Annotated in this window: 47 protein-coding genes (2 of these 47 cut by a window edge); 23 read left to right on the top strand and 24 right to left on the bottom strand. The window is 71.5% G+C overall.

Features of this window, described 5'->3' with window-relative positions; all coding sequences use genetic code 11:
- Window positions 1-248 carry the 3' portion of an acyl-CoA thioesterase domain-containing protein gene (locus tag ACIBG8_RS10655; protein WP_397342403.1) on the top strand. Its footprint begins 517 nt before the window's first position, so the window shows 248 of its 765 coding nt (coding positions 518-765); its start codon lies beyond the left edge, outside the window; its stop codon occupies window positions 246-248.
- Here the strand turns inward: ACIBG8_RS10655 and ACIBG8_RS10650 are convergent.
- Both ACIBG8_RS10650 and ACIBG8_RS10645 read right to left on the bottom strand, forming a co-directional pair.
- Entirely contained in the window at window positions 208-2,238 is a 2,031-nt protein-coding gene (locus ACIBG8_RS10650; protein WP_397342402.1) for a sialidase family protein, read from the bottom strand. The two genes, ACIBG8_RS10655 and ACIBG8_RS10650, sit on opposite strands and share 41 nt — an antisense overlap.
- Window positions 2,239-2,281: 43 nt before the next feature.
- Window positions 2,282-2,806: a TetR/AcrR family transcriptional regulator gene (locus ACIBG8_RS10645; RefSeq protein ID WP_397342401.1), complete on the bottom strand. Its 525-nt coding sequence runs from the start codon at window positions 2,804-2,806 to the stop codon at window positions 2,282-2,284.
- A 102-nt stretch (window positions 2,807-2,908) separates the two neighbouring features.
- Between ACIBG8_RS10645 and ACIBG8_RS10640 the strand changes: the two genes are divergently transcribed.
- A complete protein-coding gene (locus ACIBG8_RS10640) occupies window positions 2,909-3,925 on the top strand; it encodes an Ig-like domain-containing protein (RefSeq protein WP_397342400.1) in 1,017 nt (338 codons plus the stop codon).
- Between the two features lie 128 nt (window positions 3,926-4,053).
- Here the strand turns inward: ACIBG8_RS10640 and gndA are convergent, their stop codons facing one another.
- Together gndA and ACIBG8_RS10630 are read right to left on the bottom strand one after the other, a co-directional pair.
- A complete protein-coding gene (gndA, locus tag ACIBG8_RS10635; RefSeq protein WP_397342399.1) occupies window positions 4,054-5,472 on the bottom strand; it encodes an NADP-dependent phosphogluconate dehydrogenase in 1,419 nt (472 codons plus the stop codon).
- Between the two features lie 32 nt (window positions 5,473-5,504).
- Window positions 5,505-6,197 carry an HAD family hydrolase gene (locus ACIBG8_RS10630; protein WP_397342398.1) on the bottom strand — a complete coding sequence of 231 codons (693 nt, stop codon included), beginning with the start codon at window positions 6,195-6,197 and terminating at the stop codon, window positions 5,505-5,507.
- Window positions 6,198-6,284: 87 nt separating this feature from the next.
- Between ACIBG8_RS10630 and ACIBG8_RS10625 the strand changes: the two genes are divergently transcribed.
- Both ACIBG8_RS10625 and ACIBG8_RS10620 read left to right on the top strand, forming a co-directional pair.
- Window positions 6,285-7,622: a sensor histidine kinase gene (locus ACIBG8_RS10625; protein ID WP_397342397.1), complete on the top strand. Its 1,338-nt coding sequence runs from the start codon at window positions 6,285-6,287 to the stop codon at window positions 7,620-7,622.
- Between the two features lie 4 nt (window positions 7,623-7,626).
- Window positions 7,627-8,658 carry an aldo/keto reductase gene (locus ACIBG8_RS10620; RefSeq protein WP_397342396.1) on the top strand — a complete coding sequence of 344 codons (1,032 nt, stop codon included), beginning with the start codon at window positions 7,627-7,629 and terminating at the stop codon, window positions 8,656-8,658.
- On the opposite strand, the gene ptsP is transcribed toward ACIBG8_RS10620, so the two are convergent.
- The 8 genes from ptsP to ACIBG8_RS10580 form a co-directional block, all read right to left on the bottom strand.
- Window positions 8,643-10,238: a phosphoenolpyruvate--protein phosphotransferase gene (gene ptsP, locus ACIBG8_RS10615; protein ID WP_397342395.1), complete on the bottom strand. Its 1,596-nt coding sequence runs from the start codon at window positions 10,236-10,238 to the stop codon at window positions 8,643-8,645. The two genes, ACIBG8_RS10620 and ptsP, sit on opposite strands and share 16 nt — an antisense overlap.
- Window positions 10,231-10,503: an HPr family phosphocarrier protein gene (locus ACIBG8_RS10610; RefSeq protein ID WP_397342394.1), complete on the bottom strand. Its 273-nt coding sequence runs from the start codon at window positions 10,501-10,503 to the stop codon at window positions 10,231-10,233. The genes ptsP and ACIBG8_RS10610 overlap by 8 nt, the downstream gene beginning before the upstream one ends.
- Before the next feature lie 12 nt (window positions 10,504-10,515).
- Window positions 10,516-11,511 carry a zinc-dependent dehydrogenase gene (locus tag ACIBG8_RS10605; RefSeq protein WP_397342393.1) on the bottom strand — a complete coding sequence of 332 codons (996 nt, stop codon included), beginning with the start codon at window positions 11,509-11,511 and terminating at the stop codon, window positions 10,516-10,518.
- Window positions 11,508-11,936, bottom strand: a complete 429-nt coding sequence (locus ACIBG8_RS10600) for a PTS sugar transporter subunit IIA (protein ID WP_397342392.1) — start codon at window positions 11,934-11,936, stop codon at window positions 11,508-11,510. Before ACIBG8_RS10600 ends, ACIBG8_RS10605 begins: the two co-directional genes overlap by 4 nt.
- Window positions 11,929-12,237: a PTS lactose transporter subunit IIB gene (locus tag ACIBG8_RS10595; RefSeq protein WP_397342391.1), complete on the bottom strand. Its 309-nt coding sequence runs from the start codon at window positions 12,235-12,237 to the stop codon at window positions 11,929-11,931. The genes ACIBG8_RS10600 and ACIBG8_RS10595 overlap by 8 nt, the downstream gene beginning before the upstream one ends.
- 3 nt (window positions 12,238-12,240) lie before the next feature.
- Complete coding sequence (gene mtlA, locus ACIBG8_RS10590; RefSeq protein ID WP_397342390.1) at window positions 12,241-13,377, bottom strand: mannitol-specific PTS transporter subunit IIC; 1,137 nt, start codon at window positions 13,375-13,377, stop codon at window positions 12,241-12,243.
- Window positions 13,378-13,959: 582 nt separating this feature from the next.
- Window positions 13,960-14,901 carry a 1-phosphofructokinase gene (gene pfkB, locus ACIBG8_RS10585; protein WP_397342389.1) on the bottom strand — a complete coding sequence of 314 codons (942 nt, stop codon included), beginning with the start codon at window positions 14,899-14,901 and terminating at the stop codon, window positions 13,960-13,962.
- A gap of 358 nt (window positions 14,902-15,259) precedes the next feature.
- Window positions 15,260-16,021 (bottom strand): DeoR/GlpR family DNA-binding transcription regulator, encoded by a 762-nt coding sequence (locus tag ACIBG8_RS10580; protein ID WP_397342388.1) that lies wholly within the window; start codon window positions 16,019-16,021, stop codon window positions 15,260-15,262.
- Between the two features lie 87 nt (window positions 16,022-16,108).
- Between ACIBG8_RS10580 and ACIBG8_RS10575 the strand changes: the two genes are divergently transcribed.
- Both ACIBG8_RS10575 and ACIBG8_RS10570 read left to right on the top strand, forming a co-directional pair.
- On the top strand, window positions 16,109-16,969 hold the full coding sequence (locus ACIBG8_RS10575) for a hypothetical protein (RefSeq protein WP_397342387.1): 861 nt from the start codon (window positions 16,109-16,111) through the stop codon (window positions 16,967-16,969).
- 11 nt (window positions 16,970-16,980) lie between these two features.
- Window positions 16,981-18,681, top strand: coding sequence for a PrsW family intramembrane metalloprotease (locus ACIBG8_RS10570; protein WP_397342386.1), 1,701 nt, complete (start codon window positions 16,981-16,983; stop codon window positions 18,679-18,681).
- A gap of 302 nt (window positions 18,682-18,983) precedes the next feature.
- Here ACIBG8_RS10570 and ACIBG8_RS10565 read toward each other — a convergent pair whose 3' ends face one another.
- Window positions 18,984-19,331 carry an MmcQ/YjbR family DNA-binding protein gene (locus ACIBG8_RS10565; RefSeq protein ID WP_397342385.1) on the bottom strand — a complete coding sequence of 116 codons (348 nt, stop codon included), beginning with the start codon at window positions 19,329-19,331 and terminating at the stop codon, window positions 18,984-18,986.
- A 257-nt stretch (window positions 19,332-19,588) separates the two neighbouring features.
- Between ACIBG8_RS10565 and ACIBG8_RS10560 the strand changes: the two genes are divergently transcribed.
- Complete coding sequence (locus tag ACIBG8_RS10560; protein ID WP_397342384.1) at window positions 19,589-20,323, top strand: alpha/beta hydrolase; 735 nt, start codon at window positions 19,589-19,591, stop codon at window positions 20,321-20,323.
- 10 nt (window positions 20,324-20,333) lie between these two features.
- Here ACIBG8_RS10560 and ACIBG8_RS10555 read toward each other — a convergent pair whose 3' ends face one another.
- Together ACIBG8_RS10555 and ACIBG8_RS10550 are read right to left on the bottom strand one after the other, a co-directional pair.
- Window positions 20,334-21,587 (bottom strand): M1 family metallopeptidase, encoded by a 1,254-nt coding sequence (locus ACIBG8_RS10555; protein WP_397342383.1) that lies wholly within the window; start codon window positions 21,585-21,587, stop codon window positions 20,334-20,336.
- The gene (locus ACIBG8_RS10550; RefSeq protein WP_397342382.1) at window positions 21,584-25,459 is read right to left on the bottom strand and encodes a Pls/PosA family non-ribosomal peptide synthetase; all 3,876 of its coding nucleotides are present in this window, start codon (window positions 25,457-25,459) and stop codon (window positions 21,584-21,586) included. Before ACIBG8_RS10550 ends, ACIBG8_RS10555 begins: the two co-directional genes overlap by 4 nt.
- 440 nt (window positions 25,460-25,899) lie before the next feature.
- Between ACIBG8_RS10550 and ACIBG8_RS10545 the strand changes: the two genes are divergently transcribed.
- From ACIBG8_RS10545 to ACIBG8_RS10535, 3 genes are all read left to right on the top strand, one after another.
- Window positions 25,900-27,375: an FAD-dependent monooxygenase gene (locus ACIBG8_RS10545; protein ID WP_397342381.1), complete on the top strand. Its 1,476-nt coding sequence runs from the start codon at window positions 25,900-25,902 to the stop codon at window positions 27,373-27,375.
- An 820-nt stretch (window positions 27,376-28,195) separates the two neighbouring features.
- The gene (locus ACIBG8_RS10540) at window positions 28,196-29,335 is read left to right on the top strand and encodes a hypothetical protein (protein ID WP_397342380.1); all 1,140 of its coding nucleotides are present in this window, start codon (window positions 28,196-28,198) and stop codon (window positions 29,333-29,335) included.
- 482 nt (window positions 29,336-29,817) lie between these two features.
- Window positions 29,818-30,615: a class I SAM-dependent methyltransferase gene (locus tag ACIBG8_RS10535; RefSeq protein WP_397342379.1), complete on the top strand. Its 798-nt coding sequence runs from the start codon at window positions 29,818-29,820 to the stop codon at window positions 30,613-30,615.
- Between the two features lie 234 nt (window positions 30,616-30,849).
- Here the strand turns inward: ACIBG8_RS10535 and ACIBG8_RS10530 are convergent, their stop codons facing one another.
- From ACIBG8_RS10530 to ACIBG8_RS10515, 4 genes are all read right to left on the bottom strand, one after another.
- Complete coding sequence (locus ACIBG8_RS10530; RefSeq protein ID WP_397342378.1) at window positions 30,850-32,040, bottom strand: RNA polymerase sigma factor; 1,191 nt, start codon at window positions 32,038-32,040, stop codon at window positions 30,850-30,852.
- A gap of 193 nt (window positions 32,041-32,233) precedes the next feature.
- Entirely contained in the window at window positions 32,234-32,581 is a 348-nt protein-coding gene (locus ACIBG8_RS10525; RefSeq protein WP_397342377.1) for a YciI family protein, read from the bottom strand.
- Window positions 32,582-32,682: 101 nt separating this feature from the next.
- Entirely contained in the window at window positions 32,683-33,201 is a 519-nt protein-coding gene (locus tag ACIBG8_RS10520) for a hypothetical protein (RefSeq protein WP_397342376.1), read from the bottom strand.
- 182 nt (window positions 33,202-33,383) lie between these two features.
- The gene (locus ACIBG8_RS10515; RefSeq protein ID WP_397342375.1) at window positions 33,384-34,418 is read right to left on the bottom strand and encodes a hypothetical protein; all 1,035 of its coding nucleotides are present in this window, start codon (window positions 34,416-34,418) and stop codon (window positions 33,384-33,386) included.
- A 96-nt stretch (window positions 34,419-34,514) separates the two neighbouring features.
- Between ACIBG8_RS10515 and ACIBG8_RS10510 the strand changes: the two genes are divergently transcribed.
- Entirely contained in the window at window positions 34,515-35,441 is a 927-nt protein-coding gene (locus ACIBG8_RS10510) for a GNAT family N-acetyltransferase (protein ID WP_397342374.1), read from the top strand.
- 66 nt (window positions 35,442-35,507) lie between these two features.
- On the top strand, window positions 35,508-36,737 hold the full coding sequence (locus ACIBG8_RS10505) for a lanthionine synthetase LanC family protein (RefSeq protein WP_397342373.1): 1,230 nt from the start codon (window positions 35,508-35,510) through the stop codon (window positions 36,735-36,737).
- Here the strand turns inward: ACIBG8_RS10505 and ACIBG8_RS10500 are convergent.
- From ACIBG8_RS10500 to ACIBG8_RS10490, 3 genes are all read right to left on the bottom strand, one after another.
- A complete protein-coding gene (locus ACIBG8_RS10500) occupies window positions 36,712-37,350 on the bottom strand; it encodes a DNA polymerase beta superfamily protein (RefSeq protein WP_397342372.1) in 639 nt (212 codons plus the stop codon). The genes ACIBG8_RS10505 and ACIBG8_RS10500 overlap by 26 nt on opposite strands.
- Entirely contained in the window at window positions 37,347-39,944 is a 2,598-nt protein-coding gene (locus tag ACIBG8_RS10495) for an RING finger family 4 domain-containing protein (protein WP_397342371.1), read from the bottom strand. The genes ACIBG8_RS10500 and ACIBG8_RS10495 overlap by 4 nt, the downstream gene beginning before the upstream one ends.
- Window positions 39,945-40,081: 137 nt before the next feature.
- Window positions 40,082-40,831 carry a DNA polymerase beta superfamily protein gene (locus tag ACIBG8_RS10490; RefSeq protein ID WP_397342370.1) on the bottom strand — a complete coding sequence of 250 codons (750 nt, stop codon included), beginning with the start codon at window positions 40,829-40,831 and terminating at the stop codon, window positions 40,082-40,084.
- A gap of 50 nt (window positions 40,832-40,881) precedes the next feature.
- On the opposite strand from ACIBG8_RS10490, the gene ACIBG8_RS10485 reads away from it, so the two are divergent.
- Genes ACIBG8_RS10485 through ACIBG8_RS10450 form a run of 8 tightly spaced genes read left to right on the top strand, consistent with a single transcriptional unit; the run spans window position 40,882 to window position 53,041 of the window.
- Window positions 40,882-42,762, top strand: a complete 1,881-nt coding sequence (locus ACIBG8_RS10485; RefSeq protein ID WP_397342369.1) for an amino acid transporter — start codon at window positions 40,882-40,884, stop codon at window positions 42,760-42,762.
- 40 nt (window positions 42,763-42,802) lie between these two features.
- Window positions 42,803-44,656, top strand: a complete 1,854-nt coding sequence (locus ACIBG8_RS10480; RefSeq protein WP_397342368.1) for a propionyl-CoA synthetase — start codon at window positions 42,803-42,805, stop codon at window positions 44,654-44,656.
- Between the two features lie 41 nt (window positions 44,657-44,697).
- Complete coding sequence (locus ACIBG8_RS10475) at window positions 44,698-45,201, top strand: PadR family transcriptional regulator (protein WP_397342367.1); 504 nt, start codon at window positions 44,698-44,700, stop codon at window positions 45,199-45,201.
- Window positions 45,198-45,872, top strand: coding sequence for an ABC transporter ATP-binding protein (locus ACIBG8_RS10470; RefSeq protein ID WP_397342366.1), 675 nt, complete (start codon window positions 45,198-45,200; stop codon window positions 45,870-45,872). Before ACIBG8_RS10475 ends, ACIBG8_RS10470 begins: the two co-directional genes overlap by 4 nt.
- Window positions 45,869-48,286: an FtsX-like permease family protein gene (locus tag ACIBG8_RS10465; RefSeq protein WP_397342365.1), complete on the top strand. Its 2,418-nt coding sequence runs from the start codon at window positions 45,869-45,871 to the stop codon at window positions 48,284-48,286. Before ACIBG8_RS10470 ends, ACIBG8_RS10465 begins: the two co-directional genes overlap by 4 nt.
- 39 nt (window positions 48,287-48,325) lie before the next feature.
- Window positions 48,326-49,642, top strand: a complete 1,317-nt coding sequence (locus tag ACIBG8_RS10460) for an SWIM zinc finger family protein (protein ID WP_397342364.1) — start codon at window positions 48,326-48,328, stop codon at window positions 49,640-49,642.
- Window positions 49,639-52,122, top strand: coding sequence for a DUF6493 family protein (locus tag ACIBG8_RS10455; RefSeq protein WP_397342363.1), 2,484 nt, complete (start codon window positions 49,639-49,641; stop codon window positions 52,120-52,122). Before ACIBG8_RS10460 ends, ACIBG8_RS10455 begins: the two co-directional genes overlap by 4 nt.
- Window positions 52,123-52,141: 19 nt before the next feature.
- Window positions 52,142-53,041, top strand: a complete 900-nt coding sequence (locus tag ACIBG8_RS10450; RefSeq protein WP_397342362.1) for a DMT family transporter — start codon at window positions 52,142-52,144, stop codon at window positions 53,039-53,041.
- On the opposite strand, the gene ACIBG8_RS10445 is transcribed toward ACIBG8_RS10450, so the two are convergent.
- The gene (locus ACIBG8_RS10445) at window positions 53,023-53,430 is read right to left on the bottom strand and encodes a hypothetical protein (protein ID WP_397342361.1); all 408 of its coding nucleotides are present in this window, start codon (window positions 53,428-53,430) and stop codon (window positions 53,023-53,025) included. The two genes, ACIBG8_RS10450 and ACIBG8_RS10445, sit on opposite strands and share 19 nt — an antisense overlap.
- 199 nt (window positions 53,431-53,629) lie before the next feature.
- Between ACIBG8_RS10445 and ACIBG8_RS10440 the strand changes: the two genes are divergently transcribed.
- Window positions 53,630-54,478, top strand: a complete 849-nt coding sequence (locus ACIBG8_RS10440; protein WP_397342360.1) for a hypothetical protein — start codon at window positions 53,630-53,632, stop codon at window positions 54,476-54,478.
- Window positions 54,479-54,538: 60 nt separating this feature from the next.
- Window positions 54,539-55,429 carry a hypothetical protein gene (locus tag ACIBG8_RS10435; RefSeq protein ID WP_397342359.1) on the top strand — a complete coding sequence of 297 codons (891 nt, stop codon included), beginning with the start codon at window positions 54,539-54,541 and terminating at the stop codon, window positions 55,427-55,429.
- Between the two features lie 136 nt (window positions 55,430-55,565).
- On the opposite strand, the gene ACIBG8_RS10430 is transcribed toward ACIBG8_RS10435, so the two are convergent.
- Window positions 55,566-56,702, bottom strand: coding sequence for a UDP-N-acetylglucosamine--N-acetylmuramyl-(pentapeptide) pyrophosphoryl-undecaprenol N-acetylglucosamine transferase (locus tag ACIBG8_RS10430; RefSeq protein WP_397342358.1), 1,137 nt, complete (start codon window positions 56,700-56,702; stop codon window positions 55,566-55,568).
- Window positions 56,703-56,796: 94 nt separating this feature from the next.
- Between ACIBG8_RS10430 and ACIBG8_RS10425 the strand changes: the two genes are divergently transcribed.
- Window positions 56,797-57,291 carry the 5' portion of a Ppx/GppA family phosphatase gene (locus ACIBG8_RS10425; RefSeq protein ID WP_397342357.1) on the top strand. It continues 450 nt past the right edge of the window, so only the first 495 of its 945 coding nucleotides appear in the window; the start codon lies at window positions 56,797-56,799; its stop codon lies beyond the right edge, outside the window.

Genomic DNA, 57,291 nt, shown 5'->3' with positions numbered 1-57,291 from the left:
CGCTGGCCGCCGACTTCGCCAGCCCGATGAGCAACATGAGCTCGACCGGCCTGCACTTCATCAACGCCGACTACACCCTGACCCTCAGCCGCCTGCCCGAGGGTGACGCCCTCGGCATGGAGTCGAGCGGCCACCTCAGCGCGGGAGGCGTCGCGACCGGCCAGTGCGTCCTGCACGACGAGCGAGGACCGGTGGGGTTCTGCCTGGTCACGGCTGTGGCGAACGCGGTTCCGATAGGGACGAGGTGACCAGCGTCCACTCCACGCGCGCCGAGGCGGTGCCGGTGAGCCAGTGGGTGGCCTGCGGCCGCTCCCTGCTGTCCTGGATCACCCAGGTCGCGCCGGTGTCCGCGCCGTCGCGGTAGAGCCTGGCCACTCCGGCGCTGTCCACCCGCACCTGCCACACCGCGACCCCGCCCTGGTGGGTGTGCACCCGCTCCCACTGGGCCGACCCCTTGCGCAGCGCGCGGACCTCCCGGGGTTGTACGGCCAGCATGAGGCGTTTGGCGCCGTTGGCCACCTTGACCCCGAGCTCGCCGGACAGCGCCTCGGCGCGGAACTCCACGGTGAAGTCGCAGCCCTCGGCGGCCTCCAGGGGGATCGACGCGCTGGCCCGCCCCCGCAGTTGTACGGCCCCGCCGGTGAGCCTGGCGCCCCCTTCGAGCGCCCAGCCCGCCCACGAGCACCCGGCCAGGTTGTCGGTCACCTCCAGCCGCGACACGTGCCCTGTGGCCGAGCTCCAGACCGAGACCTGCGGCGCGTCGGCGTTCTCCGGCAGCACCCACCGGGCGCCGGTGTCGGCCGCGTCGCCGTACAGCATGGCGTTGCCGCGCCGGTCGGCGAGCACCCGCCACACGCGCGGCCCGGATGCGGCCAGGCGGCGCTCGCCGGAGAACACGCCGTCGGCCCGCACGTCGAGCATGAGCCGCCTGGCACCGGTCGCGACCTTCAGCGAGAACCCGGAACCTGAGAAAGTGGCGATGAATCCGGACGTGGGGGCTTGGCGCTGGCTGGCACTGCCCGGCAGGTGGATCCCGTCGTCCACCCGAGCCTCCCCGGTCAGGACCCAGCCTCCGGCGGAGGCGGCCGTGACGCCGGTGAAGGCGCGGGTGAGGTCGAGCCGCGCGAGCTTGATCGCCGTCTGGTTGTGCTCCCAGACGACGAAGAACCGGCCAGGCGCGTACTCCTCGGCGCTGGCGTAGACGTCCCAGCCGCGCGCCGCGCCCGTGGTCAGCCGGGGCCCGTCGGCGAACAGCCGCCCGGGACCCCACGTCTCGCCCGGCCGCCTGACCTTGTAGTGCAGCACTTCCCTGTACTGGTCGGGCCGCTCGCCCATGAACGGCCCGGCCAGGGTGTTGTAGATCGTGAGATACCGCCCGGCCGAGTCCTTGGCGAAGAACCCCTTCACGTAGAAGTTGGGCAGCTCGGGGTCGAGCCTGAGCGGCGTCCAGGTGAGGCCGCCGTCGCCGCTGACGGCCGTCGCGGCGTAGGCGGCGTGCGTGCGGTAGTAGGCGTCCTTGGCCTCCGGCGTACCGCTGACCAGGGTACGGACCACCATGAGCAGCGAACCGGGGTCGTCCTGCGCCGCGACGACCTGCGGCTCCTCGACCGCGATGCCCGGCGGCGGCTCGGGCAGCCCGCCGGGACGCCACGTGGTCAGGTCCGTCGACCTGAGCACCCCGGCGCGGGTGCCGCGCGCGGCCTGCTGCCAGTACGGCAGGAGCCACACGCCGCCCTGCTTGACCGGTTTGCCCGCCACGACCACGCCGCGCGCGTTGGCGGGCACCTCGACCGCCAGCGGGAACGGCGTCCACGTCCTGCCGCCGTCCGCGCTGCGCTTGGCGATCATCTCGACCGGGAAGCCGTCCACGTTGCCCGCCGGGTCGCGGTCGCGGGCGACGGCGATCCTGCCGAGGAAGGCGTACAGTGTGCCCGCGTCGTTCAGGAAGATCACGTAGTGGTAGCGGTGGGTGGCGTCGGCCTGCGCCAGCACGCCCTGCGTCCACGTCCTGCCGCCGTCGGCCGAGCGGGCGAACCTGATCGAGCCCTGGTCGCCCGGCGTCGGGTCGACCGCGTCGCCCACCCCGGCCCGCCAGCCCACGACGAGATGGTTCTCGTCGAGCACCGCGAGGTCGGGAACCCTGTTGCCCTCGTGCGCGAGCTCGCCGCCCGGTTTCCTGTCGACCGCGTCGAACACGGTGACGGGCGCGCTCACCCCTGGGCCGACCACGTCCTGCATGCCGTACAGCGAATCCGACGTGGATCTTGTACGGCAAGGCCTGTCACCCGATGTTCACCCGCAGGCCGTCCATCAGCAGGGTGAACTGCCGCTCCGCGCCTTCCGTCCCTGCCTGCTCGGCCGACCAGCCGACCGAGGTGGCGGCGATGAGCAGGTCGGCGATCGTCACGTCGCCGCGCACCTGGCCCGCCTGCTGCGACGCGGCCAGCAGCCCGGCGCCCGCCGTACGCATGGCCTCGCACGAGGCGTGCAGCTCGGAGGTCTCGTCGCGCAGCGCGCCCAGCACCGAGGCGGGCAGCCCGCGGTAGGCGGCCGAGCCGAAGGCCACCCGGTGCAGCCACGTGCGCAGGTCGTCGCCGTCCGCTGCCTCGGCGAGGGCGTCGAAGCGGCTGGCCAGCAGCGCCTGGAGCAGCGCGTCCCTGGTGGGGAAGTGGCGGTACAGCGTGCCGATGCCGACCTCGGCGCGCCTGGCCACGTCGCGCAGGGAGGCCTCTGTGCCGTGTTCCGCGAAGACCTCGGCGGCGACGGCGAGCAGCTGCGCGTAGTTGCGTTGCGCGTCCGTGCGCAAGGGCGATCACCTCCGGTGTTGAATCTACATTGTAAAGGCGTCTGGCTGGGTACACCCTCCGTGGAACGGCAAGCACTGCCGTACATCATCGGGGGAAAACCAATGCATCATCCATATCTGCGCGCCCTGGGCGCGCTGACCGCGGGCCTGATCGTGCTGGCCGGCGGCGTGGCGCAGGCACAGGAGCGCGACACCTCCTGGACGGTCACCGAGTGTGACGCCAGAGGCACGCTCGACGACGGCACCGGCGTGACCGTCAGGGTCGAGAACTGCAGGCCGGGGGCGTTCGCGCTGAGCAACGCCTTCACCATGTCGTGGACCGGGTTCGACAACGACTGGTACACGCCGGACATCCCGCGCGACGCCAAGGTGCCGTCGCTGGACAACTACCGCAACAGCACCGGGCGGGTGGTCGTGGAGTTCTCGCGTCCCGTCGTCAACCCGGTGCTGCACCTGGCCGACCTGGGCGGGGCCAACACCAACGGCGGGCCGAACCCGTCGCGCTACGCCCAGCGCTGGAAGCTGGCCACGCCGGGGGTGACGCTGTCGAAGGTGTCGGGCAACAAGCAGCTGACGGTCACCTCGGACACGATCCAGATCGCCGACGTGTCGCTGGTCGACCAGTCGACGGCCGGGCGGCAGGGGGACTGCGACGACGTGGACAAGGACGGGCTGTCGTACGCCTGCGGGTCGGTGCAGCTCGGGGGTACGGTCACCAGGGCCGCGTTCGACGTGGACCTGCGGGTGGCGCAGGGGTGCTGCGCGGTGGCGAGGGAGACGGTGTCGTTCACCGTCACCAACGCGGCCAACACCCCGCCCGCCGCGCCGTCCGGGGTCTTCGGCGGGCCGGTGGGCTCCCCGCTCCCCGGAAAGATCACCGCGGAGGACTCCGACGGCGGGCCGGTCACGGTGACCGTCCTCGACCCGTCGAAGCTGCCGCCGGGCGTCACGATCGGCGCGGACGGCACGGTATCCGGCACACCCACCCAGAAGGGCACCTACCAGGTGCCCATCAAGGCGTGTGACGGCCAGGGCGCCTGCACGACGGGGTCAGCGGCCTTCGTGATCCACGAATGCCCGCCCGCGGAGCAACCCGACCCATACGCGACACCCAACTAACCCCTTCGGGGTCCGCCAAGCCCTGGCGGACCCCACCCCTCAAAGGCCTCAGCCCTTCAAGGACCTCAGCCCCTGAGGGACCTTGGCCTTTTCCTTGTTTCTCAGCCCTTGGAGGGCCCTGGGGAGAGTCAGGCCGGGGATTCGGTGCGGTCACCGGACCAATCGGTGTGGAAGGAGCCCTCGCGGTCCACGCGCCTGTAGGTGTGCGCGCCGAAGAAGTCACGCAGCCCCTGCACCAGAGCGGCGGGCAGGCGGTCACGCCTGAGCGCGTCGTAGTACGCCAGCGCCGACGAGAACCCCGGCGTGGGAACGCCGATCTTCACCGCGGTCGTCACCACGCGACGCCAGGCCTCCTGCGCCGCGGCCAGGTCGGCGGCGAAGCCGGGGTCGGCCAGCAGCGTCTCCGGCGCCGGCCCGTCGTAGGCCGCACGGATCCGGTCCAGGAAGCGCGCCCGGATGATGCACCCACCACGCCAGATCGTCGCCATCGCCCCGAGATCCACGTCCCACCCGTACTCGCGCGACGCGGCGGCCATCTGGTCGAACCCCTGGGCATAAGCGACGATCTTCGAAGCGTACAACGCCTGCCGTACGTCCTCGATCAGCTCCCGCCCCGCCACCCCGGACAGCGACGGCCCCTCCAGCACCCGAGCCGCCGCCCGCTGCGCGGGATGCCCCGACAGGGCGCGCGCGAAGACGGCCTCGGCGATCCCGGTGACCGGCACCCCCAGCTCCAGCGCGCTCTGCACGGTCCAGCGCCCGGTGCCCTTCTGCTCGGCCTCGTCCACGATCACGTCCACCAGCGGCGTCCCCGAGGCGTCCACCTGGTCGAGCACCTCGGCGGTGATCTCGATGAGATACGACTCCAGGTCGCCGGAGTTCCACTCGCGGAAGACCTCGGCCAGCTCGGCCGGCGTGGCGCCCAGGGCCTGGCGGAGCAGGTCGTAGGCCTCGGCGATGAGCTGCATGTCGGCGTACTCGATGCCGTTGTGCACCATCTTCACGAAGTGCCCGGCGCCGTCGGGGCCGACGTGCACCGCGCAGGGCACCCCGTCCACCTTGGCCGAGATGTCCTCCAGGATGGGCCCGAGCGCCTGCCAGGACTCGACCGAGCCGCCCGGCATGATCGACGGGCCGTTCAGCGCGCCCTCCTCGCCGCCGGAGATGCCGGTGCCGACGAAGTGGATGCCGCGCTCGCGCAGCGCCGCCTCGCGCCTGCGGGTGTCCTCGAAGAAGGCGTTGCCGCCGTCGACGATCATGTCGCCCGGCTCCATCAGGTCGGCCAGCTGGTCGATGACCGCGTCGGTGCCCGCGCCCGCCTTCACCATGATGATCGCCCGGCGTGGCCGCTTGAGCGAGGCCACGAACGCGGCCAGGTCCTCGGCCGGCTGGAAGGTGCCCTCGCCGCCGAACTCCTCCACCAGGGCGTGGGTACGGCCGGCCGAGCGGTTGTGCACCGCGACGGCGTAGCCGTGCCTGGCCAGGTTGCGTGCCAGGTTGCGGCCCATCGTCGCCAGACCGGTCACGCCGATGTCTGCAAGGTCCATATCTGCTCCTACGCGCGCGTTGTCGGAAGGGTTCATCCGTCGAAACGGACGCCAAGCTCGTCGATCCTGTTCAGCATGTCAGCAGGATCGGCATAGACACGGAACGCCCCCGCACGTTCGAGTTCATCCCGCCCGTAACCGCCGGACAGCAGCCCGATGCCGAGCGCCCCCGCCCTGCGCGCCGCCAGCAGGTCCCAGACGCTGTCGCCGACCACCATCGACTGGCGCGGGTCCACCCCGAGCAGGGCCGCGCCGGCCAGGAACAGGTCCGGGTCGGGCTTGGCCCTGCGGACCATGTCGCGGGTGACCATCGGCGTGTCCTCCGGCAGGCCGAGCATGCCCAGGGCGAGCCTGGCCGTCCTGGCGTAGCCGCTGGTGGCGATGGCCCAGGGCACGCCGCGCTCGCTCAGCTCGGCCAGCAGCTCGATCGAGCCGGGCAGCGGCCTGACCGACTCGATCTGCTCGGCGTAGGCGTCGGCGTGCGCGCTCTGCAGCTCGTCGATCTGCTCCTGGGTCAGCTTGAGCCCGGTCTCGCGGAGCAGCGCGGTGACGAACAGGCCGCCGCTCATCCCGATGCGCCGGTGGATGCGCCAGACCGACAGGTCGATGCCGAGGCCGGACAGCGCGTTACGCCAGGCGATGACGTGCTGGTAGACGCTGTCGATCAGAGTGCCGTCCAGGTCGAACAGGAACGCGGGCGCCGGAGTCTCCGGGAAGTCGCTCATGCCCTCCATCACATCACGGGTAAAAGCTCCACGCGGAAACGGGGTAATACCGGCAAATCGTATAAATCCACGGGTTTACTGGTTGCGATGAGGTCCGTGCGCGCGCGAGTGACCATCGCAGCCGTCCTGGTCGCCGCCCTCGCTCTGGGGGCGGCGGCTCTCGCGCTGGCGCTGGCCATCCCGCGCACGTTCAGGAGCGCCGTCGAGACGCGGGTCGGCCAGGCCGTCCAGTGGCAGGTCGCGGACGCCAGGCGCGGGGTGCTGCCCGCCGAGCTGACCACCCCGCCCAGAGTGGACCTCCTGCAGATCGTCGGCGCGGACGGCCGGGTGCTGGGCAACTCGGCCGAGGCGGCGCACCGGGGCAGGATCAGCATGTTGCAGCCGTCAGCGCCCGGCGCGCTGGCGACCGCCTACACCGACCTGCCGCAGCCCGAGGGCGGCACCTACTACATCGCCGCGATGACCACGGAAACCCCCGAAGGCCTCGTCACGATCTACGCGGGGGAGGGCGTCGCCGAGCTCACCCACGCGATCCGCACCTTTTACGTGGTGATCATCATCGCGGTGCCGGTGCTCCTGCTGCTGGTCGCCCTGGCCGCCTGGACCGCCGTGGGCATGGGGCTGCGCCCGGTCGAGCGCATCCGCGCCCGGCTGGCCGAGATCACCGGCAACGACCTGTCCGGCCGCGTCCCGGAACCCGGCACAGGCGACGAGATCGCCGCGCTGGCCGCGACCACCAACGACACCCTGACCAGGCTGGAGAGCTCGGCCCAGACGCAACGCAGGTTCATCGGTGACGCCTCGCACGAGCTGCGCAGCCCGGTCACCGCGCTCACCGCCGAGCTCGACCTCGCCCTGAACGACCCGGAGGAGACCGACTGGCCGCGGGTCGGCGCCAGGTCGCTGGCCGCCGCCGAGCGGCTGTCGGCGATCCTCGACGAGTTGCTCATGATGGCCAGGCTCAACGCGGGCGTGGTGCCCGACCGGCGCGTGGTCGACCTGGCCGACCTGGCGGAGGCGCAGGTCGAACGCCGGGGGCACGGGCGTGTCCCGGTCGTCGCCGACCTGCAGAGCGCTCCGGTGTCGGGCTCGCCGATCCAGCTCGACCGGCTGCTCACCAACCTGCTCGACAACGCCGTACGGCACGCGGCCACGCGCGTCGGCCTCGCCGTACACGCTGAGGACGGTCAGGCCGTCGTGACCGTCACCGACGACGGCAACGGCATCGCGCCCGAGGACAGGGAGCGGGTTTTCGAGCGGTTCACCCGCCTGAAGGAGGGCCGCGAGCGCGACCAGGGCGGCAGCGGCCTGGGCCTGGCCCTGTCCCGCGAGATCGCCACCGCGCACCACGGCACCCTCGTCGTCGCCGACCACACACCGGGGGCCCAATTCGTGGCCCGTTTCCCGCTCGGTGAATCAGAGTAGGGGGGTGACGGAATATCGCGTACTAGGGCGTACCGGTCTCAAAGTCAGCCCTCTCTGCCTCGGCGCGATGATGTTCGGCTGGTGGGGCGAGCCCTCACCGGACGAATCAGCGCGCATCATCGACAGGGCGCTCGACTCGGGCGTCAACTTCATCGACACCGCCGACCTCTACTCCCAGGGCCAGTCCGAGGAGTTCGTCGGCCAGGCCCTGGCCAAGTCCGGCAAGCGCGACCAGATCGTGCTGGCCACCAAGTGCCACGGCGCCATGGGCGAAGGCCCCAACGAGCGCGGCAACTCCCGCCGCTGGATCTTCCAGGCCGTGGAGAACAGCCTGCGCCGCCTCGGCACCGACTGGATCGACCTCTACCAGATCCACCGCCCCGAGCAGGACACCGACGTCGAGGAGACGCTCGGCGCCCTCACCGACCTGGTACGGCAGGGCAAGGTGCGCTACCTCGGCACCTCCACCTTCCCCGCCCACCACCTCGTCGAGGCACACTGGGCCAGCGAGCGCCGCGGCCTCGAACGGTTCGTCTGCGAGCAGCCGCCGTACTCCCTGCTGGTGCGCGGCGTCGAAGCCGCCGTGCTGCCGGTCGCGCAGAAGTACGGCATGGGCGTCATCACCTGGAGTCCCCTGGCCGGCGGCTGGCTCACCGGCCGCTACCGCAAGGGCAACGAGGTGCCGGAGAGCCGCAGGGCCGGGCTGCTGCCCGACCGCTACGACCTGACCCTGCCGGGAAACCAGGCCAAGCTGGAGGCGGTCGAGCAGCTCGCGGTGCTGGCGGAGGAGAACGGGCTGACGCTGATCCAGCTCGCGCTCGCCTTCACCCTGCACCACCCGGCGGTCACCTCCACGATCATCGGGCCGCGCACGTTCGAGCACCTGGAGAGCCAGCTCGGCGCGGACGAGGTGACGCTGAGCGCTGAGGTGCTCGACCGGATCGACCAGATCGTCGCCCCGGGCGTGACGCTCAACCCGGGCGACAACGGCTGGCAGCCGCGCGAGCTCACAGACGCCTCCTACAGGAGGCGCTGACACTCGGCCAGGGTGAGCGCCTTCAACGCCTCGCGTACGGCGGGCACCCGGACCGCGGCCATCGACAGGCTCGTCACCCCGAGCCCGACCAGCACCGGGGCCAGCCGCGCGTCGCCCGCCGCCTCGCCGCACACGCCGACCGGCTTGCCCGCGCGCAGCCCCGCCTCCGCGCACAGGCGCACGAGCCTGAGCAGGGCGGGCTGCCACGGGTCGAGCAGGTCGGCCAGGCCGGGGTGCTGGCGGTCGGCGGCGAAGGCGTACTGGCTGAGGTCGTTGGTGCCGATGCTGAGGAAGTCGACCTCCTCCAGGAGCTCGTCGGCCATCAGCGCGGCGGCGGGAACCTCGATCATGACGCCGACGCGGCCGATGCCGTGCCCGCGCGCCCGCTCGGCGAACGCCGCCGCCTCCTGCCTGGTGGCCACCATGGGGGCCATCACCCAGGGGGCGGCTCCCGTCCGCCTGGCCGCCTCGGCGATGGCTGCGAGCTGGGTGTCGAGTACGGCGGGCCGTACCCGGTCCACGCGCAGGCCCCTGATGCCCAGGGCCGGGTTGTTCTCCTCCGGGAGGTCGAGGAAGGGCAGCGGCTTGTCGGTGCCCGCGTCCAGGGTCCTGACCACGACCTTGGGCGCTGCCTTGAACACCTCGGCGTAGGCGTCCGCCTGCTCGTCGAAGGTGGGTTCGGTGCGGCGGCCGAGGAAGAGGAACTCGGTGCGGAACAGGCCCACGCCTTCCGCGTCTTTCACCAGGTCCTGGGCGCTGCCGATGTTGAGCAGCAGCTCCACCGGGTGGCCGTCGGCGGTCCTGCCTGGGCCGGTGCTCGCGCTCAGCCTGGCCGTCTCGCTGCGCTGGCGCTCGTTGACCTCCGCCGCCTGCTCGGCGGTTTCCAGGCGGGTGACCGTACCCGTCGTGCCGTCGATCGCGACCAGGGCGCTGTCGGGCAGGTCGCGCGCGCCCGCGCAGGCCACGATCGCGGGCAGGCCCTTCGACCTGGCCAGGATGGCGGTGTGGCTGGTGGGGCCGCCCTGCTCGGTGACGATGGCCAGCACGTCGGGGCCCAGGGTGGCGGTGTCTGCGGGGGACAGGTCCTCAGCGACCAGGACGAAGGGGTGGCCCGGGGCGGGGATGCCGGGCATGGGCAGGCCCAGGACGTGGGCGATCGCGCGGTGCCTGAGGTCGTCGAGGTCGGCGACGCGCTCGGCGATGTAGCCGCCGGCGGCCAGGAACGCCTGTCTGTGCTCGTCGAAGGCGGCCTGGAGCGCGTGCGCGGCGTCGAGGCCCTGGGCGGCGTGAGCTTGCGCGCCTTCCAGGAGCATCGGGTCCTCGGCCATCATCGCCTGCGCCTCAAGGACCTCCCGCGCGGGCCCTTCGGCTTTTTCGGCACGCTCATTGAGCTCTAGGGCGACCGCCGCGAGCGCCTCCGCCACGGCAGCTCTCTGCGCGTTCGCTTCCGCCTTCGGGTCGGCCATCCACGCCTCGGCCGCCGCTTCCTGCGGTGCGGGCAGCGCCGGAGGGCCCGCCATCCTCATGACCGGCCCCGCCGCGAGGCCGGGGCTCACGCCGAGCCCGGCCAGGTCAGGCATCGTCGGCGTCCAGGTCGGTGGCCAGCAGCGCGGCCAGCTCGTCCAGCGCCGCCTCCGCCCCTGGCCCGTCCGCCTCCAGCGTCACCTCGGCGCCCTGCACGGCGCCCAGCGCGAGGACGGCCAGCATGCTGTTGGCCGGCGCCGACTTCGCGCCGGAACGCACCCGCACCGGCACCCCCAGCCGCGCCGCCGCCTGCACGAAGATCTTGGCGGGCCTGGCGTGCAGCCCGGTACGCGAGGCGACCCTCACGGTCCTCTCCGACATCGTGTCCCTCCTTCAGGGCTCGATGGTGACCTTGATGGCCTGGCCGCGCGCGACCAGGTCGATGCCGTTCAGCACCCGCTCCAGCGGCAGCCGGTGGGTGATCAGATCGGCCACGGGCACCTCGCCCGAGGCGATGAGGCGCAGCGCCTCGGCGTTGTGGGCGGGCGAGGAGCCGTTGGCGCCGACGATGGTCAGCTCCCTGTAGTGCACGAGGTTGGAGTCGAGGGAGATCATCGGGTTGTCCTTGGGCAGCCCGCCGAAGAAGCTGATCCGCCCCTGACGTGCGGTCATCCGTACGGCCTGCTCCTGGGCCGCTCCCGCCGCCGCGGCCGTGATGACCACGTCGGGGCCGCGCCCGCCGGTCGCCTTGAGCACCTGCTCCACCGCGTCGCCGTCGAACACCGCGTCCGGACGCACCAGCTCGGCGGCCATCGCCAGGCGCTCGGCGTTGACGTCGACCATGAACACGCGGGCCGCGCCGCGCGCCCTGGCCAGCCGTACGTGCAGGCAGCCGATCGGACCGGCGCCCATGACCACCACGTCGTCGCCCGCGCCCACCCGCACCAGCTCCTGGCCGTTGAGCACGCAGGCGAGGGGCTCGGCGACCGACGCCTCGGCGAACGAGACGCCGTCCGGGACGCGGTTGACGCCGTTCACGGCCACCACCTTGGCCGGGATCGCCATGTACTCGGCGAAACCGCCGTCGTAGTGGTAGCCCATCGACTCCTGGTTCTGGCAGACGGTCATCCTGCCCCGCACGCAGTCGGGGCAGGATCCGCAGGGGATCGCGGCGATGACCTGGACCCGCTCGCCGGTGCCGACCACCTCGCCGGCGATCTCGTGCCCCATCACCCTCGGCGGCCTGATGTGGTGGTGACCGTACCGGTAGATCTTGTTGTCGGTGCCGCAGGTGGAGCAGTTGCGCACGCGGATCACCAGGTCGCCCTGCGGCTCCGGCGCGTCCTCGACGCGGATGTCCCCTGGGGCGTGGAATCGGGCGACCTTCACTGGCTGAGCTCCTTGATCACGGTTTCCACGTCCTTGGCCTCGCGCAGGGTGCGGGCCCTGCCGGGGTCCATGAGGATCTCGGCCAGCGCCGACAGCAGCTCCACGTGCCCGTTGCCCTTGGCGGCTATCCCGACGCACAGCACGACCTGCTCGCCGTCCCAGTCGACGCCCCGCGGGAACTGCACCACGCAGATGGCGTCGTGGTGCACGACCTCCTTGGCGGCGGCCGTCCCGTGCGGGATGGCCACCCCCTCGCCGACGAAGGTGGAGATGGTCTGCTCGCGTTCGAGCATGGCCTGGATGTACGGCTCAGCCGCCGCGCCCGCCTCGACCAGCGCTCTGCCGCACTGCCTGATCGCGTCGTCGCGGTCCGTCGCGGTGGCTCCGAGGATGACCGCCCTGGGGTCCAGGGGCAGCTCAGGCATTGACCGTGCCGCCCTTCTTGATGGTGTTGACCAGGTTCGTCACCGCGGGGTCGCCGAGGAAGATCTGGAACGACACCAGCACCTTTCCCGGTGCGCTCGCCTGCGCCCTGGCGGCCAGGCCCGCGTGGCAGAGCACCACGTCGGCGTCCTGGGGGATCTGGTTGACCGGGGTGTGGGCCACGTCGATGCCGGTGCCCTTGAGCTGCTTGCGCAGGGTGGAGGCGAGCATGACGCTGCTGCCCATACCGGCGTCGCAGGCGACGATGATCTTGTGGATGTCCTTGGACTCGATGCTGGCCATGACTCAGGCCTCCTTGGTTGCTTCTGCGTGGGCCGCTGTCTCCGGCTGGTCGTCCATGGCCTCGTTCGCGGGCTCGTCCGTGGGCTCCTCCTTCTCGCCCCGGCCGAAGCCGAGCAGGAGCGCGGCGACGAAGAACGAGACGGCCGTGGCGATCACGATGCCCGCGATCGAGCCGAACCAGCCGCCCTTCGGTGTGACGGCCGCGTAGGCGAAGATGCTGCCAGGGGACGGCGTCGCCACCAGGCCCGCGCCGGTGATGAGGAAGGTGAACACGCCCGCCGCGCCGCCCGCGATGACGGCGAGGATGAGGCGGGGCTTCATGAGGACGTACGGGAAGTAGATCTCGTGGATGCCGCCGAAGAAGTGGATGATCATCGCGGCCGGGGTGCTGGGGCGCAGCGCTCTGGGGCCGAAGAACAGGTAGGCCAGCAGGAGGCCGAGACCTGGGCCCGGGTTCGACTCCAGCATGAACAGGATCGACTTGCCCGCCTCCTTGGCCTGCACCACGCCCAACGGGCCGAGGACGCCGTGGTTGATGGCGTTGTTGAGGAACAGCACCTTGGCTGGCTCGATGAGGACCGAGGCGAGGGGGAGCAGGTTGCTGGTGACCAGCCAGTTGACGGCGTCGCCTGCGGCGGTGGTGACGACGCGGACGATGGGACCGATGCCCCACACGCCCAGCAGGGCCATCGCGCCGCCGACGATGCCCGCGGTGAAGTTGTCGACCAGCATCTCGAAGCCGGCTTTGGTGCGCTCCTCCGTAAACTTGTCCACATATTTCAGGACAAGCGCCGCGAGCGGGCCGATGATCATCGCGCCGAGGAACATGGGGATGTCGGCGCCCACCACCACCCCCATCGTGGCCACCGCGCCGACGACGGCGCCGCGCTGGGCGTGCACCATACGGCCGCCGGTGTAGCCGATGAGGATGGGGAGGAGCATGGTGATGATCGGGCCGACGAGCTTGGCGAACGCCTCGTTCGGCAGCCAGCCGGTGGGGATGAACAGCGCGGTGATCAGGCCCCAGGCGATGAACGCACCGATGTTCGGCATGATCATCCCGGCCAGGTGGCCGCCGATGCGCTGGATGGTGGCCTTGACCCCGGTGCCGTAGACCGGGGGAGTGTAGGTGTCGGCCATGGACGTGCTCCTTCGGGGGGATCGAGCGCTTTCCAGAAGTCCTTCGCCACCCACCCGCTCCGCTCCGCCCCCACCCCCGCCCTCCCGCCGCCCGCCTCGCGGGGCGCCCCGGCCCCGCCCCGCGCCCTCCCGTATCGCTCCGCCCCGCCCGCTTGCCTCGCCCTGCGCTCCGCCCCGCGTTCCGCCCCCCCGCTCCTCGCCGTCCCCCCCTCTGCCCTGCCGCCTCCGCGCCCCATCTCGCCCCTCGGCTCCCTGGCCCGGCAAGTCGGTCCAAAGGGCCTTTCGGCTGTCTATCGGGATGAGGAGGTAGGGGTGAGATTGGGCTGAGGTGCGGCAACTAGGCGGGGCCGGGATGGGCGGCGGAGTAAGGGGTGATGTTTGGGCGGGATCATGTAGGGCGGATCAGGGTGGGGTGAGGGCGGGTTAGTGCGAGGGACCGGGTGGGGTGAGGGCGGGTTAGTGCGAGGGACCGGGTGGGGTGAGGGCGGGTTAGTGCGAGGGACCGGGTGGGGTGAGGGTGGTTTGGGTCGAGTGCGAGGTTGAGTCGGGTAAGGGGGTTGGTGAGAGGGGCGGGGGAGGGGGTTAGGGATGGGGGGTTAGGGGGCGGGTGGGGTTGGGGGTGGAGATCGGGATGGGGGTGGGGTCTATGTCGTTCGGGGTGGGCATGCGGCTCCCCGGGAGCGCCACCGCCGCAGCGCCCCAGGCCAACGCGGTGCTCAGGGCCGCCGGGCCGGTGCCGCCCGCCGCCAGGAAGCCCGCCAGCATCGCGTCCCCCGCGCCGACCGTGCTGCGGGGCTCGGACACGACGGCTTCGCCGTACCAGATGCCCGTCTCCTCCACCAGGACCGCTCCGTCCGCCCCGAGGCTGGCCAGCACGGCGCGCGCCCCGGAGGCGCGCAGCTTTCCTGCCGCCTCCAGCACGTCGCCCAAGCAGGTGATCGGGACGCCCGTCGCCTCCGCCAGCTCCTCCCTGTTGGGCTTGACCAGCGCGGGGCCCGCCGCGAGCACCGAGGTGAGAGCGGGGCCGCTGGTGTCGACGGCGAGGAGGATCCCGGCGGCGGCGAACCGGCGGCAGAGTCCGGCATAGACGTCATGGGGGACATCGGGCGGCAGGCTGCCCGACGCCACCACCCAGTCGGCGGAGTGCGCGGCGGTGAGGACCGCGTCGGCGATGACGTCCAGCTCGTCGGCGGTGAGCGGGGTGCCCGGTTCGTTGATCTTGGTGATGGTGCCGTCGGGTTCCGCGAGGGTGACGTTGGAGCGGGTGGAACCGGAGACGGGGACGGTCACCATGTCGAGGCCCTCCAGCGAGAGCAGGTTGACGAGCTGCCTGCCCTCGTCGCCGCCGTAGGGGACGACGGCGCAGGAGGTGACGCCGTTGGCGAGAAGGGCGCGCGAGACGTTCACCCCTTTGCCGCCGGGATCGAGGTGCGCGGCGGCGGCCCGGATGACGGCGCCCCGGTCGAGTGAGCCGATCTCGATGGTCCTGTCGAGGCTGGGGTTGAGCGTCAGGGTGAGGATCACAACCCCTCCCCAGTACGGCTCCCGCCCCCAGAACCCCCCGGAAACCGCCCCTCCCCCGAGAAGCACTCCACGCGCGGGATACGCCCCGCCTCCGAGAGGCCCCCAGCGCGAGGGGTACGGCCTGCCCCAGGGAAGGACCCCACGCGTGGGATGCCCGTCGCCCGCGAGAAGAGCCCCGCTTCTGGGGAACACCGCACGCTTGGAGAGGGCCTGAGCCTTTGCGCGCGCCCCCTCCACGAGGAGTGCTCGGAGGAGGGTGCGCCGACCAGGCGGGTGAGGCCCGAGGAGGGGGCGTCTCTCCGGTGGGTGAGGTCCGTGGTGGGTGTGCGCATCTGGCGGGCGGGCCGTACCGATGTGGTCATGCGCGGATCACCTGGGGTCCCGCGGCCGAGAGTTCCGCCGCTGTCGCCAGGTCCAGGCCCGAGTCGGTGATCACCACGTCGATCTCCGACAGCGCCGCGAACCCCGCCAGGTACGTGTTCGTGAACTTCGTGTGGTCAGCCAGCAGCACGCTGCGCTCCGCCGCCCTCACCATCGCCCGCTTGATCGCCGCCTCAGCCGGATCCGGCGTTGTCAGGCCTTTGGTCGCCGAGCAGCCATTTGTCGCCATAAAGGCCACATCCACGTGCAGATGCGCCAAAGGCTGCAACGCCCAGTCGTCCACCGTCGCCAACGTCCGCCCACGCAACCGTCCGCCAAGGACGATCACGCTCAGGTTCGCCCGCGCCGCCAGCGCCGTCGCCAGGGGAGGGGAGTTGACGATCACCGTCAGCTCCCGGTCGGTCGGCAGGATGCGCACCAACCGCCCGGTCGTGGTCCCCGCGTCGATGATCACCGACCCGTCGTCCGGCAGTTCGGCCAGCGCCGCCTTGGCGATGCGTTCCTTCTCCGCCGTCATCACCTCGTCCCGGGTGGCCAGCTCCGGCTCGAACCCCAGCCGCTCCACCGGGATCGCGCCGCCGTGCACGCGCCGCAGCACCCCCGCGCGCTCCAGCACCGTCAGGTCACGCCTGACAGTCTCCGTCGTCACCTCGAACTGCTCGGCCAGCGTGACCACGTCCACCCGGCCGGCCGCGCGGGCCAGGCGGAGGATCTCCTGCTGGCGCTCCTCGGCGTACATGATGTTGATTCACCGCCGTTTCAATGTGGTTTAGTCTGTGTTTAGACCCGTTTCTGTGGCATGTCAAGATTCTGGTAGGAATGCGGGATGCGAATCTCGCCGTGGGCCGCCGTCCCCCTCGCGACCGTGCTGTCGGTACTGCCCGCCGTACCAGCCAGTTCTTCCGTACGGCAGGCGCCGGGCACCACCGCCGGGTACGTGCTCTTCGACCGGCAGACCGGCAAGATCGTGACGCACCGCTACGCGCACCGGCAGTTCAGGTCCGCGTCGGTGGTGAAGATCCTCATCGCCCTCGACTACCTGGAAAGGCGCAAGAGCGTCCCGGCGGGTGACGCGAAGCTGCTGAAGATCATGTTGCGCTCCAGCGACGACGACGCCGCGTCGACGTTCTGGGACCGCGGCGGCAAGGGCAAGATCGTCCAGCGCATGGCCGCTAGGCTGCACCTGGCCGACACCGCCCCGCCGCCGAGCAACAAGCCGGGCTTCTGGGGCTATACCTCGCTCAGCGCGTACGACGTCGTCGCCACCTACCGCTACCTCCTCGACCGGGCCTCGCCATCGGTGCGCGACCTCATCGTCGGGCATCTGCGCAGGTCGACGCCGTGCGGCACGGACGGGTTCGACCAGACCTTCGGCATCCCGAGCGCGGTCGCCAAGCCGTGGGCGGTCAAGCAGGGCTGGTCGGGCTTCGGCGACGTGCCGCCCACCAAGTGCCCCAGGAACGCCGCCCGCGCGAGCGGCTCGATCAGCCAGGTCGCCTACGTGGCGGCCCAGACGCGGGTGCCCGATCTGGGCCGTCCCGTGCTGCACACCACCGGCCTCATCGGCGACCGTTATGTCCTCGCGCTCCTCACCGCCCACCCCTCGGGCAGCACCTGGAACGACTGCGTCCGCCGTATCACCAAGCTGACCGGGGACCTCCTTAGAAATACCGTAAAAGCCGGTTAAAGTAGCGCTCTATGTCGCGTTCTCGGGTGGATGTCACCGCCGTGCTCCGCCGCCGTCGCCAGGGCAGCGTCTCGCCCGGACTGCTGGTCACGCTCATCGGTAGCGCCGTCTGCCTCGTGCTGATGTTGCTGCTGACGTTCGTGTTCGGCAACGGCAGCATCCAGGCGTTCGCGATCAGCCTGATCCTCGGCGTCCTGCCCTTCCCGCTGCTCATCTTCGCCGTGCTGCTGCTCGACCGGCTCAAGCCGATGCCGTGGAAGCTGCTGCTCGCCGCGTTCCTGTGGGGCGCGGGCATCGCGACGCTCGTGAGCTTCCTGTTCAACACCGCGGGCTCGCTCGTCACCGAGGCCACGTTCGGCCAGGAAGGCGGGCAGTTCATCAGCGCGGCCGTCGGCGCGCCCCTGGTGGAGGAGAGCGCGAAGGGCGCCGTGCTGCTGGGCTTCCTGCTGTTCCGCCGCCGGCGGATCACGAGCCTGTCCAGCGGGATCATCCTGGCCGCGATGGTCGGGCTCGGCTTCGCCTGGGTGGAGGACGTCCTCTACTACATCCAGCAGTCCTCCGGCGAAGAGGTGCTGATGCTCTTCGTCATCCGCGGGCTGGCCACCCCGCTGCTGCACCCGCTCTTCACCTCGATGACCGGCATCGGCATCGCCGTCGCCGCGATGTACCGCAACGGGGCGGCGCGCGTGCTCGCGCCGTTCGCCGGATGGACGTTCGCCGTCATCCTCCATGGTCTGTGGAACGGTTCCGGTGCGTTCGGGTTCGGCGGGCTGGTCGTCGTGTGGCTGCTGGACCTGGTGGTGCTCATCGGGATCGTCGTGCTGGCCGTCGTGGACCGGCGCAAGGTGGTCGCGTCGATCGCGCGCTACCTGCCCGCGTACATCCCGACCGGGCTGGTCACGCCCGCCGACATCACGATGCTCAGCTCGATGGGCGGGCGCGGCCAGGCCCGCGCGTGGGCCCGCTCCGCCGCGGGGCCGCCCGGTGGGCGGGCGATGGCCGACTACCAGCTGTCCGCTGTGGAGCTGGCGGCTTTGCACAGGCAGGTCGAGTACGGCGTGGCCGACCAGGCTTGGCCGATGCTGCGTGACGCGTATCTGATGCACATGGACCAGGCGCGGCAGACGTTTTTGCGTCGGATGCCCCTTCCGCCCGCGCCGCAGTGGACGGGCGGGTCGTTGCAGGACACCGGGTTCTTGCGCAGGGGCGGTTTCCAGGTGCCACCGCCGCCGCAGCACCAGAGCGGGTGGGGCCAGCCCACGGGGTGGCCACCGCCGCAGCCCGCGTACCCCTCTCCGGCGTACGGCCCGCAGAGCCAGCCAACCTACCCACCCCAGGCCCCCTCGTACCCAACCCCACCACCCCACCCAGCCCCACCACCCCAGGGTCAGCCAGCATCAACGCCCTATCCGCCCCCCACGTATCCGTCGCAGGGCCAGCCTTATCCACCCTCCGGTCAGCCATATCCACCGTCTGGCCAGCCCGCTCCTCACCCACCACCGCCCAGCCAGGCACCCCCGCCCGGCTATCAGCCGCCCCCGCCGGGCCAGGCACCCCCGCCTGGGTACCGTCCCTCTCCGCCCGGCAAGGCGGCGTCAGGACACCCGCAACAGGGCACTGGGCAGCAGGAAGCCCTGCCGGAGACCCGCGCCTGGCCACCGCAGCCACCGCCGCACCCCCGCTACGGCTCCGACGGCCGCCCGCTGCCGTAGAGCCACACCGTTGTAGCGAGCTGCGGCGGGCGCACGCGGGCCTGCCCACGGCGGGTACACGTGGCGACGATGTGCCCGGCCGTGAGCTGCGCCCATGCAGCACGTCACGCACGCCGTACCGAAAGCATGGGCAGGCGAGCACGTGGCCGCACGGACGGTCGACCCGCGGACGCTCGGGCGGGCCGACAGGTGGGCGCGCCTAGGCATAGGCGTGCAAGTGTGGGCGTGTGAGGGTGGCGGGCGGGTTAGGTGGGCTGGTGCATGAGCGGCGGGCGAATGTGGGTGAGCGCTGGGTCGGGTGGTCAGGTGAGGGCGCTCGTGTAGGCGGCATAGACCTTCTTAGGGACGCACATGCGCCAAGCCTCCGTCACCAGCTCCCGCATCTCCGCCTCGTCCAGCGCCGACATCCGGGCGTTCACCCAGTGGTAGCGCAGGTCGGACTCCCGAGGCCATAAGAACTTCTCCGGCTCCGCCTCGATCAGCGCCGCCCGTTCCTCCTTGGGAAACCCGAACCCCATGATCGTCTCGTCGCGGGAAAACGCGACGTAGACGATGCTCCCCACCCGGAACTTCACCCGATCCCTGATCAGGTGCTCGGAAGACCGTGGAAACGTGACGGCCAGACGCCGTACGTCCTCGACTGTGACCATGCCCGACAACCTAGCCGCCCCCACCGACAATCCGCCGACCCCCGGATTCTCTGGGCGACAAATCGGGTTTTAGTGGTATCGGATCGGGAAAACGAATCCGCAGACCACCCGGGAAACACGTGAGCCCCGGGAACGCCATGGCCCGGGGCTCACGCACGAGCCGAGAGCCCCCGCTCGGCGCGCCACGCCGACCGGACGGCCGCATCGCGGGGTGGTTGCGGGCGTGGCACCGTACGCGGCAGGGGACCAGTGGCGGCGTGAGAGTCGTGGCACTGGCCGCCTTCCTGGTGATCGTGTTCGCACCCGCAGCCCTGGCCGAGTCCTCCATGGACGCCTACCCGGGCCCCAGCGGCCGCCGCCCGGGGGTGTTCCTGGTCCACGGCGGCTGGTGGTCGCAGGGCGACAAGAGCGACCTGACCCCCATTGCCCGCCGCTACGCCGCCCTCGGTTACGCCGTCTTCAACGTCAACTACCGCCTGTCCGGCAGCGCCCGCTGGCCCGCCCAGCGCGACGACGTGATTGACGCCATTGACGAGGCCCGAGCCCACCCGGCCCGCTACCGCTTCGATCCGTCCCGTTATGTGGTGATCGGCTTCTCCGCCGGAGGCCACCTGGCCGCGGCGGTAGGGGTCCTCAACGCCCGCCCGGCCGGCTTGCGCGGCATAGTAGGCCTCTCCCCGGTGACCTCCCCAGACCTGGCCTACCGCACCGGCGGCAGACTACGCACCGCCGCGATCGCCCTGGCAGGCTGCACGCCCGCGGTTTGCCCGTCGACCTGGCGCAGCATGGAGCCCGCAGAACACGCAGGCGAAGGCGACGCCCCAGCGCTGATGTTGCACTCAGCCCACGAGTTCGTCCCCGCCGACTTCAGCCGCCCCCTGATAACCGCAGAAATCCGCGTATTCTCCGGCCAAGCCCACAGCACCCGCCTCTACGCCCAACCCCGCGTCGCCAGAACCGTCGAACACTGGATCGCCGCAGTCCTCAACTAGCCCCGCGGAGCTACAGCGACCAGGGTGGGAGTTGCTTGCCGTACAGCCAAGGGGACAGGACGGGGGCGAGCGGTGAAGCCGTGTGGCGTTGGGCGAAGGCGACGAACTCCTCGGTGCTGATCGTCCCGTGCCGTCGCGCGGCGGTCCAGTCGCGCAGCATCGTGAAGAACGGCTCGTCGCCCATCTGCCGCCGCAGCCGGTGCACGGTCAACGCCCCACGCTTGTAGACCCGGTCGTCGAACAGCAGCTCCGGCGCCGGATCGGCCAGCGCGAAGTCGGCGGGGAGCTCGGCCAGCCTGCCGTACCACCGCAAGGCCAGCTCCTCGCACGACGCCCCACCCGAGAAGTCCGACCACAACCACTCCGCATACGTGGCGAACCCCTCGTGCAGCCAGATGTCCGACCAAGCCCCCACCGTCAGGCTGTTGCCGAACCACTGGTGGGCCAGCTCATGGGCGACCAGCCGCTCGAAGGTCCGCCGCCCGTCCGCGTGGTTGCGTCCGAAGATGGACATGCCCTGCGCCTCGACCGGGATCTCCAGGTCGTCGTCGGTCACGATGACCGTGTACGGCGCGGCGAACGGATATGGGCCGAAAAGGTCGCAGAAAAGGTCCATCATCCGCTGCTGCCGGGAGAAGTCGTTGCGCACCCGTCCACCCAGCCGAGCCGGAAAGGCGAGCCCTCCGGCGAGCTGGTAGCGGCCGATCTGGACGCTCGCCAGGTACGTCGCCATCGGCTCCACCTGCTCGTACACCCAGGTGACCGCACTGGCCGAACGCCGCTTGGCCGACAGCACCCCGTTGGCGATCACCTGGTACGGCGCGGCCGTCGTCACGGTGATGCGGTAGGACGCCTTGTCCGACGGCCGGTCGTTGCACGGGAACCACGACGGCGCCCCCACCGGCTGCGAGGCGACCAGCGCCCCGTCGGTCAGCTCCTCCCACCCCACCCCGCCCCAGGTGCTCGGCACCGGGCGGGGAACCCCGGAATAACGCACCTCCACCTGCATCGCGACCCCTGCATGGGCCGGGCGCGGGAGCGTGATGCGCAGCCGTCCGTCCCTGTGGGTGAAGTGCGCGACGGACCCGTCGATGCGCACCTGCGCCACCCGCATCGCGTACAGGTCGAGTTCCAGCAGGTCGACGGCCTGCGACGTGACGACGTCGAGCCGCGCGTGCCCGCCGAGCCAGTTCGTCGCGAGCCGGTACTGCAGGTCCAGGTCGTAGTGCGCCACGCTGAAGCGCGGGTCGCCGTGCTCGCTCATCGCCGCCAGGCCGTGATGGGGTTGCCGAACCAGCGGGTGCCGCCGGGCACGGACTCGCCGCGCATCACCAGCGAGGCGGGGCCGATCGTGGCGTCGTCGCCCACCGAGGCGGCGGGCAGGATGACGCCGTGCGGGCCGAGGGTGGCGCCCGCGCCGAGCGCCACGGTGTCGATGCTCATGACCCGGTCGTGGAACAGGTGGGTCTGCAGGACGCAGCCCCTGTTGACCGTCGCGCCGTCGCCGAGGCTCACCAGGTCCGCCTCGGGCAGCCAATACGTGTGGCAGGAAACCCCATGTCCGATGCGTGCCCCGAGCGAGCGCAGCCACACGTTCAGCGGCGCGGTGCCCAGCCACGGTTCGGCGAACCAGGGCGCGGCGAGCACCTCGACGAAGTTGTCGGCCAGCTCGTTGCGCCACACGAACGAGCTCCAGAGTGGGCGGTTGCCCACGGCGATCCGCCCCACGAGCAGCCATTTCGCCAGGGACGCCACCGCCGCCGCGACCACCCCGGCCACGGCCATGAGCACACCGCTGAGCAGGGCAGCGACGGCGAAGCCGTACAGACCGACGATCTTCTCGAAGGCCAGGACGGTCAGTACGGCGAGCGAGACGGTGGCCATCGCGGCGATGAGCCTGCACGCCTCGACCAGGGCGCGCGCGGCCTTCAGCCGCACCGGCGGGTCGTAGGTGCGGCTGCGGTCACTCTCCTCCGCTGTACGGCGGAGCCGCACGGGCGGCATGCCGAGGTAGGACGAACCGGCCTTCACCTTCTTCGGCGTCGCGGACAGCACGCCGACCAGGCCGTCCTTCGGCACCTTGCGCCCAGGAGCGGTCATGCCCGAATTGCCGAGGAAGGCGCGCTTGCCGATGCGCGCCTCGGCGATGCGCATCCAGCCGCCGTCCAGCTCGTACGGCGCGACCATGGTGTCGTCGGCCAGGAACGCGCCGTCGCCGACCGTGGTCATCGACGGCAGCGCCAGCACCGTGGACAGCTCGGCGTCGCGGCCGACCCGCATGCCGAGCGCGCGCAGCCAGGCGGGCGTCAGGATGCTCGCGTACAGCGGGAACAACCACACCCGAGCGGCCGACATGAGCCTGCCCGTCGCCCACGCCTGCCAGGCCTGCCTGCTGTGCACGGGGTGGTGCCCGGCGTTCAGACCGATGCCGAGCAAACGCACGAACACCAGCGTGACCAGCGCGAACACCACCAGCCCCGCGACCGTCGCCAGCGGGATGCCGACGAGCCCGGTGACCTGCAACACGCCGATCCCGGCGAGCACCGCGACGACCGGCAGCAGGCTCAGCGTGATCGCGCTCGCGCCGTACACCACCACCCAGAACCGGCTGCGCGCCGGACGGTCCGCCGACTTGCGCGCCTTGCCCTGACGGGAGGCGGGCACTCCGGCCCATCGGCTCCCTGCCGGGATATTTCCGGATACGGCGGAGCCTGGGGCGACCTGGGCGTTCTTCCCGATCCGCGCGCCGGGCAGCAGCGTCGAGCGGGAACCCACCGACGCGCCGTTGCCGACCCGGATCTCGCCCAGGTGCAGCAGGTCGCCGTCATACCAGTAACCGGAGAGGTCCACCTCGGGCTCCACCGACGCGCCCCTGCCGAGCCTGAGCATGCCGGTGATAGGGGGAGCGGAGTGCAGGTCGGCGTCCTCACCCACCTGCGCGCCGAGCAGCCTCGCGTAGTGCGCCATCCAGGGGGCGCTGGCCAGGTCGGGCACGCCGAGCCTGGCCGCCAGCCCCTCGGCGAACCACAGCCGCAGATGGACGCTGCCGCCGCGCGGGTAACTCCCCGGTTTCACGTCGCGCAGCAGCAGGCGTGCACCGGCGGCGGCCAGCAACATCCTGCCGGGCGGCGACACGAACACCAGCCAGCCGAACGCCACCAGCCACCAGGAGACGTGATGCCAGTTCAGCAGGTTGCCCGCGGTGGCGAGCACGGTCACCCAGCGCAGGGCGCCGAGGGTGAGCAGGGGGATCATGAGGGCGGTCTGCAGGAGAGCGGACCTGCGTGGCATGGGGACGACGGCGCGCTGCCTGGCCTGGGGGGCCTTCATGGTGGCGAGCTTGGCGGCCATGGCCTTGAGCGTGGTGCGCTCGTAGAGGTCGGCGACGGCGATCGACGGGTAGTCGGCCCGGAGCAACGACACGAGCCGAGCGGCGGCCAATGACCCGCCGCCTTCGACGAAGAAGTCCGCATCGGCGCTGTCCGGTACGACCCCGAGCACCTCCCCCCACCGCTCAGCCAGCCACCGCTCCACCACGCTGAGCTGTGGCTCTCCGGGCGCTGCGTCGGCGAGATCTTGTACGGCGGAGCCCGGCGCCGCTGTACGGCGGGGCAGCGGCCAGGGAAGCGCATCCCGATCGATCTTCCCGGAGGTGCGTGTGGGCAGCTCGTCCACGATCGCCAACCGCGGCACCAGGGCAGCAGGAAGGACATCCTTGAGGAGATCCCGAGCCTCGCTAAGGTCGAAATCCTCCCCGACGGCGATATATCCGACAAGCAGCTGATGCCCCCCGCCCGCCGTACGCACAGCAGCCGCCGCCCCCGCCACCCCCGGCAAAGCCTGCAGCGCCGCGTCCACCTCACCCAGCTCGATCCGCCGCCCACCCAGCTTCACCTGGTCGTCGGCGCGCCCCACGAACAGCAGCCCCTCAGGCTCGGCCCGCACCAGGTCACCCGACCGATACGCCCGCTCCCACCCCAGAGCCTCCAGCGCCGCGTACTTCTCCGCGTCCTTGACCGGATCCAGATACCTGGCCAGCCCCACCCCGCCGATGATCAGCTCGCCGACCTCACCCATCGCGACCGGCGCGCCGGAGGCGTCCACGACCGCCAGGTCCCAGCCGTCGAGCGGCAACCCGATCCGCACCGGCCCCTCACCGGTCAGCCGTGCCGCACACGCCACCACCGTGGCCTCGGTCGGCCCGTAGGTGTTCCACACCTCTCGTCCCGGTACGGCCAGCCGTTCCGCCAGCTCTGGGGGACAGGCCTCGCCGCCGAAGATCAGCAACCGGATCCCGTCCAGCGCCTCCACCGGCCACAGCGCGGCCAGCGTGGGCACGGTCGACACCGCGGTGATCTCCTGCTCGACCAGCCAGGGCCCCAGATCCATCCCGGTACGCACCAGCGAACGCGGCGCCGCGACCAGGCAGGCGCCATGGCGCCAGGCGAGCCACATCTCCTCGCAGGACGCGTCGAACGCCACCGACAGCCCGGCCAGCACCCGGTCGCCCGGGGCGAGGGGGGCGTCGGGGAGGAACAGCCCGGCCTCTGCGTCCACGAACGCGGCGGCGCTGCGATGCGTCACGGCTACGCCCTTGGGCTTGCCGGTGGAGCCGGAGGTGAAGATGATCCACGCATCATCCTCAGGCCGCGGCCCGGCGTGTGGGTCTTCTTGCTCGAGGAGGTCGCCTTGCTTGGGGAGGTCGCCGTCCTCGCTCGTAGGCTCCCTAAGGGTGATCTTGTCGGCGATGACCGCCTTGACCTCGGCCTCCGCCCACACCAGCTCGGCCCGCTCATCGGGGTCGTCGGCGTCCACCGGCACGTATGCGGCCCCGGCGGCGAGCACGGAAAGGATCGAGAGGTACAGCTCCGCCGTACCGGAAGGAACCCGCACGCCGACCCGGTCGCCCCGCCGTACCCCCAGCTCGCGAAGGTCGGTGGCCAGCCGGTCGACCTCGGCGCGCAACGTCCGGTAGTCGTAGGCGATCCGGCCGTCGTCCAGCGCCAAGGCGTCGGGGTGGTCGCGCACTGTGGCGTCGAGCACATCGAGCAGCGTTCTGGGCTGGGCGGCCAGCATTCCGGCGGGGAAGACGGCGCGAGAGGCGATCGTGCCACGATCGGCCACTGGTGGACGCAAACTCGCTCCCTGAGGTCAGGCGGTCGGCGGCGGCCAGACGCCCGACATCGGCAGGGGCCGCGGGCATCCGATCGTCCGCCGGTGTCGTGGCCTTACGCCACCCCGATGCCAACGGCCCATCTCCGCCGACTATTCCACGCTTTCCGCCATTTTCCGACCCACAGCAGCGATCCAGTAACAACCGGTGAACAACCCCAAACCACCACCCTTCCAACACATAACACCCCCATGAACGACCACCCCTCCACCCCTCCACCCCTCCACCCCTCCACCCCTCCACCCCTCCACCCCTCCACCCCTCCATCGTCCCTGACACCCCCGGCTCGCCGCCCACCCCCAGCGCCACTTCGCCCACCTTGTCGGTGCGCCGATGGAGTTGAGCGTTCGCTTAAATTAGCCTACGGTGCGATTAAGCAGTCGCTCAAACAGGGGGTTGGATCATGCCTGCAGCAGTGGTGGTCGGTGGTGGGATCGGCGGGCTGGCGGCCGCGCTGGCGCTGTACCGGATCGGGTGGCGGGTGACCGTACTGGAGCGGGCACCGGAGTTCAGGGAGGTCGGAGCCGGGCTGGCGTTGTGGCCGAACGCGATGCGCGCGCTCGCCGTACTGGGACTGTCCGAACAGGTGCGGGCGATCGCCGCAGTCGAGACCAAAGGGGGCGTGCGCCACCGGACCGGACGATGGCTGTACAGGACGGACAACGCGGACGTCGCCCGGCGGTACGGCTGGCCGCTGCTCATGGTGCACCGAGCAGACCTGCTACGCGTGCTCGTGGCGGCGTTACCGGGGGAGGTGCTGAGCGCGGGCGCCGAAGTGCACGACGTCGCCGACCTGCGCGGGCAGGATCTGGTAGTGGGCGCCGACGGCGTGCACAGCACGGTACGTCGGCAGCGATGGCCGCACGCCGGATCGCCCCGATACTCCGGTTCCACGACCTGGCGTACGGTGACCGGCCCCGTGCCCGGTCTGGGCGCCGAGGGGGCATTGTGGTGGGGACGCGGCGAGCGGATCGGCTTCGCGGCGCTGCCAGGGGGCCGGTATTACTGCTTCGCCGCCGCGCGGGCCCGCGCGGGTGGGCGGGACGCCCATGGGGAGTTCATGGACAGGTTCGGCGGATGGCCGGATCCACTTCCCAGGTTGCTGGCGGCGGTGCAGGAGGATGCCGTGCTGCGGCACGACGTGTATTACGTTCCGCCGCTGGCGTCGTACGTGTCGGGGAGAGTGGTGCTGCTGGGAGACGCGGCGCACGCGATGGACCCGACGCTGGGGCAGGGGGCGGGTACGGCGCTGGAGGACGCGGTCACGCTGGCCGCATGCCTGGGTACGGTGCCGGACGTGGACGCGGCGCTGGCCCGGTACGACCGGGCACGGCGCCCACGCACCCAGGCGATCGCCCGCCGCTCGGCCCGGTTGGGGGCGGCGGGGTTGCTGACGTGGGCTCCGGCGGCACGATTGCGCGACCTCGCAGCACGGCTGGTGCCACCCGCGGCACTGCTCAGGTCAATGGACCCCATCCTGCGCTGGACCCCGCCCTCGCCCGAACTCCTCGCGCCACCTACATCACCAGAGCCAGATCCCGCCGCGGGGCGGACGTCACCCGAGCCCCTTGAACGATCCACACCGCCGGAGCGGGATCCCGAGCCCGTTGAGCGACGCGCAACGCCGGAGGGGGATCCCGAGCCAGTTGAGCGACGCGCAACGTCGGATCCGACTGTAGGGAGGAGGACGCCCGGACCCGCATCGCAGAAGTCGGATCCCGTCGTGGGGTGGAGGGCACCCGAGCCTGCCGAGCGACCCGCAACGCCGGATCTCGCCGCGAGGCCCTCGGAGCTGCGTGAACGGGGGAAGACGTCGCCTCCGCCTGTCGCGCGATCCGCATCCTCCGAGCGGGGAGAACGGGGGCGGGACCATGCCTGACTGGACATACCAGCCGCTGCGGGGGATCGCGGGGGCCGTGCTGGGCGTGCGGAGGTCGCAGCGGCTGGCGCTGCGGCTGCTCGCCTGGACCGGTTCGTTGCCCGGCGGCGGCACAGCGGTCGCGCGCCTGCTCGGGCACCGCCACCCACCGTCCCCTTTGAGAGGGACCGTCGGGGGCGTGGCGGTGCCCAGCAGGTTAGGGGCAGTGGTGCCACCCGAGGTGGCCTGGGCCGCCATCCGCGCGCTGCCCCCGCTCGGCGCCGGCGTGATCCTGGTGGAGCCGGTGACCCTCGCAGACGTGGACCTGGTACGGCGAGCTGCAGCGGGCAGGCGCGTCCCCGTCCTGGCAGGAACCACCGACCCCGCCGTGACCACCGCCCTGGCACCACACGTAGACGCGATCCTCCCACCAGCCATCCCACAGCCAGCCGCCGGACAACACCGCGAAGCCGCCCCGCCAGCGCCGCCCTCACCACAACACTACGAAGCCGCCCCGCCCCCACCACAACGTCACGGTGCCGCTCAGCTCGGCGCGCCCTCACCACAACGCCGCCACGCCACTTCGCTCGCCGCGCCGTCACCACGACGCAGCGACGCTGCCGCGCTCCCACCGCAATGCCGCGAGGCCGCTTCGCTTGCCGCGCCCGCACCGCAAGGCCGGGAAGCCGATCTGCTTACCGCGCCCTCACCATCACGTCGCACCCCGCTCCCCGCGTCTCCACAACACCCCCTCGGTAACGAGGCCGGGTCGGACAGTAGCGCCGTCCTAACGGTCGAGGCTCGGGCGGCGGAAGATGACTGTGCGGCCGAGGGCCAGGCGGTGGTCCGTCTTCGCTCGCCGTCAGTAGGTGATGCGGTCCGCGCCCTGGCCGACCCCGACACCCTCGTGCTCGCCGTACCCGATCTGCTGGTCCAATCCGGTCCAGGGTGGTTCGGCCGGGTGGTCGAGGCGGCGACGCCCACCGCGCCCGTCCCGCCCCTGCGCAGCGTCGGGCTGGATCCACGCAGATGGCCAGGCTGGTGGTGGGGCCTGGTGTCCGGAGTCGTCATCGCCGTCGCCGGGCTGGTCGCAGCCGCTGTCACGCTCGGCCCCGTCCTGCTCTGGTACGACCGGGCGTTCCTCAACACCGACCAGAGCGGGCTGCACGCGGTCAACCACCACCTGGTCCACTTCCTGCGCCACGACCGCATCACGCTGGCGGGCACCATGGTGGCCACCGGGATCCTCTACGCCGGGCTGGCCGGAGGGGGGATGCGCCGGGGCTGGCCGTGGGCGCGGGAGGCATACCTGGTGTCCGGGTGCATCGGGTTCGCCGCGGTGCTGTTCCTCTTCGCCCACGGATACCTGGAGCCGCTCCACCTGGCCCTGGCCGCGATCGTGTTCCCGATGTTCCTGGCCGCGACCCGGCGGCCTCCGGAACGTCCCCGCTGGGTCACCCTGCCAGAAGGGCCGGAGCGGAACAGGGCGCTCACCGGCCAGCTCCTCATGGTGATCACCGGCGCCGGGCTGCTGGTGGGTGGCGTGGCGGTGTCGGTGGTCGGGCTCACCGGCGTCTTCGTCCCCAGCGACCTGGCGTTCCTGGGAACCGGTCCGGAGGCGCTGAGCGCGGCCAACGGGCGGCTCCTGCCGTTCATCGCGCACGACAGGGCCGGGTTCGGCGGGGCGCTGACGGCGGCGGCCGCGGCGATCCTGCTGCTGAGCATGTGGGGGTGGCGGCGGGGCGAGTCGTGGGTGTGGTGGACGCTGGCGCTCGCGGCCTTTGCGGGATTCGTGCCCGCCGTGATCGCCCACTTCGCCATCGGCTACGTCGACCTCATGCACCTCGCGCCGGTCCTGGCGGGCATGGCCCTCACGGCGACCGCTCTCACCCTCGCCCGGCCGTACCTCTTCGCGCAGCGGTCTCAGACGCTCGCGGGAGGGTTCCGCCCAGTGGGGTCCTCATCGGGCGGCAGCACCTGAGCGACGCCCCAAAGGGGGCCTCCCGGCTGGGAGGCCGCCTGCTCGGGGGCGCCGTTGGGGAGAAGGAGAAGTGTGGCCATCGCCACGGGACTCGTGATGCCTATGCGAGGCCGTCACCCGGCCGGACGGTAGCGGGCGGTCGAGTGACAAGCCCCACGCCCCTCCACGCGAGCCACCACACGGCCGCCAGCGGGAACGCCTGCCGCAGGCACCCCGGCACTTCGAGCCGCTGGACAGGTCCGCGCTGGTCAAGCAATACCGGCGGCAGCTGGAGTTCACCGAGGGCGCCATCGGTGCGATCGCCGACGCCGCACTGGCTCAAGGCGCCGGCGGTGCGCTCGATCGTAGGGGAGCTGCTGGCCGACGTGATGTTCGACGTCCCGGGCAGGGATGATGTCGCCCGCTTGGTCGTGACCGGCGATCGCATCTTGCTATATGAGACAGATCTGCCCGAAATACGGGACGGCGGCTAACCTTCACCCATGACGAAGGCGGTTTACACCCACGGTCACCACGAGTCCGTCCTGCGCTCCCACCGGTGGCGCACCGCGGAGAACTCGGCAGCGTACCTGCTGCCCCACCTCACCCCCGGCATGACCGTCCTCGACGTCGGCGCCGGCCCGGGAACCATCACCGCCGACCTGGCGGGACGGGTGGCGCGGGTGACCGCGAGCGAGGTGACCGCCGACGCCCTCGCGCTGGCCAGGGCCGAGATCGCGGGCAGGGGGCTGGACAACGTGGACTTCGCCGTCGCCGACGTGCACGCTCTCCACTTCCCCGACGACAGCTTCGACGTGGTCCACGCGCACCAGGTGCTGCAGCACGTCGGCGACCCGGTGCAGGCGTTGCGCGAGATGCGGCGGGTGTGCCGTCCTGGTGGGTTCGTGGCGGTGCGCGACAGCGACTACGCGGCGTTCACGTGGTATCCGGAGTTGCCGGAGCTGGACTCCTGGCTGGCCCTCTACCAGAAGGTCGCCCGAGCCAACGGCGGCGAGCCCGACGCCGGGCGGCGGTTGCTGTTGTGGGCCAGGGCGGCGGGCTTCACCGACGTCACCGCCACGTCCTCCACCTGGTGCTTCGCGACCGAGGAGGACCGCGCGTGGTGGGGCGGCATGTGGGCGGAAAGGGTGCTGAAGTCCCTCATGGCCGACCAGGCCCTCGCGACCGGCGCAGCCACCGAATCCGACCTCCACGCGATTTCGGCGGCCTGGCAGGAGTGGGCGGCGTCAGAGGACGGCTGGCTGTCCATCCTCCACGGCGAAATCCTCTGCCGCGCGTAGCCGCCCCCTTCATCGTGTTTGTGCGCCGCGTGTGACGACTCGCCCGGCACCGCTGTAGGCAATGGCGCTGCGTCTGACGGCAACCCCGTGCGGGGCGCAGCGTGCGATGGCGATGCCTTACTGCGTGGCGGCGCCGCACGCGAAGGGCAGCGTGCGACAGCGACATCGCCCATGTGGGGCGCCGCGTGTAGCGGTGCGGCTCTTGTTGTGGGCGGCGGTGTCGCAGATGGCGGGTCATGGGTGGCGGGCGCGTTTGCTGCGAAGAAATGCTTGCTCGTTGGCGTTCGCGGTGAGGTCGATCGCTCGGTCGTACTCCTGGGCGGCCTCGCGCTTGCGGCCCAGGCGGTCGAGGAGGTCAGCGCGTACGGCATGCAGTATGTGGTAGCCGTCCAGCCCGAGTCCCTCGGTCGCGGCGAGACCGGCGGCCGGGCCGTACACCTCGGCCACTGCCACCGCCCGGTTCAGCGCCACCACCGGGCTCGGGGCGACGGCTGTCAACTGGTCGTACAGGGTCAGGACCTGAGGCCAGTCGGTGGCCGGGCCGTCGCTGTGGACGGCGTTGATCGCGGCCTGGATCTGGTACGGCCCGGGCTGTCCGCGGCGGAGGCACCGTCTGACCAGGTCCTGGCCCTCTGCGATCAGCTTGGGGTCCCACAACGTGCGGTCCTGGGCGGGGAGTGGGACCAGGGTTCCATACGCTGACGTACGGGCCGCCTTGCGTGACTCGGTGAGCAGCATCAGGGCCAGCAAGCCCATGACCTCGGGCTCGTCCGGCATCAGGGCCAGGAGTAGTCGGCCCAGCCTGATCGCCTCGGAGCACAGGTCGTCGCGTACGAGGTGCTCGCCTTCGCTGGCCGTATATCCCTCGTTGAAGATCAGATACACGACCGCCAGCACCGCGGCGAGGCGGTCGGGCAGGTCGGCGTCGCGTGGGACCCGGTAGGGGATGCCCGCGTCGCGGATCTTGCCCTTCGCTCTGACCAGGCGCTGGGCCATGGTCGGCTCCGGTACCAGGAAGGCGTGGGCGATCTCGGTGGTGGTCAGGCCGCCGAGCAGGCGCAACGTCAACGCCACCCGCACCGACGGGGCCAGCGCGGGATGGCAGCAGGTGAAGATCAGCCGGAGCCGCTCGTCGCGCACCGGACCCTCCTCTTGGGGGTCCTCCTGGGCGTGCAGGAGGGCCGCCTGGGCGTGGCGGTCGTCCCTGGACGCCTCGCGGCGCAGCCGGTCGATCGCCTTGTTGCGGGCGGTGGTGATGATCCATCCGGCTGGGCTCGGCGGCAGGCCGTCCTCTGGCCAGCACTCGGCAGCCCTGGCGAAGGCCTCCTGGACGGCGTCCTCGGCGAGATCGATGTCGCCGAGCGCGCGGACGAGGACCGACACGGCTCTGCCGTACTCCCGCCTGAACACCCCCTCCAGCAGCACCTCCTCAGAAGGAATGCCCTCTGGAGGGACCTCTTGTGGAGGTGCGTCCGTCGGCGGGGGACCGTCTCTTGGAGGGACCTCGCGGGGAGGGGCGTCCCCTGAGGGCGTGCCCTCAGGGGAGCCGTGCTGCGGGAGGCCGCCCTTTGATGGGGCGTTCCTTGGAAGGGCTGTGGGCGTCGGCCTTCGGGGAGCGTCAGGCATCGCCGGCGAAGGGGCGGACCTCGATCGGTAGCGTGGTGGCGGCGGCGATCCTGCTGCCCCACTTCAGCGCGGCGTCGAGGTCGGGCGCCTGGATGATCGTGAAGCCGCCGAGGTGCTCCTTGCCCTCGATGAACGGGCCGTCGGTGAAGAACGTGTCGCCGTCCTTGGCGCGCACCACGGTCGCGGTGCCCGGCGGGTGCAGGCCGCCGGCGAACACCCACACACCCTGCGCCTGCATCTCCTCGGTGATCGCGGCGAGTTCACGCATCACCGGCTCCAGGAACTCGGGTGGGGGCTTGGGGCCGTCTGGCTGGTACATGCTGAGCAGGTATTGCTTCATGTCGATCCTCCCGTTTCCGGTCTTCTACCCCTTACACGAACGGGGTGGGCCGGAATCGACAGGAATGCCTCGCACGGGCGGGGCGGAATCTCCCGGAGTCCCTACAGGGTGCCGACACGCTGGAACTGGGGGTCGTTGTAGAGGAACGTCGGGACGTCGTCGATGAGCTCGTCGGGGGCGGACACCATGACGACCTCACCCATGGCCTGCAGGTGCAGCAGCAGGTCGCGGACGCGCGGACCCACCGGCAGGCGGCCGGGCACCAGGCGCAGGCCCGCCCTGACCGCGTCGGCGATCTCGGACAGGTGGAACGGGCGGTCGATCTGTGCGACTACGCCGCGGACCATGGCCAGGGTGATGACCTGCTCGGCTTCGGAGTGGGCGAGCTGCCAGGTGATCTGCTCGCGGCGGCGGCCGGTGCCCGCGCAGGACGAGCAGCCTCGGACCAGGCCGGGGGCGATCTCCTCCTGGGCGGTGCCTAGGCAGACGGTGCAGCGGTTGTTCTCGCTGGCGTGCAGCTCGGCGGTCATGCGTCCGGCGAGTACGGCGCCGCAGGTGCAGGCGTAGGTGTCGTCGCCGAGCAGGGAACCGGTTTGCGGGGAGATCGTGTGCTCTGTCATCCCTCCAGACTCTACCCGCGCCCCACCACCCCCACCTCTCCTCAGGGGGTTGAGCGCACTGGGTGCACGGGCGTGGGGCGCGTGATCTCGCGAGGGTGCCCGCGCGGGGTCGGGTGGAGGGCCATGTGCGTGTGGGTGCTTGCGGCATCCAGGGGGCAGCGCGTCACCCCTTGGTGGGGTGGTCAGGGGGAGGTCAGGCCGTGGTGGCGGCGGAGGGCTTTGCGGGCGGCGGCGCTCACGCGCGTGTCGTCGTGGTGTTCGGCGAACATGCGCAGCACCGGCTCCGTAGCCGGGTGGTCGCCGAAGGCCAGGATGGCGATCGTGTCGGCGAGCTCCTCAGGATCCATCCCCATCGAGACCGACTCGATCACCTGCTCCACCTCGCCCCCGTACTCCAGCAGCCCCGCCGCCATGTCCACCAGCACCCATGAGACCTCCTCGGGCACGGGTTCCCGGTCGGTGCGTCCCAGCCGGGCCGCCACCAGCGACCCCACCCGGGGCGTCTCCAGCAGCTCCTCGAGCACCCGCGCTCCGGAGGACCCGAGCCGGGTGGCCAGGAGCTCCACCCCGACCGCCCTGCCCAGCGGGCTCGTCGTGGCCAGCGCCGCACCGATCTCCTGGGCGGCCTCACCCGCGTCCCGCCCCGCCAGCCAACCGGCCAGCTCCTCGTCCCGCTCCCGTTCCGGATAAGCGCGCAAGGCCCACAACAACGCCCCAGCCCCACGATCGGCCGCAGGACTCCCGAAGGCGGAAGAAGGGGCGGCGGAACCCGAGGTGGCGAAGGCGCCGAGGATGGGGACGTCCTGGCCCAGGAGGTCCTTGGCGAGCTCCCGCCCCGCCCAAAGCCCCAACCCCGTCAGCCCATAGGAGCCGTCCACCCGCTCCACCAGGCCCAGCCGTACCAGCAACGACGGGGACGAACCGTCCAGCGGCTCCCGCGCGAAGAACAACCGCAGCAACGTCAACGTGACAGCCTGCTCGCCCAACTCCTGGGGAAGCAGCAGCACCCGGCAAACCGCCCCCCACAGCGCCAGGACCTCCTCGTCGTCCTCCAGCACGGCGGCCTCGGCCAGCCGCCGCACCACCTCCACGACCTCGTCAGAGGAAGCGGAACCAGACAAGGAGGACCCCAGCGGGCTGCTGCGTACCGCCGCCGCCAGCGCGGCCCGCGAGGGCAGCCGCACCGGTGGGAGCAGGGGTACCTCTGAGGCGTCCATGCGCTCCATACTGGCGCACCGCTACACTCGCCCAGCCAGATATCCCCCGGAAGAAAGGATGACTTGAGATGATCGCTGCCGCACAACGGAGGAACCTTGCTTTTCCGCGAAACCGTCGAGTCTGACCTCGACAACCTGCTTTCCTGCGTCGTCGACGAGTCCATCAGCTGGGCCCATCCCGACCGCCTTCTGTCCAACCTCGAAGACGGGCAATACCGCCACGACCGCATCTGGATCGCCGAACAGGACGGGCAGATCCTGGCCCGCGCCGTCTGGTGGGCCTTCGCGAACAGTGACAACCCCCTGGCCCTCGACTGCATATACGTGCACCCGTCGGTCGACGACCGGGTGGGCCTGGCCGCCGGATTGCTGGAAGCCGCGCACGAGGCGTTCGGCGACCGCCCCGCCTACCACGTCTTCCTGCAGAACGGCTGGCGCGACGACCCGACGGCGTCCGCCGCGATCGCCTGGCGCCAGGAGGCCGCTGCCCGCGCGGGCCTGACGCAGGAGCTCGAACGGCTCCGCTACCAGTGGACCCCGCTCGCCCCCATGCCGAAGCCCTCGACCCGCGTGGTCTTCACCGAGGAGCCCGACGACGAGGTGTTCGTCGAGGCGTTCCGCCAGGTCGCCCAGGGCAGCCTCGACTTCGACACCCGCCAGGCGCTGACCAGGATGGACCCGGTCGACCAGGCGCGCGAGGAGGTCGAGGGGTACAAGTCCATGCCCGGCGACCGCTCGTGGTGGCGGATGGCCCACACCCCGGACGGCAGGCTGATCGGCTTCGCCCTGCCGGAGGCCAACAACGGCGGCCCGGTGGTCGGCTACCTGGGCGTCGTGCCGGAGTTCCGCGGCCAGGGTTACGTCGCCGACCTGCTCGACGAGATCACCCGCTTCCACGCCGAGCGCGGCGTCGAGCGGATCCTCGCCGACACCGACACCACCAACCTGCCGATGGCCAAGGCGTTCGAACGCGCCGGATACGTCAACTTCTCGGTGCGTCTGGTGCTGTCTGCATACGAATAACCCCTATAACCTATGAGCTAAGTGGGTTATAGTCAGGGGCATGCACCCGGTAGGACACTGGACCGTATGAGCCCGTTGGAGGCCGCCGCGCGCGCCGGACGGTGGATCCGTTCGTCCGCCGTCGACGACGCGCGCGGCAGGCACTGGAGCGCGGGCGACCGCGCCGCGCTCCCGCACCGGCCGGCCTCGCTCTACTCGGGCGCGGCCGGCATCGTGCTGTTCTTCCTGGAGCTCGCGCAGGCCACCGGCGACGACTCCTACCTCGACGACGTCCACGCGGGCGCGCGCTACCTCACCTCGGTCTGGCCGACCGTCAAGGACCAGACGCTGTACGACGGAGTGGCAGGCATCATGTTCTGCCTCGCCGAACTGGGCTGGGCGACCGGTGAGCCCGCCTACTCCGAGCAGGCGGCCGCCATCGCCGACACCCTGGCCGACCGCACCGCGTGGACCGGTGACCCGGCCCAGCGCGGCGACGGCGGCATCGCGCTGGCCCTCCTGCACGCCTCGTCCGTCCTGGGCGAGCCCGCCTACGCGCGGGCCGCCGTCGAGGCCGGGCTGCGCATCGCCACCATGCCCGTCCCCGGCCACCGCTTCGGCCAGGAATGCACGGCCGACCTGCCGCTCGACGCCGTCACCCCGGGCTTCCTTCCCGGTACGGCGGGCACCGCGTTCCTGCTGGCGCGCCTGCACGGCGTCACGGGCGACCAGCGCTTCCTGGAGGCGGCGCGCAGGGGAGCGGGGTTCGTGCGCGAGGTCAGCGAGGTGGCGGGCAACTGCGCCGTCGTGCCGCACCACGTGCCGCAGGGTCGTGACCTGCACTACCTGGGCTTCTGCTCGGGCTCGGCCGGGGTGGCGCGGATGTTCCACGAGCTCGGCGAGCACGACTGGGTGGACCGGCTGGCGCACGGCATCATGACGAGCGGCGTGCCGTACAAGGAGACGAGAGGGTTCTGGAACACGGCGTGCCAGTGTTGCGGGGTGGCCGGGTTGCTGGAGCTGTTCGTGGGGCTGTGGGCGGCGACGGGGCGCGAGCCGTACCTCGATTTCGCCCGCACGCTGGGCGAGCACCTGGTCGAAACGGGGCAGGACGGGCAGTGGTGGCAGGCCTACCGCCGCCTGCGCCCCTGGGAGGTCACCGCGGACACGGGCTACATGGTCGGCGCGGCCGGGATCGGCGCGGCGCTGCTGCACCTGGACGCGGCCACGCGCGGCGACGACGTGCGCCGGATGTTGCTGCTGCCGGACAACCCGTTCCCGTCGGTCGTGGTCACAGGTTCGCCCGCCGCACCCTGACCAGGAACGCCTCCACGGCGGCCCGGTCGGGCTCGGCGGGCAGCACGCTCTCAGCGGCGCCCACCTGGGAGGTCAGGTCGAGGCGCCAGGCGTCCACCCGCTCCCACGCCCACTCGCCGCGCCTGACGGCCAGCAGCCGGTCACGGAACGCCGCCATGTCCACCTGCGGCTCCCCGGCGCGCAACAGGTGCAGGCCGCTGAGCAGCAGCCTGATCATGTGCATGGCCTGCTTCCACTTCGGCGCCGCCGGATCGAGGCGGCGGAACTGGGCGTCGGCGTAGGCGGTGAACGTCTGCTGCGCCCGCTGCGACAGGAACGCCTTGCGCATCCCCAGTAGCTCCTCGCCGAACGGCGTGGCCAGCTCGACGATCGGCGACCACAGGCACTCCAGCACCGTCGGGTTGGCCTCCAGCGCCAGCGCGCAGAACCGTTCCACCTCCCATGAGAACTGCTCCTCCAGCGGACCGTCGCGGTGTGTGGGCGGCTTGTCCAGCAGCCAGAACCGCTCGGTCGGCACGACGAACACCCCGCGCCTGTCGGTGTCCGACGCCTCGGTCTGCAGGCCGTACGCCCGGGAGCCGGTCACCACCGACAGGATCAGGTCGTCGTTCACGCGTCCGCCTTCAGCTCGGTCAACAGGTCTGCCATCACCTTGCCCGATGGCCGCAACGCGTAGACGTCGGCGGCGGGCGGCAGCTCCACGTCCCAGTCCACCAGGACGGCGAAGTCCACCTCGCTCAGGTCCCCGGTGTACGGCAGGCCGCCCGACGTCAGCGCCCCGTCGCGCCCGCGCACCACGATCCGCCCGGCGCGGGAGGCGTGCCAGGACGCCACCTCCCACGCCGTCACCCGGTCGCGGTACGCGCTGCGCAGCGCGGCGCCGATCGCGGCCATGCTGTCGCTGTTGGCGTCCACGTCGTGGCCGTAGCCGCGCACGCCGAGGTTGACGTCCGCCCAGCACAGCTCGCGCGTGCGCAGGTCGGCCACCAGCGGCAGCAGCACCTTGGCCGCGCCCGTCAGGTCCATACGCTGGCGTACGGCACGCGGGTCGAAGTGGCCGCGCGGGTCGGCCATGAACCCGGCGAAGCCGTCCACGAGCTCGTCGAAGGGCACGTCGTTGTAGCTGAACACCACCGGGACCAGGTAGCGGCCGTCCAGCCCGCTGACGTCGACGTCGATGAACTCGGTCGAGCCGAGCGGCGCGGGCGCCGAGGTGAGGTCGCCCGAGTGGGTGACCGCGTCGCCCAGGCGCAGGTGGGTGTAGTCGCACAGGCCCACGAAGCGCCAGGCGGCGTCGTAGACGGCGACCGACAGGTCGAGGTCGACGCGGGTGCCCGGGGGCTCGGTCCAGTGGAGGAAGAGGCGGAGCGTGTCGCCGTCGGGGAGCGGCTGGACGCTGCCGCGCGACAGCCGTACCAGCGACGCGCTGGCTGACCGCTCGGAGGTGGGCGCGACCAGGTCGGCGAGGCCCTCGTCGAGGAGCGCGCACGCCAGCGGCGGCAGCGCGGAGACGCGCCGGAGCAGCTCGTCCTCGACCAGCCGCGCCGCCTCGGCCACGGTCGCGGGCGGGATCTCGCGGCGCTCGTCGGGCACGGGCCAGGCCTTTGCCTGGCCGCCGCGGGGGAGGAACAGCCGCATCCCGCCGGGCGGGGTGCGGACCTGGCCGAGCGCGGCCAGCAGGACCCCGGGCGCGACCCGCCGCAGCGGCTTGCCGATGTCCCGCTCCAGGAGGGCGGGGTCGAGCCTGAGCAGCTGCGACAGCCTGCGCGCGAGCTCGCCGGGACGCCGGGTGAGCAGCTCGAAGGCCCGCACGTGCTCCCCGGCCTCGAGCGCGCCCTCCACCTGACTGGCGAAGGAGACGTTCCGGAGCCGCCCGCCAACCACCCGCAGAGACTCGGGAACCCCACCGGGAAGGGCCAGCCCTAGTGGGCGCTCGCCCACAAGAAGGGGCGCACCCGCCGGAGAGGGGTCGCCTGTAGGGGCGGCGCGGCCCCCAAGTGGGCGCCCGCCCACGCCGGACGGGTCGTCCGTCGGGGCGAGGCCGCCCTCTAGTGGGCGCTTGCCCGCCAAAGAGGGGTCGCCTAGTGGGCGTGCGCCCATAAGGGAGGTGATGGGGGTGCCGCGGAGGACGGCGAAGGCGAGCGCCACGTTCGGGAAGCGGTTGGCGTATTCGCCCGGGTGGAGCACCTCGCCCATGCGCTTCCACTGCTCGCCGTACCGCTGCAGGTCCTCCACCAGGTACGGCAACGCCATCCGGTCCAGCGCCCCGAGCAGTGACCTGCGCAGGGCGCGGGGGAGCGAGCGGCGGCGCGCAGGAGGCACCCGCAGCCCAGGGTCGGCGCCCATGAGCACGTAGAGCAGCCGCAACACGTCAGTAGCCGTCTCCAACCGCGACAGGTCCGCGGAAGGGTCGCGGGACAGCAGGAACGCCAGCACGTTCGCCCGCGTCTCCTTGACCGGAATGCTCTCCGGCACCCAAGCGGCGGACTCAGGCCAGAACGCCTCCAGCAACGCGTCCAGGTCAGAACGGTCGTGCTGCGGCATCGGCGTCTGCCGCGTCATCAACCCGACGGCCAGCTCACGGCAGTCACCGACCGGGTCGGCACTCAGCCGCATCAACGTCGTCCTGGTGACCGCGTCCCGGTCCACCACCGCGTCGTCAGGCAGCAGGAACGGGTCGTCGAGGTCGATCCTGCGGTGGCAGATCGGGCAGGCGCTGAAGTCGGCCCCGTCCCAGCACACCCGGCACACCAGATGAGCGCACGGCCGCACAGCGTGCACGGCGCCCACCTCCCCGCACAACACGCACGGCCGCGAGGGGTCCTGCAGAAGCAGCGTGAAGACCCGCCGCACGTAGAAGTCGGCGGTGTCCGCAGGCACACTGTCCGGAAATTTCCGGAAAAGGGGTACGTGGTGGGCGTTGGCCCCCACCTGCTCCCGCAACGCGTGCAAAAGCCGCCGCCCCACCCGGGTGAGCTCATCCATCTCAAGAGCAGCCAGCGCGTGGTGCAACGCGGCGGGCACGAGATACCCGACCTGCAGCAGCTCGAACTCCAGCGCAGCCACCCCGGAAGGCACATCGGCGACCACCAGCCGCATCCGCCTGGGCAGCTGCATGAACGGCGGCGGCGGGCAATCCCCGGTGGCGAACAACGCCGGAGACACCAGCCCCTTCTTACGCAGAAGGATCTCGGCGGGACCGTTCACGGGAAACCTCCCAAAGACATGAAAAAGCCGGGCGGAGAGCAGGCACGCTTGATTCTGATTCGAAGAGAAGGAAGCACACCCAAGAGCCGCCCGGCAGAAAGCACTTTACCGAGATAAAAACCGAAATGTCGCCCGAATTATCCGAGCCGCGACCGCACCACCAGCGCATCCACCGCCTCGAACGCCCCGGAACTCTCCGGCAGCCGCGACGCGGCACAAGCCTCCTCGAGCACCCCGGTCATCCGGTCCACGTCCTGCTCCAGCCGTACCAGATCAGGTCCGTCCGACGGCAGCTCACCATGCTCGGCCGACCGCTTGGCCGCGATCAGGTCCGGCGTGTACGGCGGGCAGTACCCCAGCAACCGCGTCAGATCCGCCTCCACCTCACCGGCCACCATGAGATGCGTCCCGGTGGCCAGCACACGCAACGTGTAGAGCAACGGCTTGAGCTCACCCGTCTTGACGAACAACCCCCATTGGGTGCGCGCGAACCCCAGATAGTGATGCGCGTGGTTACGCGTCAAAAGCGAAGGCGCCAGCTCCACCAGCGCGGAATGCACCTCCGACGAAGCCACCACCAGCGGCGACAACAACTGCTCCAGCACATACCCGTTGCGCCGCAAAAGCAGACGGCAGAACTTCCCCAGGTCGTGCGTGACCAGATCGACCTCCACGCCGAGCCGCACCCAGTCCCGGGTGATCGTCTCCTCCGGCTCCCGCAGGCTCACCAGCCGCGTCACCGGCAGCACGTGCACCCCGCGCAGATCCACATCCGAGTCACGGGACGGGAAACCGTACAGATGCGCCCCGCTCACGGTGGCGAACGCGAGCGGGTACGGCTGCGAAGCCGGGATGTCGGCGAGCCAGGACGGCAATGACGTGGTCATGACTAGTAGGGTGCCCTCTTGATTCCGTAAATGCTCATAAGGGGTGCTCGATGTCGTTGCGTGGCTGGTTGCTGCAGGGATTGCAGCCGTCATCCGGGAAGCACGACGAACATCCCGGCAAGCGGCACACCTGGTGGCAGGTCATGTGCCTCACCGGCGTCGACTACTTCTCCACCCTCGGCTACCAGCCAGGCATCGCCGCGCTCGCCGCGGGCGCGCTGTCGCCGATCGCGACGATGATGCTGGTCGCGCTGACGTTGTTCGGCGCGCTGCCCACCTACCGGGTGGTCGCCGCCGAGAGCCCCAACGGCATGGGCTCCATCCAGATGCTGGAGCGGCTGCTGCCGAGCTGGTGGGGCAAGCTGCTGGTGCTGGTCCTGCTCGGCTTCGTGGCCACCGCCTTCATCTTCACCATCACGCTGTCGGCCTCAGACGCGACCGCGCACGTCCTGGAGAACCCGTTCTTCCCCGAGGCGCTCAAGGGTCAGCAGGTGCCCATCACGCTGCTGCTGGTCGCCGCGCTCGGCGCGATCTTCCTGCGCGGCTTCAGCGAGGCGATCGGGCTGGCCATCGCGCTGGTCGCGGTCTACCTCACGCTCAACGTGGTCGTCGTCGGCAAGGGCATCCTGGAGGTGCTGGCCAGCCCCTCGCTGGTCGACAACTGGCAGAACGCGCTCACCACCGACTACTCCAGCCCGCTCGCCATGATCGCGGTGTCCGCGATCGTGCTGCCCAAGCTCGCCCTGGGCCTGTCGGGGTTCGAGACGGGCGTGGCGGTCATGCCGCAGATCGAGGGCGACCTGGCCCAGCGCATCAAGGGCGCCAAGCGGCTGCTGACCGTCGCCGCGCTGATCATGAGCGTGTTCCTGATCTTCAGCAGCTTCGCCACCGCCATCCTCATCCCGCACAAGGAGTTCGAGGAGGGCGGCAAGGCGTCGGGGCGGGCGCTGGCCTACCTGGCGCACCAGTACCTGGGCGACTGGTTCGGCACCGCCTACGACATCAGCACCATCGCCATCCTCTGGTTCGCCGGGGCGTCGGCCATGACCGGGCTGCTCAACATCGTGCCCCGCTACCTGCCCCGCTACGGCATGGCGCCGGACTGGGCGCGAGCCGTACGGCCACTGGTCCTGGTCTTCACGGCCATCTCGTTCGTCATCACGATCATCTTCGGCGCCAACGTCGAGTCGCAGGGCGGCGCCTACGCCACCGGCGTGCTCGCGCTGATCCTCTCGGCGGCGCTGGCCGTCACCATCTCGGTGCTGCGCCAGGGACGGCGCGGCCCGGCGGTCGCGTTCGGCGTGATCACGCTGGTGCTGGCCTACGCCTTCATCGTCAACGTCATCGACCGGCCGGACGGCCTCGGCATCGCGATCTTCTTCGTCATCGCGATCGTGGTCAGCTCGGTCGTCTCCCGCGCCACCCGCTCGACCGAGCTGCGGGTCACCAGGATCGACCTGGACGAGGCCGCCAGGAAGATCCTCGCCGACCTGCCGCCCGGCGAGCTGCGCATCATCGCCAACGAGCCGGACGCCCGCGACGCGGCCGAGTACGACGAGAAGGACCGCGAGACCCGCGAGTACCACCACCTGCCCGACGACGAGCCGATGATCTTCCTGGAGGTCACGCTCGGCGACACCTCGGAGTTCGAGTCCGAGGTCCACGTGCGCGGCGAGGAACGGCACGGCCACCGGATCCTGACCACCGAGAGCGCCACCGTGGCGAACACGATCGCCGCGATCCTGTTCCACCTGCGCGACACCACGGGCACGACGCCGCACGTGTACTTCCACTGGGCCGAGGGCAACCCGATCGGCGCGCTGCTGCGCTACCTGTTCTTCGGCGGCGGCGACGTGCCGCCGCTGACCCGCGAGGTGATCCGCCAGGCCGAGCCGGATCTGCGCAGGAGGCCGCACGTCCACGTCGGCTGAGGCGCTTGCCTAACGCGGGCGGCGCTGGTCTGATCGGTCAGTGAGCACTTTCGACACGGTGTACCGGCGCAGCATCGAGGACCCGGAGGGGTTCTGGGGCGAGGCCGCCCTCGGCATCTCCTGGGACGAGCAGCCCTCGACCGTGCACGACGGATCCAGGTGGTTCCCCGACGGGCGGCTCAACACCTGCTTCAACGCCGTCGACCGGCACGTCGGCGCCGGGCGCGGCGACCAGGCGGCGCTGATCTACGACAGCCCGGTCACCGGCACCGTGCGCACCTACACCTACGCGGAGCTGCTCGACGAGGTGGCCAGGACCGCGGGAATGCTGCGCGACCTCGGCGTCGAGACAGGCGACACCGTGGTGATCTACATGCCGATGGTGCCGCAGGCGGTGATCGCGATGCTCGCCTGCGCCAGGCTGGGCGCCGTGCACTCCGTGGTGTTCGGCGGGTTCGCGGCCGCCGAGCTTGCCGTACGGATCGACCACGCCAGGCCCAAGGTGGTCCTGTCGGCCTCGTGCGGCATCGAGCCTGGCAGGACGGTGGCCTACAAGCCGCTCCTCGACGCCGCCCTCGAGCAGGCCGCGCACCAGCCGGACTGGTGCGTGATCCTGCGGCGGCCCACCCTTGGCTGCGAGCTGCTGCAGGGGCGCGACCTCGACTGGGAGGCCACGGTCGCCCAGGCGGAACCGGCCGGGTGCGTCAGCGTCGCGGCCACCGACCCGCTGTACATCCTCTACACCTCGGGCACCACCGGCGCGCCCAAGGGCGTCGTGCGCGACAACGGCGGCCACGCCGTCGCGCTGCACTGGAGCATGTCCCACGTGTACGGCGCGGCCCCAGGCGAGGTGTTCTGGGCCGCCTCGGACGTCGGCTGGGTCGTCGGGCACTCCTACATCGTCTACGCGCCGCTCCTGGCCGGATGCACGACCATCCTGTACGAGGGCAAACCCGTCGGCACCCCCGATCCCGGGGCGTTCTGGCGCGTGGTCGCCCAGCACAACGTGCGCACGCTGTTCACGGCGCCGACCGCGATCCGGGCCATCAAGAAGGAGGACCCGAAGGGCGCCTTCCTGGTCGAGCACGGCCTGCGCTACCTCTTCCTGGCGGGGGAGCGGCTCGACCCGGACACCTACCACTGGGCGGGCGACCTGCTCGGCGTCCCGGTGATCGACCACTGGTGGCAGACCGAGACCGGCTGGCCGATCGCCGCCAACTGCGCCGGAATCGAGCTGCTGCCGCTCAAGCCCGGCTCGCCGACCAAGCCGGTGCCCGGCTACGACGTGCGCATCCTCGACCCCGCCGGCGACGAATGCCCGCCAGGGGTGGACGGGGCCGTGGTCGTACGGCTGCCGCTGCCGCCAGGCACGCTGCCCACGCTCTACCTCGACGACGAGCGTTTCCACTCCTCCTACCTGGAGCGCTTCCCCGGCTTCTACCTCACCGGCGACGGCGGCCACCTCGACGAGGACGGCTACCTCTACGTCATGGGTCGCACCGACGACGTCATCAACGTCGCCGGGCACCGCCTGTCCACCGGCGCGATCGAGGAGGTCATCGCCGCGCACCCCGACGTGGCCGAGTGCGCCGTGATCGGCGTGGCCGACCAGCTCAAGGGCCAGCTCCCGGTGGGCTTCGTGGTGCTCAAGGCGGGTGCGGCGCGCGGCGAGGGCGAGGTCGAGGCGGAGCTGGTCGCGCTGGTCCGCGAGCGCATCGGGCCGGTGGCCGCGTTCAAGCGCGCGGTGGTCGTCGGCAGGCTGCCCAAGACGCGCTCCGGCAAGATCCTGCGCGCCACGATGCGCGACATCGCGGACGGCTCGCCGTACCGGACGCCCTCCACGATCGAGGACCCGGCCGCTCTGACCGAGATCGCCGAGACCTTCGGCAGATAAGTCATTGCCCGGCCCATACGGAGTATGCATACTGAGTAAGTATGTCCATCAGGCACGGTTTGCTGGCGTTGCTCACTCAGGGGCCTCGCCACGGCTACCAGCTGCGGGCAGAGTTCGAGTCCGCCACGGGGGCGACCTGGCCGCTCAACATCGGCCAGGTCTACACGACGCTCGGCCGCATGGAGCGGGACGGACTGGTGGAGCAGGGCGAAGCGGACGAGCAGGGCCGCGTCGCGTACCGGATCACCGAGGCCGGACGGGCTGAGACGAAACGATGGTTCAGCACCCCCGTCGTCCAGTCCGACCGGCCGCGGGACGAGCTGGTGATCAAACTGGCGCTCGCCGTGACCACGTGTCCCGACGCGCTCCAGCTGATCCAGACGCAGCGCGCCGCCACGATGCGCGCGATGCAGGAGCTCACCCGCGCCAAGAGCTCCGGCGGTCCGGCCCAGCGCCTCGTGCTCGATTCGATGATCTTTCAGGCCGAGGCCGAGCAGAGGTGGCTGGACCACTGCGAAGCCGTACTCAGAGAGGGCCGGACATGAGCTGCCTACGGCTGGCACAGGTGAGCCGCGACTACGGCGAGGTTCACGCGCTGAGGGAGGTGGACCTGGACGTCGCGGAGGGCGAGCTCGTCGCGGTCATGGGCCCGTCCGGGTCGGGAAAGTCCACACTCCTGAACGTGGCGGGCGGTCTGGACCTGCCCACCTCGGGCTCGGTGACGGTCGGCGGCGCCGACCTGGCGCGGGCGCGGGACTTACCCGCGCTGCGCCGCCGCAGCGTGGGGTACGTCTTCCAGGACCTGAACCTCATCCCCTCGCTGAACGCGGCCGAGAACGTGATGCTGCCCCGCGAGCTGGACGGCGTGCGCTCCCGCCGGGCGCGCGAGGAGGCGCTCGCGGCCTTGGCGGAGACGGGCGTCGCCGAGCTGGCCGGCCGTTTCCCCGACGAGATGTCCGGCGGCCAGCGCCAGCGCGTCGCGATCGCGCGGGCCCTGGTGGGGGACAGGCGGCTGGTCCTGGCCGACGAGCCGACCGGGGCCCTCGACACCCACGCGGGCGACGAGATCCTCCAACTGCTGCGCGGGCGCGCCGACGCGGGCGCCGCCGTCCTGCTGGTGACGCACGAGTCGCGCTACGCCGCCTGGGCCGACCGGGTGGTCTTCCTGCGCGACGGCGCGATCGAGGACTCCTCGCGGCTGGAGCAGGTCCGATGAGGTGGCTGCTCCGCCTGTCGCTGCGCCAGGCACGCCGGTCCCCGGGACGCAGCACGCTCATCGTGGCGCTGATCGCCCTGCCGGTACTGGCGATCACCGGGCTGGTCACGACCCTGGCGACGGTGTCGGTCTCCGCCCGTGAGGGCCTCACCACCCGGATGGGCGCCGCCGACGCGCACGTGGAGGCCTTCGGCTACGAACACCCCGAGATCCAGGACCTGGGCGAGGGGCGGCTGTCCATCAGCGGGCAGAGCCACACCTGGACGGCGGCGGAGCTGCGGCCGCTGCTCCCCGGCGCGAGGCTCGTGCCCTACACCGTGGACAGGGCCTCCAACGCCGTCGAGCTGGACCTGCGCGACCCCGTCGCCGCCGGTATGCGCGTGCTGCTGGAAGGACGGCTCCCTGCCGCTCCCGGCGAGGTGGTGGTCTCGCCACCGCTGCGCGGCACGGCCCAGAAGGGGTCCGTCACGGTCGTGGGGGTGGTCGAGAACCCCAACGAGCCCATGGGCGAGGAGGTCATCGGCCTGCCGGGGACGTTGCTCGCCGGGAACGACGACACCTCGACGAGGGGCTGGCTGGTGGACGCGCCCAGGCCCTTCCGGCCGGAGGACGTGGACCGGCTGATGCGCGAGGGCGTCAACCTCACCTCCCGGACGGCGCCCCAGGGGGACTTCCTCGGGGAGGTCTCCCTGGCGAGCCTGCCCGCGGTCACGATCGTCGGGGTGGGCGCCGCCGTCCTCATGGTCGTGCTGGAGACGGTCCTGCTCGCCGGTCCCGCGTTCGCCGTCAGCCTGCGGCGCCGCCGTACGGAGCTGGCCGTGATCGCGGCGCAGGGCGGCTCGCCGCGGCACCTGCGGGCGATCGTGATCACCGACGGGCTCGTCCTGGGCGGGCTGGCGGCCGTGGCGGGCGCGGGACTCGGCCTCGCGGGCGGCGTGGCCGCGGCGTACGTGCTGAGCCGCTTCGGCTCCACCATCGGCCCGCCGGACACCTCGTGGGCCGCCGTCGTGCCGGTGATGCTGCTCGCGGTGGTCAGTGGCCTCGTCGCCGCGCTCTTCCCCGCCGCCCAGGCCGCCCAGCAGAGCCCGGCGGCGGTCCTGGCCGGGCGGGCGCCCGACCTCCGTCCCCGGACCGGCAAGCCCCTGCTCGGCTGCGCCCTGGTCGCGGCGGGGGTGGTGGCGACCGTGGCGGCGCTGCGGTCGGAGGAGGTGTGGATCCTCGCCGCGATGGTGCTCGTGGTGCTAGGGCTGGTCGCCCTGATGCCGTGGCTGGTCGCGCGCGGCGCGCGCCTCACCGGCCGCCTTCCGCTCCCGTTCCGCCTGTCGGCCCGTGACGCCTCCCGCCACACCGCCCGTACGGCTTCCGCCGCAGCCGCGGTCATGGCGGTCACCACGGCGGTCATGGCCGTCGGCATCGGCTACTACAGCAACTACGTCGACAACCGCGACAGGTACGTGCCGATCCAGCCGCTCGGCACCCTCATGCTCAGCGGGGAGGTGCGGACCGACGCGGAATGGGCCCAGACCAAGGCGAAGGCGGCGGCGGCCCTGCCCGGCGCGACGTTCGTCACCGCCCATGAGGTCATGGAGCCGGGAAGCGGCGAGAACTCCATCCTGATGCTCCCGCGCCGCGGCGGCAGGTGCGGACCCATGTGCGGAAGGCCAGGCGGCGACTTCGGCCTGCCCGTCGGCGACCAGCGGCTGCTGAGCTTCCTGCTCGGCCGCGACGACCCCGCTGCCGCCGCTGCCTTCGCCGAGGGCAAGGTGGTCGTCTTCGAACGCGGGCTGGTCCGCGACGGCACCGTGCGGATCGCCGCGGAGCAGGAGGGGTTCCCCGTCGACGTCCCCGCCGTCTTCGCCGCCCCCGCCCTGCCCGAGCAGGCCGGAGCCGTCGTACCGGTCGCCGCCGCGGCAAAGCTGGGGCTGAAGACCCAGGAGCGCCGGCTCTACACCCGCGCGGCGGGCGACCGGCGACTGCCGCTGGAGGGCGTGACCTCCTACTACGAGGGGGGTTACGGCAACTACATGACGCCCCAGCTGTGGGCGCTGTTCGCCGTCGCCCTCCTGCTCGTGGTGAGCGGCACGTTCATCGCCACCCGCCTGGCGGCGGCGGACTCGCGGCCCGACCTGGCGACCGTGCACGCCGTCGGCGGCGGTCCGCGGGTGCGTCGCCTGGTGCTCGCCGGGCAGGCAGGCTACATCGCGGTCCTCGGCGCGCTCACCGGAGCTGTGGCGGGCGCCGTGGCGGGGATGGCCATGGCCTGGTCGCTGACGGAACAGGCCGGTTCCGTCACGATCGCCGTTCCCTGGCTCTTCGTGGGCGGCGTCGTGGTGGGGCTGCCGCTGCTGGCGATGGCGCTCGCCGGAGGGCTCATGCGCAACGGCCCGCCCCGGCTCAGCCGCCGCCTGACCTGACACGCCTTTTTGTCAGACCTGATCATTAACGTCGCCGGTATGGCAGACGCGTTACAGACCTACTCCTACGCCCGCTCCTCCACGCTCGACCGCGGGGCGCTCGGGCTGTCCACCTCCGGCGGGATGACGCCCCAGGGGCTGACCGCGCACCCGCACTTCTTCAGCGGCGTGCTCACCCGCCCGTCGGTGGCGGCGGCCGGACTGCTGGCCGTCGCCGACGTGGCCAGGGCGCGCTACTACGACGCGCGGCCCACGGGCATCGTCCGCGACCCCGTGGTGACCTGCAACGGCGACCGGCTGCGCGTGGAGTCGTTCTCCGCCTGCTGCGGCGTCTACGCCCGCCTCGACCTGCTCGGCCCCGCGCTCGACGGCGACGTCGTCCAGCGCGGCACCACCAACGTCGACGTCAACGACCCGCTGCGCCGCGCCCTGGTCAGGGTCGGCGGCGACGACCCGCTGCACCTGGCGGTCGGCCAGGACGAGGTCGTGGCCACCACGCTCGACGGGGCGGTGGTGGAGAAGAAAGTGCCGCTGCCCGAGCGCTGGGTGCGGGGCTTCGCCGAGGTGCAGGTCATCGCCTCGGCCTTCGACCCGCGCGCCGAGCTCAGCGCGCCGGACGCCGTGCGCTTTCTGCGCTCGCTGCCCGCCAGGGGCGTCCTGTGGGCCGTGCCCGCCGGGCGCACGCTGCGCCTGTCCGCGCGACCCGCCCCCGGCGCCGTCTGCCTGGCCGGTCCCGGCCGCCTGGCGACCCTGCTGGGCCTGCTGCGCTTCGCCACGTCGCTGCGCGTGTACGGCCCCGCCGTACCGGAACATGGACTGCCCGTGTCGAGCGCCTGGGAGCTGGAGCTGCCCGGCATGCGCTACACGCTCACCCTGTCGCCCGAGGCCAAGCGGGGTTTCTCCGGCGAGGGCGCGGTCCTGGAGGACCTGTCGACCGACCATGCCCAGGACGACGCCGAGCTGATCGGGGCGCTGCTCGCCTTCGAGCCGACGATCGACGCCGACCTGCTGGCCTCGCAGAGCGGCCTCGGCCGTTCCCGGGTCCGCGCCGCGATCACCCAGCTCGGCACGGCCGGGCGGGTCGGCTACGACGTGGCCGAGGCGGCGCACTTCCACCGGGAGCTGCCCTACGACGCGGGCCGCGTCCTGGCGATGAACCCCAGGCTCAGGTCGGCCCACCAGCTCGCCCCCACGGTTGTCTTCACCGCACCCGGCGTGGCCGAGGTCAACGGCAGGCGGGTACGGCTGACGCCGTCCGGAGCGACGTGCACCTGCCCCTGGTGGGTGGATCACCGGGGGAGCCGAGGGCCGTGCAAGCACGTGCTGGCCGCGCAGATGGCGGAGGTGCGGGCATGAACCCGTGGCGCGAGGTCCGCGAGTGCGTCGAGGCGGGCGACGTCGTCGGGCTGGCCGAGGTGGTGAACGGGCTGAACGAGCTGGGCAGGAGAGCCGTGGCCGCCCAGCTGCCCGGCTACCTGCGCGAGCAGCTGGCCGGTGGCTGGGAGTCCCGCTGGCGGGTGCGCGCCATGGCCGACGACCTCCGGCTGGCGGGCGCCGCGTGCCTGAGCGGCGCGGCGGAGGTCGCCGCCTGGCTCAACCGGCGCGAGCTGCGCGAGGTGGACGACGCCGGGGCCGACGCGGCGCGCATCGTCGCGTCCCTGTCGTGGCGTTCCGCCGCGTGGCGCGCCGACCTGGCCGCGCGCCTGGTGGAGCGGTTGCGGCTGCCCCGGGGCAACCGGACCTTCCGGCCGCTGCCCGGCTGGGATCTTGCGGTCGCGCTGGTCGTGGAGACCGGCATCGAACCGCCGGTCAACGACGCGCTGGTCGCCGGGTGGGCGTGGCGGCTGGCCAGGCGGAGATGGATGGACGACCGCGAGCCGGAGCTGCCCCTGCTGGACCTGATGGTCTCCCGGCTGTTCGAGGCGGAGGGCGTGGCCGCCGCGCTGAGCTGGAGCGACCGGGCCCATGTGGGCGGGCCCGCCACCGAATGGCTGGCCGAGCTCGCGGCCGACGGCCGCGTCAAGCGCGCCGACCTGCTCTCCGGGTGTCACGGACGGTTCCTGGTGGGCGGCGACGTGTCGCCGTTCGTGTCGCTGTGGCGCAGGCTCGGGGCCGAGCCAGGGGAGATCCCGGCGCGTGACTTCGTGCGGCTGCTGCCCACCGCCGAGCCCTCGCTCGCCACGCTGGCCGCCGAGGAGCTGCGGCGGGTGCCCGACCTGGACCGGGAGCTCTACGTGGAGGCGGTCGAGGCGCTGGCGTTCCGGCCGGAGAACAGGCTGGTGGAGCTGGCGCTGCGGTGGATGGGGGAGCGGGAGGCGGTGCTGACCGCGCTGGCCACCGTACTGACCCACGACAAGCCCGCGCTGCGCGACCGCGCGATCCGGCTGGCCGTACGGCACGCCTCGTCGGACGGGCGTGAGGCCATTCGCCAGGCTGCGGCAAGCCTTCCCGCAGAGGCGCGTGAGCGGCTGGCCGCGGCTTTCGGACCCATCGAGGCGGTCCACGAGCCGGTGGCCGCCGGTCGTCCGGTCGCGACCCCGCTCCAGCCGCTGCCACCGGCGATCGCGTCGGTGGACGAGCTGGTCGACGAGCTGTCGACGCTGCGCTACGACAGCGACCCCATGCGGTGCGAGCGGGCGCTCGCCGCCCTGGTCACCTTCGCCCACCGCGACCGGGAAGGGCTCGCGGCGGCCCTGCGCCCTGCACAGCTCTACGCCCCCGGCGACGACTACTACGCGAGCCTCATCGTCTCGCGGGCCGCAGCCGTGATCGCCTCACCCGACGTCAGGCAGGGCGCGGAGTCCGACTATCGCTCCTACTGGACCACCCTGCACCGGTTCGTGGTACGGCGGCTGCGCGAGGTCGTCGACCTGCTCCAGTCCGGCGGCAGCCAGCCCGTCCTGCTCGCCACACCCACCCTGCCCACGGGACACGTCGACGTCGACACACTGCTGGACCGGCTGGAACTGCTCGGTCAGACGGAGCCGCTGCCGCTCGACCTGCTTCAGGCCCTGCTGCGGCTGCCCAGGTCCGTCGACCCGGCGGCAGCCGTACGGGCCGAGGGCCTGGGAACACCGGCGGGCAAGCAGGTGGCCGAATGGCTGCGCAGGTGGCCGTTCGACCCGGGCGTCACCTGCTCGATCCAGGTGCGCGACCACGAGCACTGGCAGGTCGAGAAGCTGGTCGCGGCCGTCACCATGCCCCCTGGCCTCCCTGACGAGGTCGCGCGGCTGTGGACGCCCGACGAGAACCGCCACTACGCCTACAACACCGCGTGGTTCCCGTCGATCATGCCCTCGCATCGCGAGCTGGTGGCCGTGCAGCTGCTCCCCAGCCTGCAGTCGAGGTCCCTGGACGCGGGGGTCCTGGCCGCGCTCGCCCACGACGAAGGACCGGTGGAAGGCGCCCTGGCCGGGGCCATCGCGCTCGGCATGGACCACAAGAAGCCGGAACGCCGCGCCGAGGCCCTGGACGCGCTCGTCACGCTCGCCGCCCGCGACCAGCTGGAGGCCGACTTCGGCCAGGTGCTGGCCACCCTGGTACGCAACGATCTGGTGACGCTCTCCCGCGCCACCGGCGTGCTGCAGCAGGCGCAGGAGTCCGGGGTGGACCTGTGGCCCGTCCTCGCGACGGCCCTCCCGCTCCTGCTGCCTTCGCCGGGAAACCGCGCCAGGGCTGGGCTCGGCGAGTTCCTGACGGTCGCGGCGAACGCCGCAGAGCGCACGGGAGCGTCCGGAGAGATCGCCGGACTGGCCGACGTGGCCGCGCGGAAGGGCAGCAGCCGCCTGGCCGAGGAGGCCCGCCGCCTGCACAATTCGCTCGATAGCGAAACATAACGGTCCTAGGCTGACCTCCATGAACGCGATCACCGAGACGCAGGCGGGCACCGACCGCAAGGCCCTGCTGGCCGCAGCCGTCACCGTGGTGTTGTGGGCGTCGGCCTTCGTGGCCATCCGCAGCGCCGTCGAGCACTACACGCCCGGCGCGCTCGCGCTCGGCCGCCTGCTGGCCGGGTCCATCACCCTCGGCGCCATCCTGCTGGTGCGGCGCGAAGGCTGGCCGGCCCGCGCCGCCTGGCCAGGGATCGTGACCTCCGGGGTGCTCTGGTTCGGCGTCTACATGGTCGCGCTCAACTGGGGCGAGCAGGAGGTCGACGCGGGCACCGCCGCCATGGTCGTCAACGTCGGCCCGGTGCTGATCGCGCTGCTCAGCGGCTGGATCCTGAAGGAGGGGTTCCCGCGCAAGCTGCTGCTCGGCATGGCCGTGTCGTTCTCCGGGGCGGCCCTGGTCGGGGTGTCCATGTCGGACGGCGGCCGCTCGTCCGTGCTCGGCGTGATCCTTTGCGTGGTGGCCGCCGCCTCGTGGGCGGCGGCCGTCCTCGCCCAGAAGCCCGCGCTCAAGCACGCCTCGGCGCTGCAGGTGACCGCCTTCGGCTGCATGATCGGTACGGTGGCCTGCCTGCCGTTCTCCGGCCAGCTGATCACCGGGATCGCGCACGCGCCGCTCTCGTCCACGCTCAACCTCGTCTATCTCGGCGTCTTCCCGACCGCTCTGGCCTTCACCACCTGGGCGTACGCGCTGGCGAGGACCACGGCGGGCAAGATGGGCGCCACCACCTACGTCGTGCCCGCCCTGGTCGTCCTCATGGCGTGGCTGGTGCTGGGCGAGGTGCCCGGCTGGCTGACGTTCGCGGGCGGCGCCCTGTGCCTCGTGGGCGTGGCGATCAGCCGGGCCCGTCAGCGGTCTATGAACTGATACCCCTTGCTGATCCGGCCGTCGGCGGCCATCTCGCACACTTCCAGCCCGCCGCCGACGGCCGCCCCGTCGCCGGTACGGATCACCGACCACGAGAACGTCACCACGTCGCCCAGCCGTACGGCGGGCGTGCGCACCGCGAAATACACCTCGCCAGGAGCGACGAAGGCGTCATGGGCGCGCGTCACCCGGTGGTCCAGCGCGTCATGGCCGCGCACCTCAAGCACCGGCGTCACCCCGAGGTCGGCGGCCGTCTCCCTGACCACCTGGGGCGGGTCGAGCAGCACCACCGCGTCCTCGGTCCACAACGCCGCGACCAGCTCGCGCCGCGTCTCCGGGTCGGCCTCGTTCCAGACGGACATATAACGTTCCGCGAATTCGTTCGTCATGCCGTCGATCCTCGCCAGGCACATGCGCCCCAACAATTCCCTGTGGGGAATCGGGTAACGATTTTGTCCTGTGCGGATGGCTGACATCCGCCCGGATCGCCCCGTATTATCCGAAACACCGAACGTTGGGGGCTTGCTCGTGGCGGGACGTGGCTCAGGCGTGGTAGTGGACCCGGAGGTGCCTTCGGAGGTCGCGAAAGTGCTGCGCGCGAACGCCACGTTATTGGCCAGGATGCGCGCGGGATGGGTGCCCGCCAACCACGGCAGGCGTACCGCCTGGCGGGCCGCGTGGAAGGGCGCCAGAGCCCTCGCGGCGGCCGCCGCCCTCGCCCTGGCCATCGTCCTGTTCGACGCCTCCATCTTCGCCCCCTTCGCCGTCGTCATGCTCGGCCTGGCGCTGCTGTTCTTCGGCTCGGTGCTCAAGGGCGACCCGCTGACCGAGTTCGAGGAGCGGGCGGCGGCCGAACTGTCGACCTACCAGCAGGCCCGCGTCTTCGACGGCCGCTACGTGCTCACCGACGGCTTCGACGACGCCAGCACCAAGCTCATGCGCAGGACCCACCGGGCGGTCGAAGGGGTGCTGACCTCCCGCGTCAACAAGGAAGGCCTGCTCGACGACGTGCGCAACGGGGTGATGTTGCCCGCGCAGGAGTGGGAGATCGCCCGGCTGCTCGCCAAGCTGTCCGCGCTGCGCGCCGAGCACAGGGAGGCGCTCGACGGCGGCGTCATCCCCGAGGTGGCGGCCGTGGCCGAGCCGCTCGTGCGGGCGCTCGACAGCAGCGAGGCGGCCGTGGTGTCGCGGGTGGAGGCGCTGGAACGTTACGCGGCGCACGTGGCCGAGGCGGAACGGGCCTACCGGGCGCACCACCAGATCGAGGAGCTGCGCGCCAAACTGCCGCGGTACGAGGAACTGCTGGCTGAGTCGGGGGCCGACCGGTCGGCGGTGCCGGAGATCGACCGGCTGGTGCAGGACGCGGAGCGGTTGGAGCAGGCGCTACGGCGCAGCGTGGAGTCGGCGCAGGACGCGTTCCGTTCCTTGGAGAGCTGACATCCGGATGAATCGGCCCATAGGATCCCGACACCACAAGTGTTGGGGGAGCGCGGTTTAGTGGCGGATGTAGTAGTCGATCCCGGAGTGCCGGAGGAGGACGCCCAGCTGCTGCGGGAGAGCGGCGAGCTGCTCACCCGCATGCGTGGCGGCTGGGTGCCGGGGGAGCGTCCTCGGCGTAGGTATTCGGGACCGTTCGCCGGACTTGCCGTCGCCGCGTGCGGCATCGTCGTGGGCTTCGCGGTCAGGTCAGCGCCGATCGCCTTCGTGGGGTTCTTCTGCGTCGTGATCTTCGGCATCTTCGCTTTGCTGGCCCGCCACGAGTTCACCGACGACGAAGTCGAGGACGAATCGATCGACCGGGAGATCTACGAGCACGCCCGTTGGTATGAAGGCCGATATGTCCTGCTGGGGGATCTCGACGAGTCCTCCCAGCGGCTCCTGCTGCGGGCCAGGCGGGCGATCCTCACCGTCACCAACTCCGTCGTCAACACCGAGGGATTACTCGACGACGTGCGCAACGCCGTGATGCTGCCCGCGCAGGAGTGGGAGATCGCGCGACTGCTGGCCAAGCTGTCCGCCCTGCGCACCAAGCACCGCAACACCGTCTCGCAGGGCGTGCTCCCCGAGGTGGCTGCGGTCGCCGAGCCCCTGGGGAGGGCGCTGGACAGCAGCGAGGCGGCGGTGGTGGCGCGGGTGGAGGCGCTGGAACGTTACGCCGAGAACGTCGCCGAGGCCGAGCGCGCCTACCGGGCCCACCACCAGATCGAGGAGCTTCGGGGGCGGTTGCACCAGTACGAGGAGCTGGTGGCCGAGTCGGGCGCCGACGGCTTCGCCGTACCGGAGATCTCGCAGCTGGCCGAGGACGCCGACCAGTTGGAGCAGGCCCTGCGCCGCAGTGTCCGCTCCGCCCACGAAGCCTTCCGCTACCTCGACGGCCCCACCCCCTGACCCCACCCCCCGCTCTCCCGCGCGCCCGCCTTCCCGCGCCGCTTTCCGCGCGCCTGCCTTCCGCCCGCTTCCCACTCGGCGTTTTCAAAAGGACGCCCGCCCCTGAGGACCCGCACTCCCTAGGAGACCCGCACCCCTAAGAGGGCTGGACAGCCTTGGAAGGATGGGCAGCCCGAAGCAGCACGTCACACAGCGCCTCCGCCGCATCCACCCGCCCCAGCTTGCGCGCCGCCTCCGCCATCGTCGCCCGCAGCTCAGGATCAGCCAGCAACGGCATCAGCTCCCCCAACAGCAGCTCCGCCGTAGGATGCGGCTCCAGAAGCGCCCTCGCCGCGCCGTTCTCCGCCAGATACCCGGCGTTCTTACGCTGCTCGTCCCCACCCGTCGGAATCAGCGGGATCAGCACCGAAGGCTTGCCCACAGCCGTCAGCTCAGACACCGTCCCAGCCCCACTGCGCGCGATCACCACATCGGCCGCAGCCAGCAGATCCGGCAGCTCAGCCCCCACATACGGCACCGGATGGTACCGATCGGCCAGCTCGGGCGGCAGCGGAATGGCCCGCATCTGCTCGATCCACGCCGGCCCGCACTGATGCACCAGCTGCGCATGCGGCAGCAACCGCGGCAACACCTCCGCGATCAGCGTGTTGATCTGCTTGCTCCCCTGCGCACCCCCCGTCACGTAGATGAGCGGCACCTCGAACGTCAGCCCGAACAGGTCGTAAGCCGCGGCCTTGTTGCCGTGCAACAGCTCGGGACGCACCGGATTGCCGGTCACCACCACCCGCGACCGCACCGACTCCGGCAGGTAGTCGATGGAAGACTCGTGGCTCACCGCGATCGTCGTCGCCAGCCTCGCCAGGATGCGGTTCGCCAGCCCCACCACGGTCGTCTGCTCGTGCATCACCAGCGGCCTGCGGATCAGCTTGGCCGCCACCCCGATCGGCACAGCGACGTAACCCCCGGTCGACAGCACCACGTCGGGCAGGTAGCGGGCCGCGTGCCCGACCGCCTGCGCCACCCCGAGCGGGATGCGGAAGACGTCCACGATGTTGGTGCCCAGCTCGCGCAGGTTGGGGCGGCGGCGCAACTTGCCCGTGGTGATCGCCTTGAACGGGATGCCGTGCTCGGCCGTGATCCTCGCCTCGAGGCCGGCCGCCGTGCCCACCCACAACACGTCGTGCGGGACCTGCCGCCGCTGCAGCGCGGACAGGGTCGTCAGGGCCGGATAGGTATGACCGCCGGTGCCGCCACCGGTGATGAGCAATCGCATGCGATCAGATTATGGCGGCGCGGCCGAACCCGGTGCGCCCCGTCGCCGACTCCGGCGTGTTCGCCCGTGTCTCTTGTGAAATAGCATCTTCCGCATGCGACTCGGGGTACTGGACATCGGTTCCAACACGGTGCACCTTCTCGTGGTGGACGCCCACCGCGGAGCCAGGCCCATTCCCGCCTACTCCCACAAGGAGGAGTTGCGCCTGTCGGAGCATCTCGAGGATGGCGGCAGCCTGGCCAAGAGCGGCATCGAACGGCTGGGCGCGTTCGTCGCCGAGGCGCTGCGCATCGCCGAGGACAAGGGCGTCGAGGACTTCATGGCCTTCGCCACCTCTGCCGTCCGCGAGGCCACCAACGGCGTCCAGGTGCTCGCCGAGATCAACGAGCGCTGCGGCGTCGACATCGAGGTGCTGTCCGGCGGCGACGAGGCCAGGCTGACGTTCCTGGCGGTGCGCCGCTGGTTCGGCTGGTCGTCGGGCAGGCTGCTGGCGTTCGACATAGGGGGCGGCTCGCTGGAGATCGCCGCCGGCGTGGACGAGGAGCCGGACGTCGCCGTCTCGCTCCCGCTCGGCGCGGGCAGGCTGACC

The organism is Nonomuraea sp. NPDC050556, from assembly GCF_044457355.1.
Lineage (GTDB): Bacteria > Actinomycetota > Actinomycetes > Streptosporangiales > Streptosporangiaceae > Nonomuraea.
This window is presented reverse-complemented; position numbering and strand designations above follow the sequence as displayed.

What these genes read in the sequence shown, in the direction of transcription:
- ACIBG8_RS10650 (WP_397342402.1), bottom strand. Translation starts at nt 2,238, where the DNA reads ATGCAGGACGTGGTCGGCCCAGGGGTGAGCGCGCCCGTCACCGTGTTC.
- ACIBG8_RS10640 (WP_397342400.1), top strand. Translation starts at nt 2,909, where the DNA reads ATGCATCATCCATATCTGCGCGCCCTGGGCGCGCTGACCGCGGGCCTG.
- gndA (WP_397342399.1), bottom strand. Translation starts at nt 5,472, where the DNA reads ATGGACCTTGCAGACATCGGCGTGACCGGTCTGGCGACGATGGGCCGC.
- ACIBG8_RS10630 (WP_397342398.1), bottom strand. Translation starts at nt 6,197, where the DNA reads ATGAGCGACTTCCCGGAGACTCCGGCGCCCGCGTTCCTGTTCGACCTG.
- ACIBG8_RS10625 (WP_397342397.1), top strand. Translation starts at nt 6,285, where the DNA reads ATGAGGTCCGTGCGCGCGCGAGTGACCATCGCAGCCGTCCTGGTCGCC.
- ptsP (WP_397342395.1), bottom strand. Translation starts at nt 10,238, where the DNA reads ATGCCTGACCTGGCCGGGCTCGGCGTGAGCCCCGGCCTCGCGGCGGGG.
- ACIBG8_RS10610 (WP_397342394.1), bottom strand. Translation starts at nt 10,503, where the DNA reads ATGTCGGAGAGGACCGTGAGGGTCGCCTCGCGTACCGGGCTGCACGCC.
- ACIBG8_RS10600 (WP_397342392.1), bottom strand. Translation starts at nt 11,936, where the DNA reads ATGCCTGAGCTGCCCCTGGACCCCAGGGCGGTCATCCTCGGAGCCACC.
- ACIBG8_RS10595 (WP_397342391.1), bottom strand. Translation starts at nt 12,237, where the DNA reads ATGGCCAGCATCGAGTCCAAGGACATCCACAAGATCATCGTCGCCTGC.
- mtlA (WP_397342390.1), bottom strand. Translation starts at nt 13,377, where the DNA reads ATGGCCGACACCTACACTCCCCCGGTCTACGGCACCGGGGTCAAGGCC.
- ACIBG8_RS10580 (WP_397342388.1), bottom strand. Translation starts at nt 16,021, where the DNA reads ATGTACGCCGAGGAGCGCCAGCAGGAGATCCTCCGCCTGGCCCGCGCG.
- ACIBG8_RS10575 (WP_397342387.1), top strand. Translation starts at nt 16,109, where the DNA reads ATGCGAATCTCGCCGTGGGCCGCCGTCCCCCTCGCGACCGTGCTGTCG.
- ACIBG8_RS10570 (WP_397342386.1), top strand. Translation starts at nt 16,981, where the DNA reads ATGTCGCGTTCTCGGGTGGATGTCACCGCCGTGCTCCGCCGCCGTCGC.
- ACIBG8_RS10565 (WP_397342385.1), bottom strand. Translation starts at nt 19,331, where the DNA reads ATGGTCACAGTCGAGGACGTACGGCGTCTGGCCGTCACGTTTCCACGG.
- ACIBG8_RS10555 (WP_397342383.1), bottom strand. Translation starts at nt 21,587, where the DNA reads ATGAGCGAGCACGGCGACCCGCGCTTCAGCGTGGCGCACTACGACCTG.
- ACIBG8_RS10545 (WP_397342381.1), top strand. Translation starts at nt 25,900, where the DNA reads ATGCCTGCAGCAGTGGTGGTCGGTGGTGGGATCGGCGGGCTGGCGGCC.
- ACIBG8_RS10535 (WP_397342379.1), top strand. Translation starts at nt 29,818, where the DNA reads ATGACGAAGGCGGTTTACACCCACGGTCACCACGAGTCCGTCCTGCGC.
- ACIBG8_RS10525 (WP_397342377.1), bottom strand. Translation starts at nt 32,581, where the DNA reads ATGAAGCAATACCTGCTCAGCATGTACCAGCCAGACGGCCCCAAGCCC.
- ACIBG8_RS10520 (WP_397342376.1), bottom strand. Translation starts at nt 33,201, where the DNA reads ATGACAGAGCACACGATCTCCCCGCAAACCGGTTCCCTGCTCGGCGAC.
- ACIBG8_RS10515 (WP_397342375.1), bottom strand. Translation starts at nt 34,418, where the DNA reads ATGGACGCCTCAGAGGTACCCCTGCTCCCACCGGTGCGGCTGCCCTCG.
- ACIBG8_RS10505 (WP_397342373.1), top strand. Translation starts at nt 35,508, where the DNA reads ATGAGCCCGTTGGAGGCCGCCGCGCGCGCCGGACGGTGGATCCGTTCG.
- ACIBG8_RS10490 (WP_397342370.1), bottom strand. Translation starts at nt 40,831, where the DNA reads ATGACCACGTCATTGCCGTCCTGGCTCGCCGACATCCCGGCTTCGCAG.
- ACIBG8_RS10485 (WP_397342369.1), top strand. Translation starts at nt 40,882, where the DNA reads ATGTCGTTGCGTGGCTGGTTGCTGCAGGGATTGCAGCCGTCATCCGGG.
- ACIBG8_RS10475 (WP_397342367.1), top strand. Translation starts at nt 44,698, where the DNA reads ATGTCCATCAGGCACGGTTTGCTGGCGTTGCTCACTCAGGGGCCTCGC.
- ACIBG8_RS10470 (WP_397342366.1), top strand. Translation starts at nt 45,198, where the DNA reads ATGAGCTGCCTACGGCTGGCACAGGTGAGCCGCGACTACGGCGAGGTT.
- ACIBG8_RS10465 (WP_397342365.1), top strand. Translation starts at nt 45,869, where the DNA reads ATGAGGTGGCTGCTCCGCCTGTCGCTGCGCCAGGCACGCCGGTCCCCG.
- ACIBG8_RS10460 (WP_397342364.1), top strand. Translation starts at nt 48,326, where the DNA reads ATGGCAGACGCGTTACAGACCTACTCCTACGCCCGCTCCTCCACGCTC.
- ACIBG8_RS10455 (WP_397342363.1), top strand. Translation starts at nt 49,639, where the DNA reads ATGAACCCGTGGCGCGAGGTCCGCGAGTGCGTCGAGGCGGGCGACGTC.
- ACIBG8_RS10450 (WP_397342362.1), top strand. Translation starts at nt 52,142, where the DNA reads ATGAACGCGATCACCGAGACGCAGGCGGGCACCGACCGCAAGGCCCTG.
- ACIBG8_RS10445 (WP_397342361.1), bottom strand. Translation starts at nt 53,430, where the DNA reads ATGACGAACGAATTCGCGGAACGTTATATGTCCGTCTGGAACGAGGCC.
- ACIBG8_RS10430 (WP_397342358.1), bottom strand. Translation starts at nt 56,702, where the DNA reads ATGCGATTGCTCATCACCGGTGGCGGCACCGGCGGTCATACCTATCCG.